The organism is Marivirga atlantica, from assembly GCF_016734805.1.
Classification (GTDB): domain Bacteria; phylum Bacteroidota; class Bacteroidia; order Cytophagales; family Cyclobacteriaceae; genus Marivirga; species Marivirga atlantica.
Genome location: NZ_JAERQG010000002.1, coordinates 865,072 through 922,742, shown reverse-complemented (window position 1 = coordinate 922,742; position 57,671 = coordinate 865,072). Strand labels below are relative to the sequence as shown.

General features: G+C 36.2%; 49 protein-coding genes (2 of these 49 only partly in view). 14 read left to right on the top strand and 35 right to left on the bottom strand.

Features of this window, described 5'->3' with window-relative positions; translation table 11 throughout:
- Positions 1-277 carry the final stretch of a phosphoribosylanthranilate isomerase gene (trpF, locus tag JKP34_RS11095; protein ID WP_201921102.1) on the top strand. It extends 347 nt beyond the left edge of the window, so only the last 277 of its 624 coding nucleotides appear in the window; its start codon lies off the left edge, out of view; it ends in the stop codon at positions 275-277.
- An 11-nt stretch (positions 278-288) separates the two neighbouring features.
- Here trpF and JKP34_RS11090 read toward each other — a convergent pair whose 3' ends face one another.
- The 6 genes from JKP34_RS11090 to JKP34_RS11065 all read right to left on the bottom strand — a co-directional run bounded on the left by JKP34_RS11090 (position 289) and on the right by JKP34_RS11065 (position 9,359).
- Positions 289-2,769: a DUF5686 and carboxypeptidase-like regulatory domain-containing protein gene (locus JKP34_RS11090; RefSeq protein WP_201921100.1), complete on the bottom strand. Its 2,481-nt coding sequence runs from the start codon at positions 2,767-2,769 to the stop codon at positions 289-291.
- A gap of 10 nt (positions 2,770-2,779) precedes the next feature.
- Positions 2,780-3,403: a SanA/YdcF family protein gene (locus JKP34_RS11085; protein WP_201921097.1), complete on the bottom strand. Its 624-nt coding sequence runs from the start codon at positions 3,401-3,403 to the stop codon at positions 2,780-2,782.
- A complete protein-coding gene (locus tag JKP34_RS11080; RefSeq protein WP_201921095.1) occupies positions 3,403-4,107 on the bottom strand; it encodes a TrmH family RNA methyltransferase in 705 nt (234 codons plus the stop codon). The genes JKP34_RS11085 and JKP34_RS11080 overlap by 1 nt, the downstream gene beginning before the upstream one ends.
- Entirely contained in the window at positions 4,108-6,714 is a 2,607-nt protein-coding gene (locus JKP34_RS11075; protein ID WP_201921093.1) for a DNA gyrase/topoisomerase IV subunit A, read from the bottom strand.
- Positions 6,715-6,783: 69 nt separating this feature from the next.
- Positions 6,784-8,640, bottom strand: coding sequence for a DNA topoisomerase IV subunit B (locus JKP34_RS11070; RefSeq protein ID WP_201921090.1), 1,857 nt, complete (start codon positions 8,638-8,640; stop codon positions 6,784-6,786).
- Between the two features lie 245 nt (positions 8,641-8,885).
- The gene (locus tag JKP34_RS11065; RefSeq protein WP_201921087.1) at positions 8,886-9,359 is read right to left on the bottom strand and encodes a hypothetical protein; all 474 of its coding nucleotides are present in this window, start codon (positions 9,357-9,359) and stop codon (positions 8,886-8,888) included.
- 177 nt (positions 9,360-9,536) lie between these two features.
- Here JKP34_RS11065 and JKP34_RS11060 point away from each other — a divergent pair, with 177 nt between their 5' ends.
- Genes JKP34_RS11060 through JKP34_RS11050 form a run of 3 tightly spaced genes read left to right on the top strand, consistent with a single transcriptional unit; the run spans position 9,537 to position 13,506 of the window.
- Complete coding sequence (locus tag JKP34_RS11060) at positions 9,537-10,790, top strand: sterol desaturase family protein (protein WP_201921084.1); 1,254 nt, start codon at positions 9,537-9,539, stop codon at positions 10,788-10,790.
- The gene (locus JKP34_RS11055) at positions 10,787-11,161 is read left to right on the top strand and encodes a hypothetical protein (protein WP_201921080.1); all 375 of its coding nucleotides are present in this window, start codon (positions 10,787-10,789) and stop codon (positions 11,159-11,161) included. Before JKP34_RS11060 ends, JKP34_RS11055 begins: the two co-directional genes overlap by 4 nt.
- 20 nt (positions 11,162-11,181) lie before the next feature.
- Positions 11,182-13,506, top strand: a complete 2,325-nt coding sequence (locus tag JKP34_RS11050) for a PAS domain S-box protein (protein ID WP_201921077.1) — start codon at positions 11,182-11,184, stop codon at positions 13,504-13,506.
- Between the two features lie 266 nt (positions 13,507-13,772).
- Here the strand turns inward: JKP34_RS11050 and JKP34_RS11045 are convergent, their stop codons facing one another.
- On the bottom strand, positions 13,773-14,513 hold the full coding sequence (locus tag JKP34_RS11045) for a methyltransferase family protein (protein WP_201921074.1): 741 nt from the start codon (positions 14,511-14,513) through the stop codon (positions 13,773-13,775).
- Between the two features lie 433 nt (positions 14,514-14,946).
- Here JKP34_RS11045 and JKP34_RS11040 point away from each other — a divergent pair, with 433 nt between their 5' ends.
- A complete protein-coding gene (locus JKP34_RS11040) occupies positions 14,947-16,464 on the top strand; it encodes a PAS domain-containing sensor histidine kinase (protein ID WP_201921071.1) in 1,518 nt (505 codons plus the stop codon).
- Between the two features lie 54 nt (positions 16,465-16,518).
- Here JKP34_RS11040 and JKP34_RS11035 read toward each other — a convergent pair whose 3' ends face one another.
- The 4 genes from JKP34_RS11035 to JKP34_RS11020 form a co-directional block, all read right to left on the bottom strand.
- Complete coding sequence (locus tag JKP34_RS11035; protein ID WP_201921068.1) at positions 16,519-17,565, bottom strand: hypothetical protein; 1,047 nt, start codon at positions 17,563-17,565, stop codon at positions 16,519-16,521.
- Positions 17,566-17,791: 226 nt separating this feature from the next.
- Positions 17,792-18,949 (bottom strand): alanine racemase, encoded by a 1,158-nt coding sequence (gene alr / locus JKP34_RS11030; protein WP_201921065.1) that lies wholly within the window; start codon positions 18,947-18,949, stop codon positions 17,792-17,794.
- Entirely contained in the window at positions 18,943-20,937 is a 1,995-nt protein-coding gene (locus JKP34_RS11025) for a hypothetical protein (protein ID WP_201921062.1), read from the bottom strand. The genes alr and JKP34_RS11025 overlap by 7 nt, the downstream gene beginning before the upstream one ends.
- 119 nt (positions 20,938-21,056) lie before the next feature.
- Positions 21,057-22,277 (bottom strand): ATP-grasp domain-containing protein, encoded by a 1,221-nt coding sequence (locus JKP34_RS11020; protein WP_201921059.1) that lies wholly within the window; start codon positions 22,275-22,277, stop codon positions 21,057-21,059.
- 220 nt (positions 22,278-22,497) lie between these two features.
- On the opposite strand from JKP34_RS11020, the gene JKP34_RS11015 reads away from it, so the two are divergent.
- A complete protein-coding gene (locus JKP34_RS11015; protein WP_201921055.1) occupies positions 22,498-22,917 on the top strand; it encodes a secondary thiamine-phosphate synthase enzyme YjbQ in 420 nt (139 codons plus the stop codon).
- Here the strand turns inward: JKP34_RS11015 and JKP34_RS11010 are convergent.
- Positions 22,901-23,338, bottom strand: a complete 438-nt coding sequence (locus tag JKP34_RS11010; RefSeq protein WP_201921053.1) for a hypothetical protein — start codon at positions 23,336-23,338, stop codon at positions 22,901-22,903. The two genes, JKP34_RS11015 and JKP34_RS11010, sit on opposite strands and share 17 nt — an antisense overlap.
- Before the next feature lie 69 nt (positions 23,339-23,407).
- Positions 23,408-25,705: a penicillin-binding protein 1A gene (locus JKP34_RS11005; protein WP_201921051.1), complete on the bottom strand. Its 2,298-nt coding sequence runs from the start codon at positions 25,703-25,705 to the stop codon at positions 23,408-23,410.
- 136 nt (positions 25,706-25,841) lie between these two features.
- On the opposite strand from JKP34_RS11005, the gene JKP34_RS11000 reads away from it, so the two are divergent.
- From JKP34_RS11000 to JKP34_RS10985, 4 genes are all read left to right on the top strand, one after another.
- Positions 25,842-26,705, top strand: coding sequence for a substrate-binding domain-containing protein (locus tag JKP34_RS11000; RefSeq protein WP_201921049.1), 864 nt, complete (start codon positions 25,842-25,844; stop codon positions 26,703-26,705).
- 34 nt (positions 26,706-26,739) lie between these two features.
- Positions 26,740-27,210: a hypothetical protein gene (locus JKP34_RS10995; RefSeq protein WP_201921047.1), complete on the top strand. Its 471-nt coding sequence runs from the start codon at positions 26,740-26,742 to the stop codon at positions 27,208-27,210.
- A gap of 50 nt (positions 27,211-27,260) precedes the next feature.
- Entirely contained in the window at positions 27,261-27,698 is a 438-nt protein-coding gene (locus JKP34_RS10990; RefSeq protein WP_201921045.1) for a peptidylprolyl isomerase, read from the top strand.
- A gap of 136 nt (positions 27,699-27,834) precedes the next feature.
- The gene (locus tag JKP34_RS10985) at positions 27,835-28,857 is read left to right on the top strand and encodes a ChbG/HpnK family deacetylase (protein WP_201921043.1); all 1,023 of its coding nucleotides are present in this window, start codon (positions 27,835-27,837) and stop codon (positions 28,855-28,857) included.
- A 133-nt stretch (positions 28,858-28,990) separates the two neighbouring features.
- Here the strand turns inward: JKP34_RS10985 and JKP34_RS10980 are convergent, their stop codons facing one another.
- Together JKP34_RS10980 and JKP34_RS10975 are read right to left on the bottom strand one after the other, a co-directional pair.
- Complete coding sequence (locus JKP34_RS10980) at positions 28,991-29,491, bottom strand: YkgJ family cysteine cluster protein (RefSeq protein WP_201921038.1); 501 nt, start codon at positions 29,489-29,491, stop codon at positions 28,991-28,993.
- Positions 29,475-30,305: a CvfB family protein gene (locus JKP34_RS10975; protein WP_201921036.1), complete on the bottom strand. Its 831-nt coding sequence runs from the start codon at positions 30,303-30,305 to the stop codon at positions 29,475-29,477. The genes JKP34_RS10980 and JKP34_RS10975 overlap by 17 nt, the downstream gene beginning before the upstream one ends.
- Positions 30,306-30,473: 168 nt before the next feature.
- Here JKP34_RS10975 and JKP34_RS10970 point away from each other — a divergent pair, with 168 nt between their 5' ends.
- On the top strand, positions 30,474-31,862 hold the full coding sequence (locus tag JKP34_RS10970) for a sodium-dependent transporter (protein WP_201921032.1): 1,389 nt from the start codon (positions 30,474-30,476) through the stop codon (positions 31,860-31,862).
- A gap of 23 nt (positions 31,863-31,885) precedes the next feature.
- Here JKP34_RS10970 and JKP34_RS10965 read toward each other — a convergent pair whose 3' ends face one another.
- The 4 genes from JKP34_RS10965 to JKP34_RS10950 form a co-directional block, all read right to left on the bottom strand.
- Positions 31,886-32,554, bottom strand: a complete 669-nt coding sequence (locus JKP34_RS10965) for a hypothetical protein (protein WP_201921030.1) — start codon at positions 32,552-32,554, stop codon at positions 31,886-31,888.
- 113 nt (positions 32,555-32,667) lie between these two features.
- Complete coding sequence (locus JKP34_RS10960; RefSeq protein ID WP_201921027.1) at positions 32,668-33,345, bottom strand: hypothetical protein; 678 nt, start codon at positions 33,343-33,345, stop codon at positions 32,668-32,670.
- Positions 33,314-34,459 carry a tRNA 2-thiouridine(34) synthase MnmA gene (gene mnmA, locus JKP34_RS10955; RefSeq protein ID WP_201921025.1) on the bottom strand — a complete coding sequence of 382 codons (1,146 nt, stop codon included), beginning with the start codon at positions 34,457-34,459 and terminating at the stop codon, positions 33,314-33,316. Before mnmA ends, JKP34_RS10960 begins: the two co-directional genes overlap by 32 nt.
- A 125-nt stretch (positions 34,460-34,584) precedes the next feature.
- A complete protein-coding gene (locus JKP34_RS10950) occupies positions 34,585-35,469 on the bottom strand; it encodes a YihY/virulence factor BrkB family protein (protein ID WP_201921022.1) in 885 nt (294 codons plus the stop codon).
- 117 nt (positions 35,470-35,586) lie between these two features.
- On the opposite strand from JKP34_RS10950, the gene JKP34_RS10945 reads away from it, so the two are divergent.
- Entirely contained in the window at positions 35,587-37,200 is a 1,614-nt protein-coding gene (locus JKP34_RS10945) for a hypothetical protein (protein WP_201921019.1), read from the top strand.
- Between the two features lie 84 nt (positions 37,201-37,284).
- Here JKP34_RS10945 and JKP34_RS10940 read toward each other — a convergent pair whose 3' ends face one another.
- The 9 genes from JKP34_RS10940 to JKP34_RS10900 all read right to left on the bottom strand — a co-directional run bounded on the left by JKP34_RS10940 (position 37,285) and on the right by JKP34_RS10900 (position 44,352).
- Positions 37,285-37,671, bottom strand: a complete 387-nt coding sequence (locus JKP34_RS10940) for a hypothetical protein (RefSeq protein WP_201921017.1) — start codon at positions 37,669-37,671, stop codon at positions 37,285-37,287.
- 131 nt (positions 37,672-37,802) lie between these two features.
- Positions 37,803-38,147, bottom strand: coding sequence for a 50S ribosomal protein L20 (rplT, locus tag JKP34_RS10935; RefSeq protein ID WP_201921014.1), 345 nt, complete (start codon positions 38,145-38,147; stop codon positions 37,803-37,805).
- Positions 38,148-38,251: 104 nt separating this feature from the next.
- Positions 38,252-38,446 (bottom strand): 50S ribosomal protein L35, encoded by a 195-nt coding sequence (gene rpmI, locus JKP34_RS10930; protein ID WP_201921011.1) that lies wholly within the window; start codon positions 38,444-38,446, stop codon positions 38,252-38,254.
- 27 nt (positions 38,447-38,473) lie between these two features.
- Positions 38,474-39,025 carry a translation initiation factor IF-3 gene (gene infC / locus JKP34_RS10925; RefSeq protein ID WP_201921008.1) on the bottom strand — a complete coding sequence of 184 codons (552 nt, stop codon included), beginning with the start codon at positions 39,023-39,025 and terminating at the stop codon, positions 38,474-38,476.
- A 99-nt stretch (positions 39,026-39,124) separates the two neighbouring features.
- Complete coding sequence (thrS, locus tag JKP34_RS10920; RefSeq protein ID WP_201921005.1) at positions 39,125-41,080, bottom strand: threonine--tRNA ligase; 1,956 nt, start codon at positions 41,078-41,080, stop codon at positions 39,125-39,127.
- Between the two features lie 153 nt (positions 41,081-41,233).
- Complete coding sequence (locus JKP34_RS10915; protein ID WP_201921002.1) at positions 41,234-41,497, bottom strand: hypothetical protein; 264 nt, start codon at positions 41,495-41,497, stop codon at positions 41,234-41,236.
- Between the two features lie 83 nt (positions 41,498-41,580).
- Positions 41,581-43,314: a hypothetical protein gene (locus JKP34_RS10910; RefSeq protein ID WP_201921000.1), complete on the bottom strand. Its 1,734-nt coding sequence runs from the start codon at positions 43,312-43,314 to the stop codon at positions 41,581-41,583.
- A gap of 47 nt (positions 43,315-43,361) precedes the next feature.
- Positions 43,362-43,868 carry a phosphoribosyltransferase family protein gene (locus tag JKP34_RS10905; protein ID WP_201920998.1) on the bottom strand — a complete coding sequence of 169 codons (507 nt, stop codon included), beginning with the start codon at positions 43,866-43,868 and terminating at the stop codon, positions 43,362-43,364.
- Positions 43,869-43,875: 7 nt separating this feature from the next.
- Positions 43,876-44,352 (bottom strand): Lrp/AsnC family transcriptional regulator, encoded by a 477-nt coding sequence (locus JKP34_RS10900; protein ID WP_201920997.1) that lies wholly within the window; start codon positions 44,350-44,352, stop codon positions 43,876-43,878.
- 186 nt (positions 44,353-44,538) lie between these two features.
- On the opposite strand from JKP34_RS10900, the gene JKP34_RS10895 reads away from it, so the two are divergent.
- Positions 44,539-45,648 (top strand): AMP-binding protein, encoded by a 1,110-nt coding sequence (locus JKP34_RS10895; RefSeq protein WP_201920995.1) that lies wholly within the window; start codon positions 44,539-44,541, stop codon positions 45,646-45,648.
- Positions 45,649-45,699: 51 nt separating this feature from the next.
- Here JKP34_RS10895 and JKP34_RS10890 read toward each other — a convergent pair whose 3' ends face one another.
- The gene (locus tag JKP34_RS10890; protein WP_201920993.1) at positions 45,700-46,647 is read right to left on the bottom strand and encodes an OmpA/MotB family protein; all 948 of its coding nucleotides are present in this window, start codon (positions 46,645-46,647) and stop codon (positions 45,700-45,702) included.
- 170 nt (positions 46,648-46,817) lie between these two features.
- On the opposite strand from JKP34_RS10890, the gene JKP34_RS10885 reads away from it, so the two are divergent.
- Entirely contained in the window at positions 46,818-47,507 is a 690-nt protein-coding gene (locus JKP34_RS10885; RefSeq protein ID WP_201920989.1) for an SIR2 family NAD-dependent protein deacylase, read from the top strand.
- A gap of 536 nt (positions 47,508-48,043) precedes the next feature.
- Here JKP34_RS10885 and JKP34_RS10880 read toward each other — a convergent pair.
- From JKP34_RS10880 to JKP34_RS18345, 6 genes are all read right to left on the bottom strand, one after another.
- Complete coding sequence (locus tag JKP34_RS10880) at positions 48,044-48,964, bottom strand: hypothetical protein (RefSeq protein ID WP_201920986.1); 921 nt, start codon at positions 48,962-48,964, stop codon at positions 48,044-48,046.
- A 281-nt stretch (positions 48,965-49,245) separates the two neighbouring features.
- Positions 49,246-49,485, bottom strand: a complete 240-nt coding sequence (locus JKP34_RS10875; protein ID WP_201920982.1) for a hypothetical protein — start codon at positions 49,483-49,485, stop codon at positions 49,246-49,248.
- Positions 49,486-49,608: 123 nt separating this feature from the next.
- Entirely contained in the window at positions 49,609-50,070 is a 462-nt protein-coding gene (locus tag JKP34_RS10870) for a hypothetical protein (protein ID WP_201920979.1), read from the bottom strand.
- A gap of 4 nt (positions 50,071-50,074) precedes the next feature.
- Positions 50,075-54,703 carry a fibronectin type III domain-containing protein gene (locus JKP34_RS10865; protein ID WP_201920976.1) on the bottom strand — a complete coding sequence of 1,543 codons (4,629 nt, stop codon included), beginning with the start codon at positions 54,701-54,703 and terminating at the stop codon, positions 50,075-50,077.
- Complete coding sequence (locus tag JKP34_RS10860) at positions 54,700-56,421, bottom strand: TonB-dependent receptor (protein ID WP_201920974.1); 1,722 nt, start codon at positions 56,419-56,421, stop codon at positions 54,700-54,702. The genes JKP34_RS10865 and JKP34_RS10860 overlap by 4 nt, the downstream gene beginning before the upstream one ends.
- Positions 56,405-57,671: the 3' portion of a PorP/SprF family type IX secretion system membrane protein gene (locus JKP34_RS18345; protein ID WP_201920971.1), read on the bottom strand. The gene runs 209 nt beyond the window's last position; 1,267 of the gene's 1,476 nt are visible here — the last part of the coding sequence; its start codon lies off the right edge, out of view; it ends in the stop codon at positions 56,405-56,407. The genes JKP34_RS10860 and JKP34_RS18345 overlap by 17 nt, the downstream gene beginning before the upstream one ends.

Below are 57,671 nucleotides of genomic sequence, written 5' to 3'. Positions count from 1 at the left end.
AAAGGAAATGGAAACTTATAAAGATGATATAGCTTATTTTCTTTTCGAATCAGATCAAGGCATTACCTATAAAACTCATATTCAGGAAGAAGTATTGAAGCTGGCTGATCAATACCCAGTATTATTTGGCTTTAATCTATCAGAAGATAATGTTGAGCAATTAATTACTAGTTCAATTAAAGGAATTTCCTTAAAGGGTGGCGAAGAAATTAGACCAGGCTACAAGGATTTTGATGAAATGGCTGATATACTGGAAGCTCTTGAATTGGATGATTAAATAAATGATTTTTATAGGATTAACTGGAAATTAATCTTTACACCAAACTTACTAATATTAGGATTATTCAGATAGGTCAAACGGTGGTAAAAATCTACTCTTACCACCTTAAATATATTCTCTACTCCATAACCTAACTCAACGTACGGCTTATCACTTAAGGTATAAAAACCCGCCTCAGTGCCAAATTCATCACCTGCTTTAGCTTTATTGGCATCAGACATACCTCCATAAATAATATTAGTAGTTCCAACCAACCGCCACTTAAGCTTTTTAAGGAGTGGAACTTGATTCAGAATAATACCCTCGAAATAGTGTGTGTATTTTAGACTTACGTATGAATCACTAACAAATTCATAGAAGTTCATCAAATTAAAAGCTGCATCTGAAAAGAATAAACCTTGATTACCGGTATGAACTTTAAGCAATGGATAAGGTACACTGCTGAACATCCTTCCTGCCTCGAAATTCATTTTACCGAGTCCAATCCCATCATAAGGTATATAATGGGAAATGCTTAAATCAAGCTGATGATAATTAAAGTCACTATCTAAAACACCTTTCAGGCCTGCTCTATATTTTAATTCAAAAACAGGCCATTTATTCCTTCCAACAATCAATTTCTGATTCCCATCAATAAGATACCGCTCTCCTTTTGCGAACCTTAAACCAATAGATAATTCGGTAGTTTTAAAACGAGTTGAAGTGTTTGACAAACTATCACTAGGGTTATGCTCATACTCAAAATCAAAAATTGGGTCGAATGTGGTAGCTTTGGCTCCTACAGTTGCATTTAAGCCATAATTAAAATCATTGCTTATTTCAAACTTATTAGTTGTGCTATAGTATGGTTTAATGAGGTTACCAAATCTACTCGATGCATAGAAGAATGGGTTGTCATCCGGAGAAACATCCTTAAGCCCCAATTGATAAAGGTCATAACCATGTGAAAAACTAGCTGTACGCCACGGAGCTCTACTTAAAATGTAAGTTAGCTTACCATTATATTTCCATTCATTATCGCGCTCACCATAGGCAACAAAGCCATCTAGCTCCCAATTTTTACTTAGTCTGTCATTCGTTCTGGCACCAACTTGAATTCTGCTACCTTCAATATCATTATAAGTATATAGATAAGGATAAGGGCCCAAATCAAAATTACCCCATTCAAAATAACCTGTAAGTCCAAACTCAAGTAAATCTTCATAAGTTTTAACTGCCCTGATGTTACGAATATCGGTAATCATTTCTTTAATTTGCTCATTACTTTCTTCCAGGGGTATGTGCCTTTTGGTCTCCCAAAAATCCTCTTTAGCTTGCTTTGGCATTACCCGGACAGGCACATAAAAGAAACTTGTTGGCTTAGGTTTATTCAATACATAATCCTTGTAAGACAGTTTGAAATGTGCATACATACCGGGATATACTCCCAAAATTGGGTCAACATCTAACTTAACATCAACTAGTTTAGGGAGTAAAACTTGCTCTTTACCATATAAGGCAAGATCTTGATTGATTTGTAAACCTGCTAAGTAGTTAATATTGGTGTTTTCTGTAATATTAGCGTTGATGTTCTTTAGTGCGAATGTACCTTTTTCGATAAGCATTTTACCAACGAAAGCTAAATTCTGGCTGTTCTTAGGTTCAAATTCAATTTGATAATGCATGGCACCATCAATCATTAATGAATCAATCAGCTCATACTCATAATAAAGTTTCCAACCATTAGCGATAGGTGATACAAACTGCTTTCCGAATAACTGCATCCAATCATCGGAGAAATCATACTCTTGAAAAGCAGAACCTACAAACTGCTGAGCTATAGAGTTTTCACCAACTAGAATACCCTGTATATTACTATTTAAGACCTCTTCTTTAATTAACTCAGGGTTGTAACGTTTGTATACTTTAGAAAGGCTTTCTGAAAAGAATACAGGTATCATCTTTTGACCCTTCTTATTACGCAACGGAGCTATACTATCAACAGTAGCTACAATTTTTTGAATGATTTTTCTATTTTCCCAAACAGCATTCATTTTGTCGATATAACCTTCAATTTTGGTGTAACTCTCTACCTCTGATGCTTCCAGGTTTTTAGGCTCATACTTTTCTTTATTAGCTACTACTTTGCGCATAACCTTCCAGGCCGGGTTTTCTCCTGGTCGAACAATTACTTCGTTTAAAGCAATGATGTCTGGTTCTAATTCAATAGATAGTTCATTTACCTGACCGCTCTTTATCTTAACTTTTTGGGGCTTATAACCAATATAAGAAGCAATAATTGTATCTGATTTTGCCGTAGTCTTTATTTCAAAAAAGCCCTTGATATCGGTTGTATTACCTGATTGTGTTCCCGAAAAATATACATTCACAAAAGGTAATACTTCACCAGTTGATGCATCCTTCACATAACCAAATGCTTCAGTTTGAGCCTTAAGGTCTATGGAAAAACTCGATAAAAAGAGAAGTATAAGGGAAAGACTAAACCTCATGAAATATATTTTATAAGCTTAAAGTTTTGATTGATTCATTTGGCAGGTATACATCAAGAAGTGCCTTCGGTCTCGCGAAAAACTCCCTGATATTTACTTTACTTGAGGCATAAACTGGTACTTCTTCTGCGCAAAAAGCTACTGCTTCTAAATTAAAAAATTGACTTATATAAAGCGCTCTATAAGCATGAAACTCCTGTGTAATAATCACGATATCTTTTTCATTAAAAACTTCCGCACAGCGTGAGATACTCTCAAACGTTCTATAGCCAGCAGTATCAATTTCAATAGCGCTTTCGGGCACGCCCAAAGCTACCAAAGATTTTTTCATATCTGCAGGCTCATTATAGTACTTAGTTCTGTTATCACCACTTAAAAGCAATTTTTGAACTTTGTGTTGTTCATATAATTTAGCAGCCGCTTCCATTCGGTGACTAAAAAAAGAATTGGATTCTCCTTTAACAGTGCGCTTACTCGTACCCAAAACGAGGGCTATCTTTTTATTAGGCACCTCACTGATTTTGTAATATAACTGGCTCTTTGTCTGGGAAATAATAAGCACATTAGCAAAAACAGTAAAGACAATTGCCGAAATAAGTAGTACTAAGGTTGATCTGATAATGAATTTAATCATCAGTTGTTTTCTAGTTCAAAGGCCTTAACGAAATAATCGTGGTAATAGTCAGGTCTGGCCATGGATTTTTTATACCACTGCAATTTATAATCATTAATTTGACTTTCGCTGAGGCCCCAATCAGACACTTCTTTTCTAATTTTGGTTGTGAACTCTTGTATTAAAATGCCAGCAGCTACTGATACATTGAAGCTCTCCGTAAAGCCAAACATTGGTATTTTAATCAATTGATCTGCCTCATCTTTAACAGTTTGACTGATACCATCACGCTCATTACCAAAGATTAAGGCTGTGGGCTGGCTGATATCTACGGATTTAAATGATACAGCATTTTCATCTGGCGAAGTGGCAAGAATCTGATAACCTTTCAGCTTAAGTTTTTCAATAGCTTCTTTGCTATTATTAATATCAGCTTGATCATATCTATGAATATCAATCCATTTAGTAGCGCCTTTACTAACACCTCTACCTATATGGAATTTCTGAATATTATCAATGATGTGAAAGTGCTGAACACCAAAGCATTCACCTGTTCTGAATATGGCATTGATATTATGAGGATCAATTAAATCCTCTACAACGATGGTGAGATGCTCTGTTCTATTTTGGAGCACCTCATCAATGAATTCTTTCCTTCTATCGGAAATAAATTCTGCGTATTTCTTAATTAAGAAATTGTTGAGTTTATTTTGATCATGATTCACTTAAAACAGCGTTATTTGATCATCATCTTTATCCGGTAAGCTCAAATCAACAGACTCTCCTACCTTAAAATCTTTTTTCTGTTCTTTAGGCTTCTCTGGGGTCAGTAATTTTATTTTGGTTACATCATATTGTGAAAGCTTATTGCCTTGAGCCTTCCATCCTTTCACATCAATTAACATGTCAAAATCATATATTGATGTCTCCTTCTCCCGTCCTTTTCCTTTTTTGTATACTATTTCCAGCTGAGGATCTTTCTCTGTAGTAACCACTTCTAATTTGGAACCTCTATGTTCACTTATAAAAAGAAATTGCTTATTTACAGTTCTTGTCTCAATTTGGAAGCGTTTCACATAATAAGTTTTAGCCACCCCATCGTAATACACACAAGAAATGACCTTATTAGGATCAAACTTCTCGATTAGTTCTATTTTCTCGTTTTCGAACCTATTAGTGAGTTCATAACTACTCAGTTCATAAGAACCATCTTTATTAATGACCAATATGTTGTCATCACCATGGAATGAACCAATTAGCTCTCCCCGCTCATCAGTATTTAATCGCCCAACTGAGCTGTCATACCATATTTTTAGTCCACCGAAACTACTTTCACCAAGTAGCTTAAATTCTATTTTCTTTACAGGATATTTAGTTAGAATATTACCTCCGGCACCTCTTCCTTTAATTTCAAGTTCAGCAAAGTCATAATCGAAAACTTTAACCCTTGCCCTGCTGGAATTTGAAAGTTTAACATTTATTACCTCGGCTTCTCCATTAGGACGAGCAGCCAGGTAAAGTACTTTTGAACCTTTTGCCCCTTTGGTAACATCGTAATCACGATCGCGGGTTACTGATAACACCTGAAAACGCTTCACCATGGTTCTACCTGTTTTAGCATCTAAATAAGCTGCATTGTATACTAAGCGCTCATCATTTTTGTTAAAGACAGCTACATGGATAATATCCTTACCCACAAAAACCTTTTCATCTATTCTAACAACTTTGTAAATGCCATCTCTACGGAAAACAATAATATCATCAATGTCGGAACAGTCAGTTACAAACTCGTCCTTTTTCATACCATAACCAATGAAGCCCTCTGCCCTATTTACATAAAGCTTTTGGTTATTTGCGGCCACTGTAGCCGCAGTAATGGTATCAAAGTTTTTAATCTCAGTTTTACGCTCTCTTCCTTTACCGTATTTATCGAGTAACTTCTTGAAGTATGCAATAGCAAAATCCGTAATGTTCGCCAGGTTATGCTCTACTTCTTTAAGCTCCTCTTCCATTTTTCGCATAGCTTCATCCGCCTTGAAGCTATCAAATTTTGAAATTCGCTTGATTTTAATTTCTGTAAGCCGAACAATATCTTCTTCCGTAATTTCTCTGTAGAACTGCGGTTTAAAAGGGTCTAAACCTTTATCAATTCTATTGATGACATCTTCCCACGTTTCAGCCTCTTCTATATCTCTGTATATTCTATTTTCAATGAAGATTTTCTCTAATGAGGAAAAGAGAATTTTCTCCATTAACTCACCTTTCCTAATTTCAAGCTCTCTGGTTAAGAGTTCAACAGTATCCTGAGTATTTCTTTTCAGAATTTCCGATACTGTTAAAAAATGTGGCTTATCATCAATGATGACGCAAGCATTCGGTGAAATTGACACCTCACAATCAGTAAAAGCATAAAGTGCATCAATGGTGATATCTGGCGATTGCCCTGAAGCTAGCTGCACTTCTATCTCTACATCCTTTGCTGTGTTATCGGTAACCTTTTTGATTTTGATTTTACCCTTGTCATTGGCTTTTATGATAGAGTCAATTAAACCAGTGGTTGTGGTTCCGAAAGGGATATCCTTTATTAAGAGCGTACGCTTCTCACCTTCCTCAATTTTAGCCCTAACTCTTATTTTACCACCTCTTAAACCATCATTGTATTCAGAAAAATCAGCCATCCCTCCTGTAGGGAAGTCAGGATAGATTTCTACTTTCTTATTTTTTAATACGTTGATACTCGCTTCAATAAGTTCACAGAAGTTATGAGGAAGAATTTTAGTTGATAAACCTACCGCAATACCTTCAACTCCTTGTGCCAATAATAATGGAAACTTAACAGGAAGTGTTACAGGCTCCTTTTTTCGCCCGTCATAAGAGAGTTGCCAATCTGTAGTTTGAGGATTAAAAACGACATCAAGGGCAAATTTGGATAACCTGGCCTCGATATAACGTGGAGCGGCTGATCTATCACCCGTTCTAATATCTCCCCAGTTACCCTGTGTTTCAATTAATAGATCTTTCTGACCAAGATTCACAATGGCATCACCAATTGAAGCATCACCATGTGGATGGTATTGCATGGTTTGGCCAATGATATTAGCTACTTTATTAAAACGGCCATCATCCATTTCCTTCATGGCATGCATGATTCTACGCTGCACAGGCTTAAAACCATCCTCATTAGCAGGTACTGCTCGCTCTAAAATCACGTAAGAAGCGTAATCGAGGAACCAGTTTTCGTACATTCCTGATACAGGAATAACATTGGTTAGCTTCTCTTTACCTTCTTCGTTTTTATGTTGTTCTTCGTTATTTTCTTCGTTTTCCTTCATTTTTAAGGAAGAGTAATTTTTAAACTTAAATGGTTAAAACTTTGGTTGAAATAGCTTAATAGCTAATTATTAAACCTCTGCAATTTCCTCTTCTAAATCCTTCTCTACACGTAATTTATCAATGATAAATTGTTGACGTTCCATGGTATTGGTGCCCATGTAGAAATTTAGAAGATCTTTTATTTTAGTCTGATTATTTAAAATAATCGGATCCAAACGGATATCGCTACCTATAAAATTACCGAATTCTTCAGGTGATATCTCTCCCAACCCTTTAAAGCGAGTGATTTCTGGTTTGTTGCCTAATTTAGAAATAGCATTTCTGCGTTCTTCATCGGTATAGCAATAAATGGTCTCCTTTTTATTTCTTACCCTAAATAGTGGCGTATCAAGAATATATAAATGACCATCACGTACTAAATCAGGGAAAAACTGCAAGAAAAAAGTCATAAGCAATAGCCTAATATGCATTCCATCCACATCGGCATCAGTAGCGATAATCACTTTCCTGAAACGCAAGCCTTCTAATCCATCCTCTATATTTAAGGCATGTTGTAAGAGGTTGAACTCTTCATTTTCATAAACCAATTTCTTAGTCTTGCCATAACAGTTAAGCGGCTTACCTCTTAAAGAGAATACCGCCTGCGTCTGCACATCACGAGACTTGGTAATTGATCCTGAAGCTGAATCACCCTCTGTGATAAAGATCATTGTATTATCTCTATTGTCATGATTCGTATCATAGTGTACACGACAATCTCTCAGCTTTTTATTATGCAGATTCGCTTTTTTTGCACGCTCATTAGCAAGCTTCTTAATACCTGCCATGTCCTTACGTTCTCGCTCAGACTGTTGAATTCTTTTTTGAAGTGCTTCTGCCGTTTTAGGATTTCTGTGCAGGTAATCATCAAGAGCCTTTTTAACGAAATCGTTTATGAAGGTTCTCATAGTTGGCCCATCAGGCGCTACATTTTGTGAACCTAACTTTGTTTTAGTCTGAGATTCAAAAACTGGCTCCTGCACACGAACAGCTATCGCTGCTGAAACGCTTTGTCTTATATCTGAAGGATCATAATTTTTGCCGTAAAAATCTCTGATTGTTTTTACAATCGATTCTTTAAAGGCCTGAAGGTGTGTTCCACCCTGCGTAGTATTTTGTCCGTTTACGAATGAGTAGTACTCCTCACCATATTGATTACCGTGTGTCATGGCTAACTCAATATCTTCACCTTTCAAGTGTATGATCGGATATCGATTATTTTCCTCATCGGTTTTTCTTTCTAACAAATCATAGAGTCCTTTGGCAGAATGAAACTTTTCACCATTAAAATTGATGGTCAAACCTGCGTTCAGGAAGGCATAGTTCCAAATCTGTTCTTCTAAAAAGCCCGGAATAAAATGATAATTTTTGAAAACAGTGTCATCTGGTTCAAAAACCATTAAAGTACCATTTCTCCCACTAGATTTGGTGATTTCCGCATCATTGGTAATCTTACCACGCTCAAATTCAGCTACTTTGGTTTGTCCTTCTCTAAAAGCTTGAACCTTAAAATAGTTTGATAAGGCATTAACGGCTTTAGTACCAACACCATTCAATCCTACTGACTTCTGAAATGCGGATGAATCATATTTACCACCCGTATTTATTTTAGAAACACAATCAACCACTTTACCAAGCGGAATTCCTCTACCATAATCTCTTATTTCAACACGTTGATCAGTTATTTTAACCTCTATGGTTTTACCATAACCCATCATATGCTCATCTATAGAGTTATCTATAACTTCTTTTACCAGCACATAAATACCATCATCAGGTGATGAGCCATCCCCCAGCTTTCCAATATACATACCAGGCCTTAGCCTAATATGCTCTCTCCAGTCAAGGGATTTTATACTGTCTTCGGTATATTGAACATCTGCCATATCTCTATCTCATCAATGATTTGAACTTACTCCAATTTTAAAATTACAAAGCTTTTTCAAATTAAAAAGCATGATTTAAATGCAATATTTAGACCGTTAAGCAGGACTTAGCTACGATGACGCTATGATTAAATAAAGCTTACATTTAAATACTATCGCAAAGATGATTGATTATGAATAGGTTATATATTTCAATCAAGCGAATGTATCCCGCTAAGGAAAAAATAAAAAACTCCTTAAAATTATTAGTGCGACTCTTGCTTATTTTTGAATAGTATTACCGGAAGTAAAATTATCCAAACGCTCAAAAGAATAACACCTATAAAAAGAAAGGGAGCATATCCTGTTCTTGTTAAACCTTCCTCATTGTTGGAGAATAAAACAATGCTTACAACAGCCGCAGCAAAGAAATTAAATATTCCCGCCATGCCCATACTCCAGTTAAAAAGCTGATCTTTTACTTTGGCATGTTTTAAATATAGCCTAACTCCTACCGGCTGTTTATCGATTACACTTGCTAGTAATACACAAACCAATACAACAATAATAGGAACTATAATTCCTGTGTAGAAAAGTGTATTACTTGTAAATGATAATTCATTATTTAAAAAACGCACATATATGCGAGGCTGATCTGCAAAATAGGCATATACATAAAACAGAAATGAGGTATATCCTAAACTTGATATAATCAGAAAAGCTTTGGCTAGTCTTCGCATATGATTTAAAACAATTTATAGAATTCTAATACAGCAATAGTGCGTAGGTGGCACAAAATAAATCCATAACTTACTATTCTCTTAATTTTTCAGGAACTTTTTACGCAAAATTGTATATTTCGAACTAAAGCACTCTCAAGATTTTCATAAGTGCTTTCAATTTAATACAATACCCATATGGATTTAAACCCGATCATATTATCAATACCTATATATTTCGCACTAATCGGTATTGAGTTGCTTATTCAAGCAATCAAAAAATATAAAATATACAGATTAAATGATGCCATCACCAATATTAGCTGTGGTATTACCCAACAGGTAACAGGTGTATTTTTTAAAGTACTTAGTGTAGCTGCCTATCAGTTCGTTTATGAAAATTTCGCGCTTTTTGAAATAGCCCCAACCTGGTATAATTTAATACTATTATTTGTATTAGTAGACTTCTTCTATTATTGGGCTCACCGCAAAAGTCATGAGATTAATCTTTTCTGGGGAGGTCATGTGGTACATCATCAAAGTGAAGATTACAACTTTTCGGTAGCCTTAAGACAAGGATCTTTTCAGATAATTTGGACTTTCTTCTTCTACTTACCTATTGCCATACTAGGTTTTGATACACTCAATTTTGTTTTAATGTCTGGTTTGGTAACGGTTTATCAGTTCTGGATTCACACTGAAACCATCGGTAAGCTAGGACCTATAGAATGGATTTTCAATACACCATCTCATCATAGAGTACACCATGGAAGGAATCCAAAATACATAGATAAGAACCATGCTGGTGTTTTTATTATTTGGGATAGAATGTTTGGTACCTTTCAAGAAGAAGAGGAAAAGCCAACTTATGGTATTACAAAGCAAACGGCAAGTTGGAACCCCGTTTGGGTAAACCTTCAGCATTATGTTGAAATGGCCAAAGGTTTTAAGCACATGAAAGGGTTTAAGAATAAGTTTAATTATGTTTTTAACAAGCCAGGTTGGCAACCGGCTGAAATGGGAGGCCCTTTACCAATACCCCAAGTTGATCCTGAAAAAGATAAAAAATATGATAGACAAGTGAGCGGACCACTTAGCCTATACGCACTTATTCAATACTTTATCATTTTAGGTGCAACAGCTTTCTTCTTGTTCAATGCGGAGGCGCTAGATATTTGGCAAAAAATTTCCTCAGTAGCACTAATCATTTTTGCTGTAACTTCATGCGGAGTAATTTTGGAAGATAAGACTTATGCGCTAAAGGTAGAGTTTACCAGACTGATCATCAACCCTTTAGCACTCATATTATTTATAGTCCCTGACATTAGTAACACCTTCATCATGATTGTTGCTGGCTATACAATTTTATCAGCTATTAGCTTATTAATTATCCATAGTAAACATCAGCAAGGAGAAAAATTAGCGGTAAACACGGAGAAAGCAGTCATATGAAGCAATTTTTTAGCATCCTGATAATAGTTGTTTTGTTTTCATCCTGCCAGGAATTGCCTTCATTACAAGGTGTTAATGTAGAAGCCTGGAAAGCTGATATGGGAGGTTGCGATGAGCAAAGACTCAAAGCTGTAGATACTATTATTAGCCAATCAGAAAAGCTTAAGGGATTATCTGAAAATGCCATGATTAACTTATTGGGTAAACCAGATCAGCATGAACTTTATGAACGTAGTCAGAAATTTTTCATCTATCACCTGGAGAAAGGTAATAAATGCCCACAATACGATGGTAATTACTTTAAATCATTTTATATTCGGTTTAACTCATTGGATCAGGCAGTGGCCTTTACCATACAGGAAATTAAATAATAAAGCCAAGTAAAAAGCTTATGAGGTTGTTCAAAAGACCATTAAAGGATTGGAAAATTAGAAATCTTGCCTATTTGGTAGGCTTAGGTACAATTATTTTAGCAATTGCTACATTCATAGTTTTAACCCAACTCGGTTTTACAAAAAAAACCATCCTTCGCAATCAATATTTGACTAATCTCAATTTGATTGTCCAACCCTTGGCTCCTGACAACCTTGCTGATGACAATAATAAATTTGATCAACATATTAAAAAGATAGATAAGCTAATATATGTTTTCCATAGAGGCGGAGAACTCACCTACAACGACAAAGCAGTGAAAATTAAGGCTGTTGAGGATAAAGATTATTTAGCCGCCATGAGCAACTTAAGAACAGCCTGGGATAACTATAAAACCTCCTTATATAATTGGCAGACTGATGATTTCAAGTCTAGTGGTAATAATAAAGCATTAAGTGATCTTTACGCAGGCTTTGAAAAGGAAATTAGCAAAGTACAGGAAGAGGTAGTAAACCTAACTATCAAGGAGGAGCGCAAGAAAAATATTGCTACCGTCATTATCATGCTGTACGTATCCTTTTTAATAGTCATGATTATTTTGATTATGCGCTATCTAATTTTGGGGCCTATCTATAAAGTTTCATTGGCTTCAAGAGAGTTAGCTAAAGGTAACTTAGCTGATAAAATTGATTATAATACCCGAAATGAGGTTGGGTATATCGCTAAAAATACCAATGCGCTTGCTGATATTTTAAAGAATGCAACAAATTTCACTAAGAAGATTGGAGAGGGAAAGCTTGATGCCAAATTTGAAGGAATAGATGAAAATGATAATGCGCTGGCCAACTCATTGTTACAAATGCGTGATCAGATGCAGGAGTCAGCTAAAGCAGACCAAGAGCGTAATTGGGTAACGGAAGGATTGGCAAAATTTGCTGATATCTTAAGAACCAATAATGATAATATTCAAGACCTTTCTTTTCTGATTATATCTAATTTAGTGAAATATATAGGCGCCAACCAGGGAGCTCTATTTGTACTAACAGATGCTAATAATAAGGACGAAGAAACGAAAATTGTACTTGAGGCAGCTTATGCCTACGAACGCAGAAAAAGAATTAAGCAAGAGTTAAGTATTGGCGAAGGCCTTGTCGGTCAGGTAGTTCAGGAAGGTGATAAAATTTATCTGACCGAAGTACCTGAAAATTATGTGGAAATTAAATCAGGTTTAGGCGAAACCCTTCCTCGAGCAGTGTTAATCGTTCCACTTAAAATTAATGAAGAGATAAGAGGAGTTGTAGAAATTGCTTCAATTGATAAAATACCTGCTTATAAAATTGAATTTGTTGAGAAACTGGGTGAAAACATCGCTTCTACAATAGCCAATACCAAAACAAATGAGCGTACCAGAAAATTACTTCAAGAGTCGCAGGAAATGACTGAACAGATGCGTTCGCAGGAAGAGGAGATGCGCCAAAACATGGAGGAAATGGAAGCCACTCAAGAAGAAATGGCTAGAGCACAAGCAGAAATGGAACAAAAGGAAACTTCCTTAAATGCACTCATTAACAATACTTCTGATTCCATTATCTTGATTGATACTGATTACACCATTTTGGTAATGAATCAGGTAATAAAAGACAGGTACAAAGGCACTCAGTATGAAATAATGAAAGAAGGCCATAATGCACTAGATATGCTGGGTGATGTTCGTGACGAATGGAAAGCCTATTATGACAGAGCTTTTGCCGGAGAGCGACTTTCATTCACTATTAAAAGTTCTGTTAAGGGCGAAAACAGCTATAGGCACTATGACATTAATCCTATAAAAGATAGCCACGGAAACACTACAGGGGCTTCTATCTTTTCAAGAGATATTACCCACGAGAAAAAGCTTGAACAAGAAAGGGAGGAAATCACTCAAAAAATGGAAAGAAGAGGTTTCGTGATGGATGCCATGATCAATAACACAGAAGACACCTTCTTTGCTATAGATGCCAACTATGAAATTTTAGTAGTAAATGATGTGCTCAAGCAGCGATTTGCGCAATCTAATATTGATTTAAGGCCTGGAGTTAATATTCTTGACATCCTTCCTAAAGACCAATTAAACAAGTGGAAGGAAAGGTATGACAAAGCTCTGGCTGGTGAGAAATTGCGCATTGAAGAAATCCGAGAATTACCTTCCGGTAACCTAACCATAGAAACTCGTTGTGAGCCTATTTCTAATGATCAAGGTGAAGTAATTGGTATTTCTACAGTTTCCAGAGATATTACTGATCTCAAACGTGCTGAAGAACAAGTGACAAAGCTTCAGCAAGAGCTTGATAGACTGAAAAAGTAAATTTTATCCTACAAGAATCTTTTAAATGCTAAAACCTTCTCGGCCTCATTTGGAATGTGGCCGAACACTAAGTCATACTACTCCTCTTGTTTTATCGGAAACAAGACCAGTGGAGAGCTATTAGACTTTAAAGTTAAAGACCGCTCAACAAAAAAGCATCAGCCATTAAACTGATGCTTTGCATATTCATTAACTTTTAGACTTGCCTTAGTCGTTTAATAATTAACTCCTTCAAAATATTAAGGCCTACCTTCTGACATCCTACTTTATTCTGCCAGCAACTTCGATTTCTTTAATAATTTAAGAATAATGTATAGCACTATTGATGCAATGCACGCTACTGTTAAATAAATATTAAACTCATAGCTTCCTTGTAAAAGGTTTGCACCAGCATCAAATAAAAAGAAAATAATAAAAATTGCCGCGAAGCCATTCTTTTCCTTTTTAAGCACTTTTTTCCAGCTAAATTCTCGGTTTGGTTTAACAAAGTTTTTGAAACTTGGTATGAAGGCCGGAGTATGTTCGGACCATTTAACATAAACTTCTCCAAATTTCCTTCTTAAGAATTGTTCTTCAGCAAACATAATTCTTTCATAATACACCCAATAGAACAATATAAAGGCCACATTAAACCATATATTTTCTGTCATTAGAGCAGGTCCCCACCACATAAAAAAATTACCTACATAAAGCGGATGTCTTACAGTTGAATATATACCAGTGGTATTTAAGGTATCGGCAACTTGTCTTGCTACATTTCTACCAGATGTATTTGGTGGTGTATAACCAACCGTGTAGGCTCTTATATACTGTCCTAAAAGGCTAATTGCTATGCAAAATATTAGGTAATAATTTTTTATCTGGGTATCCTGAATTAAAAATAATTCTGGATGCAAAGAAGTATAAAAATAAAGCGCTAAGCCAATTAATAAAATTATTATAGGTAAAGTACCGCGATATCTGAAAAGCCAAACACCTTGTTGTTCTAATTCCTCTTGTAATGCCATATTGTAATTACTGTTATAAAAGTGCGCAAATTACAGATATTCGTAGGAAATAAGGTATATCAATAGAGAAAAATGTTAAAAATGATAACTTTCTTGTTTAAAGGAATTTTACCATTCTAATATATTCTGTGTTTTTTACAGCAATAATTTGAAATTTGTTTATTCCTTGAAAACTAAGCCTCTATGTTAGAGGCACCTCTCACTAACATAATTCGACCAAGCCCATCTTTAAAAAGTTCAATCTGACTGTTTTTTAAAATCTAATCTGCTATCTTAAAGTGGGGGAATAGCAGTTATGTCTAAGTTATCGATTAATCTCATTATCAAAAGATTAATTAACCTTTCTGTTAATCACGAGCTTAACAGACTGGATAAAAGCCGAGTTCAGTTACTTAACAGATTGATAATTATAGTAACATTTATTTGCTTAATTATGACTGTTATCACCTTGTTCGAAGCTCTTTGGATACAATCGGCCATTATTTTCAGTGGTGCCGTCATCTTATCTTTAAACTTCATTTTTGTTTACCGAAAACAGCATGCTATAGCTAAAACTTACTACATCATATTTACTTCTATTATAGTCATTCTCCTTTCTATTAATGCCTACAATCAAAATTTATTCACGGAAGTGGAAAATATTTTATACGCTATGATGGCTGTTAGTATACTATTGTATACCAGCAATGCCAAGCATCGCAGTTATTGGGGTATCTTTTTAGTGATTGTATCTTTAAAGTTTTACAGACAATATTTTAAGCCTGAAGGATTTGATCAAAGCTTTTTCATCACCATCCAGAACACAGTAGTTTTAGCCATACTGCTTTATTTGTTTTTATTATTCTTTAATAATGTTCTGATGAAATCAGTGAAAGACATCTCAGCCTCTCAGAAAGATTTGTACGATACCATAGATAATTTGTCTGTATTTGTAGCCCTGTTTAATCCTGACGGCACTTTCAAAGTTGTTAATAAATTTTATGAAAAAGCTTTTAATAAGAAACGATCTGAAATAATAGGCAAGCATGCACATGAAATAATGCCCGCAGATGTGGCTGATTGGCAAGAAGAAATTGTTAAAGAAGTAATTGATAGTAAGAAATCCATTAAAACTAAAAAGGAATTAGCCCTTGCTAATGATTCATACTTTGTGGGTTATGGACGTGCCAATCCAATTTTGGATAAAAATGGAGAAGTAATCGCAGTTTCAGGTTATATAGGCAATGTAGCTGAATTAGAGAACATTAAACAGCAACTTGAGTTGGCTAATAAGTCTAAAGATCGAATCTTTTCGATTATATCGCATGATTTAAGAAGCCCGCTAAATACCTTCGAATCAATTCTGAATTCAACAAAGTATCAAATTATCACTTCAGAAAATTACGAGTCCTTTATTGAAAATTTGAAGACTAGATTTTTACCTATCAAGGATACTATTACTGATCTACTTCAATGGTCAAAAGCCAATCTTTCAGATATTCAGGCTAGCTCAAGCATGTTTGACATTAAAATGATGGTTGATGAAATTATCACTTTTAACAGGCCTGTGATAAAGGTGAAGAAGCTGAAAATTTCTAATGAATTAGAAACTAATATGGTTTCAGCCGACCCGGATCATATCAAAATTTGCTTACGGAATATAATACAAAATGCCATCAAGTTTTCACCACCCAAAGGTCAGGTCATTATTAATGAATTAGAAGATAAAGAATATGTTTGCATAGCGGTAACAGACGAAGGGGAAGGAATTTCATTGGATAAAATCAATCAAATTAAGGAAGGCAAATTAGTTGAACCCGGTATAGGAAGTACAGGGGAAAAAGGAACAGGAATAGGTTTATCAATGGTGACAGAACTGCTGAAAAAGAATAATTGTGATTTTGATATAAAAAGCCAGATAGGCTCCGGCTCTACTTTTATCATCAAAATCTCTAAAAATACTTCCAGTTAATAATAATTACCTAATAGTGTAGAAACGTACGATAGAAAGAATAAAAATCTGTATTTAATTGGTTACACTATTAAAATTCTCATCATACAAATTCATGTAAAAATTATTAATGTAAACCTCAAATTCAACAAAACCTTCTTTTTCATCTTCATATATTGAAATCACTCTTACCATTCCAATGTAGGCATCGAGGTTCGAGTTATAGCGAAGTCTGTAAACATCTCCTTCAATCGGATTACTGACAACATTCCCAACATTTATAACTTCCGATGACGGATAAATAAAATTTCTTTCCCAATTATATTCACTTATTTTCTCAAAAGAAACTATGCTCTGATCTAAATGTCCAAAAGATGAAGTAAACAATTCCGCGTTTTGATTAACCTCTGCATTATAAGTCAGGCTTAACAGAGTTGACTTGTATAAACCATAAGTGCAAGAGGTATCTAATTCACAGGCAATATTTGTATATTTTTGCTCAAATATATTAAAACCTAATCCCTTCGGATCATCCAATGATTTACCAACATAGTTATTGTAAAGTTTAAACTTAAAAGATAGTCCACCACTATTGATACTGATAGTTTCTTTTTGAGTTATTTTACCCTTTAAATCAACACCGTTCACTATCAGACTCTCATTTGTGTTATCACTAAAATTCGCTGTTATATTTAAATCAAAGGTATATCCATTAATAAAATCATTATTAAACACGGGGATGACAATATCATACTTCATAAGCTTAGAGAAACGCTTATCAAATGTCTCATTAATAACGTCTTCCCTTTCTATTACGTTTATTACCTTTCTAACCTCTTCATTAATATCTAAATTTGGTACACCAGATATTTCATTCAAACTAAAAGTTACAGTCTCAAGAGTAGCCTTATCATTACAATTGGCCTCCAATAAAAATTCTATTGATAAAGTGTCTCCAGGGAGAATATTACTTACCTCATAATTCTCCCCATTTAAAAATAACTTGACACCTTCTGGAAAGCTGGCTTGTAAATTATTTTGAATTGTTTCTTCTGTTTTACATGAACTAAGGAAAAGTAAAAAAAGTGAAAGTATTGTGATTCTATTAATTCCTATTTTCATTATTCGTGTTGAATATATTTTCATCTAATTAGGATTTCTAAATGTGTTAATGCTATTAGTCTTAGTGCAAATTAAGCCAATCCAAAAGAGAAATTAAAAAAGTGAATCAATTAACCCATATAGTTTTAAGTAATATTCAACTCTTTTATGTGACTTGGATTTGAGTTACTGTAAATTAATCATCAAGTTTGATTTTCATTTTTTGTATAATGAACATAATATCAAATTACTTAACCACCTTCCTAGGTATAGCTGCAGGCAATCGACTCAGCATTTCGTTATTCAAAAGCATGGTGCTGTTCGTAAAGCTGGCTACGTTGATCACATTATTCTTCTGCCGACCAATTAACACCACCTCATCTCCTACTGAAACATCCTTGATATAGGTAATATCCACCATAAACAGGTTCATGTTGATAAGTCCCACTATTGGCGCCTTTTTACCATTAATAAGCACAAAGCCTCTGTTAGATAATGCCCTTGGGTAACCATTAGAATATCCCAGCGGTATAACTGCTATCTTCATATTATGTGAAGCCTGGTAAGAGGTTCCATAACCAATAAACTCACCTTCTTTCACGTCACGGATATCCATGATGTCTGTTTTCCATGAAAACACTCTTTTGAGGGCGCCATCAGACTTTTTGCCGACTTCATTTAAGTGGTGAAAATAAATATCAGGACTAGGCCAAAATCCATATTGTGCCACACCAATTCTCACTAAATCATAAACCGTATCAGGCATGGCAAGAGCTGCTGCAGAACAGGCGATGTGTCTAAGCCTTGGTTCAATCTTTTTGCTCTTACACTGTTTTAAAAACTCTTTATACCTGGCATGCTGCTGATCAATTTTAAACTGATTTGAAATACTTTCTGCACCACCGAAATGTGTACATAGTCCTTCAAACTCCACTTTGTCTTTATGCTTTCTTAAGAATGTCAGGGCCTTTGGGAATTCATCCGCCTGCATACCAGTTCTGTTTGCCCCTGTTTCCACTTCTATATGCACTTTTGCAGGCTTTCCTACTTGCTCAGCGGCCGCCAAAGAAAGTGCAAGCCGATCATAATTATAGACAAAGAAAGAAATGTTATGCTCTACTGCCCAAGGAATATCCTCTTCATAGATAATACCCATTATCATGATATCAGTATCAGGTTGGCAGACCTCTAAAACTTCTTCAGCCTCAAAAGATGAAGCAACAGAAAAATGCTTGACACCGCATTTTTCAGCCATTGGCACAAATGAATGTATGCCATGACCGTAAGCATTAGCTTTAACTACCGAAGATAAAATGGGATGCGCTCCTATCTTCTTTCTGATGAAATTAACATTATTTTTATAAGCTGATTGTTTTAGTTCAATCCTAGATGAGTGTTTTACCATTGTTTTTTAGTTTCTAACCATGTGTAAGCCTGCCCCCAACTCTCCTTCGCTAATTTTTTTACTTTCTGAATTTCTGAATCAGGAATTTCCATCTGCTTGCTGACTTGTGATAAATTATTGTAGTGAAATGCATACACTCTTGCAGCAAATTGATGAAGTGGCAAAGATGATTCTCCTGCTATTTCCCCATTTCCGAAAACAGATGGTTTTATACCTTGTCCCCAATCTTGTCTTCCCTCATTATTAGGATTTAAAAAATAGGCTCTGTATTCTTTGTTATCATCTTTTGCTACTCTTAATAAAGAAACAGCATGAAAACCCAAAAACTCTCCTTTTGAAGAGGTAATAAAGATGCCTATGGGATTAGGATAAATTAACTGATGCTGACCATTATATTCAGGGTGACACATGCCATAAAATATTCTGGTAAATCCGTCAAAGTCCACTATGGCATTAGATAGATAATCGTAAGCAGAAGCAAACCCTATTAAAATCCATTGGCCATATAGCGCAGGGTTTACCCATTTATGCGGATCATCACCCCTGCCGGCTGCTCTACGCATCATTTCATTGTATACCTTATCCAATAATGGTACAAGGGTAACTGAAACAGCATCTAAATTGTAATCCAAATTATGAACAAGACCTTCAATGGTTTCTGATGCTTTAATCTCTTGCCCTTCAAAACGAAAGCTGATATCATCATGTACAGCAACTGTTTGTACCATATTGATCAGTTTTGCCGGAGAATGTTTACTCCACATACTTATACCTCTGGCTGACTGGCAAGTTGGATTATTCCCTTGACCGACACCAAGCGGCTGACCCAATATTCTAAACAGTGAACCCATTAAGTATTGTCTTGAGCTAACGTCTTTGCTCTTTTTACGCGTAGATTTATCAATTCGCTCTTCCACTTTTAGGTGAATTCGACTTGTAGCCAGATTCGACAAACTACTACGAACGGCTTCTCTGCCTAAAACACCATTTTCAAGCATCTTCGCCAAACCATAGATGCACTGGCAATTGTAAGGATGAACGGTATCTTTAATTAAGTCTGAAACAAAAGCTATATTCTCATTCCATTTGGCCTCTCCAACAGGGTTTAAACCCAAACAGATCGGGACGATCTGATGAAACTCATTACGCACTAAATGGAGCAATAAAATTCCCTGATACTGACTAACCAAGCCAAACTCTAACATCCGGCTACTCATTTCCTGAGCCTCGGCATAAAGTTCTGCCTTGGTTAAGGTTTTAAGATAATGACCGTATTCATCTAAAGGCTTATCAGCTGAACCTTCTGTTGGACTGTATATACATTTTTGAAAACGCAGTAGTTTGCGATCTTCGGGTTTATAGGCATCTAAGTCCAATTTCTCCTTAACCAAAGCAATAATGTTTCGCTGCTTCTCCGTTACTACGGGACGCTGGGCGCATATCAGGGTAAGTTCCTCTGAAAGCTTCTCCTTTACCTGCTCCAGATCAACTTTATCAATTATGAATTTAAATAATGAATGCACTTTGACGAGTTCATGATCACTCATCATCAAGCGAGTTTCTTCCTGAGGCTCATTAAAAACAAACTCCAAATTAGCTACGATTATCTCTTGCAGATAATTACTAGCTTCATCTGGCTCTATTTGCCCATTATCTAAATCTCCATTAACAATGGCCATTAAGCGCAGTTCACTCAGCAATTCTATGGTGCTATTTGGATGTCCGCTCTTTAAAGTTCCATTTGCCAGATTAGGAACCAATTTAGAAGGATCAGCCCAGGGAGATCCATCAAAAATGCCTGCCTCTGTTAAGCTAGGAACATAGCTGTAAATGCATTCTATCCCTAATTTAGAATCAGCCATAATATCAATCTGATTCATGAGCTTATTGGCTTTATCTGGCTTAGTCAGCGAAGTAGCTTCAAAGAAATCATTAAGAAGTTCTTTAAGGCGGGATTGGTTTATATCGTCAATTGTCTGTTCAGACATTCAGTTAAATTAAAAAAGTTAAGTTTTGTGATAATTCTTAATATACTTAAAACTAGTGAAGCGATCATTACTTTAAGCAGCATGATCGCTTCTGTTTATTCAAATAATAGATGAGTTATTTATACGTAAAAATCTACATTTTCGTAATGCAGTAATAGTTCAGTCATTCTATCAGGATCGTCTCCTTTAAAATTAACGGTACCAAAGTGGTTACCAAAACCATCCCGGTCATTTATCTTTTGTGTGGTAAGTGGTGGCACCAGGTTATGATCTAAAAAGAAAGGCTCTTCCTTCAACTCTTCCGGAATCTCCAATTTCTCAATTCTATTTTTATGCGGATAAATCATCACATTACCATAAAAAGTTTTTGGCCTTGCATCAATTGGTGGAAGAATTTTATTCAATTCCTCTTCAGTTAAATCAGGATCATGGCACAATACAAATGCTGCTAAAGCATCAAAATCATATGCTTTACCACAAAGCTCAAGTATATGACCACCAGGAATTCTACAAGCAACCTCACCAAAATTGAGCTCATCATTTTCAGTTAAGAACCATTCAGGGTGGATCATGCCATATTGAATGCCGAATAAATCAACAAGCTTCTGCATCTCCTTCATGATCTTTTCGCGCTTAGTATGCAGGTAATTTCCTTCAGGGATGAAGTTTGAATAACCTAATTTAACATATTCGGTAATGTTCAGGAATCTAATTTTTCCTCCGTGAACAAAGGCTTCACAAGAAAATTCCTGTCCCGGCAAATGGCTTTCTGCCAGACAAGGGAAATCACCTTCCTCACATTTCTCGTCAATATCACTCATAGAACGTAAAAGTCTATGCCCTACAGTTCCCGCCGAAGCAAAAGGTTTAATATGCACCCAGCTATCTTCCTCTCCTTCTACTTGAAGATTTGCAGCATTTAGGCGCTTCATAAATTCCTTTACGCCTTCTTTATTATAAACTTCTTCAAATAAACCCACACGAAGACCACCAATCAAAGCTTTACGCTTCATCATTGCTTTGTTTCTGAATAGAAACGCTCTGTTTAATACGCGGGGATCATCTCTATAAATTGAATTTAATGCTCCAGCCCATTCTACCGTTTCTTCAAAAAGCGGAACAGCAACATCTACATTGTAAGGTTTGAGCTTTTCATGTAAATCTAATGAGTTGGATGTATCACTCCACTCATCGAATTGATAGGAAACAAAAGGAATATTATTTTCTGCTGCATATTGTTCAAAATCTGGAAAGGAAACCACAACATAAGGTTTATCCATCTTTTGCATACTTTCAATAACGGGAAGGCTCCAACCAAGAAGCGCGAAACATTTAGCCATAATTCTATAGTTTAGTTTAGGTTAATACTTTTTGTATCTATTAATTAAAAACTATAAAATTACCAAGGTCGTTATATTGCAATGATTTCTATGAATAGGTAAAGAATTGATGAGTAAGAACAAGGTATTACGTATTATGATTTTATGCTTATCAATATTTGGTTATTTTTTGCTCAAAAAAGGATAACGCTTAATTCATAATACTTAACATCATCAAATAATGGCAACGCAACATACTTTTCAACTCAAAGCGCGTTCAAGAGGATTCCATCTTATAGAGCAAGAAATAGTAGATAACTTACCTGAGTTAAGTAAAATAGACGCTGGAATTGCCCATATTTTCATTCACCACACCTCGGCTAGTTTAACCATTAATGAAAATGCAGACCCAACGGTAAGGGAGGATTTTGAAAGTCATTTTAACGAGATGGTCCCGGAGAATGCGCCTTATTACAAGCATACCTTGGAAGGACCGGATGATATGCCTGCTCACATTAAAGCTTCGTTGCTAGGAAGCTCAGTAAGCGTACCTATAAAAGATGGTAAATTTCTAACAGGAACCTGGCAGGGCGTTTATTTATGCGAACATAGAAATAATGGTGGAAGCAGAACAGTTACGGTGACTATTTTGGAGGCATAACAGAAGAATTTATTCTATACCAATATGAATTCTTCACCACTCCGTCCAAATTAATCGTGATATCTAGTGAATCGGGTAAAGCACTTCTATTAATTGAATATTTATCTTCATAAAGCTCAATCAGTAATTTATTATCTTTGACAAAAATATTTGTAATGTAATCCGATATGAAAAACACATTTAATTCCTTTAAATGTTTTTGTCCTACCTCTTTAAATCCAAGCATACAGCTACTATAGTCTGCTATACCTAAGTCTTTTCTAAACCAAATAATATCAAATTTATCAGTTAAAGTAACCTCATCTACAATTTGAAGGGTATCAAGATTATAAGTTTCCTGACTTATTCTATAAGAATTATAAAATTTGAGCAACAAAATTATGATTATAGGAATAATCAATAGTAAAATATTTTTACTCATAAATATTGTTTATTCTTAACAATATAAGTTAATCACAAATGCTTAGTAATAACATCTAGACTTTCTGCATCAATTAAAAATCTTCTTAATCCGCTTGAAGATGTTGGTATTTTGCTTGCCCTCTTCGTTGAAGTCTTTCTTCTTGTCCTTGTTAGAAAATATCTTTTTAAAGAAGCCATCTTCCTTCACCGGTGGGCAGTCTAACTGATTAAAAATAGCTTGTTCAGGCTTTTCAAAACGATTCAAATACTCGCTATTGAGTTCTTTTGATTTTTCCATCTGTTTTACCATGCCAGCATAAATAGGCAAAGCACTATTAGCGCCTTGTCCTAAAGCTGTACTTCTGAAGCCAATTGCACCATCATCAGCACCCACCCAACTCACTGAAACCAGATCAGGTGTAATACCTACAAACCAGCCATCCTTATTTTGTTGAGTAGTTCCTGTTTTACCGGCAATTTCAGACTGGATATGGTACTTCCACCTGATTCGTGAAGCGGTACCTTTATCCACCACCGTTTTCATTATCTCCAAGAGTAAAGCAGCTGTTTCTTTATCAAATGCCCTGCCCTCGCCTTCTTTGGTTTCAAACTCTGCAAGAACTTCTCCTGAAGCCGTGGTTATTTTAGTGATCATTCTTGGTTCAAAGTGATAGCCTTTATTCAAAAATGCAGTGTAGGCAGTGGCCAATTCCATCATACTCAATTCGGCCGTACCTAAAGCCAATGAAGGCACTTCTGGTAAGCTTGATTTGATTCCTGCTTCATGTGCTGTTTTGATCGCGTCAGCAATACCTGCTTCTTCCAGCACCTTCACTGAAACAGTATTCATAGATTTCCGAAGCGCCTCCTGCATAGTTACATTCAGGTATTTATAATCCTCATCATCACTATTTACGGGCTTCCAACCTTCCTGATCAGCATATTCTACAGCATTAGCTGGGAAATATTTACAAGGATCAACTCCACCTTCTATAGCTGTTGCATAAATAAATGGCTTAAAGGTAGAACCGACTTGCCTTTTACTTTGCAACACGTGGTCGTATTTAAAATGCTGAAAATCCTTACCACCAATATAAGCACGTACATCACCATTGTCCGGATCAAGGGCTACAAATCCTGCTTGCAGTTGTTTGATACTTTGCTTAACGCTATCAATAAGGCTGATCTTGGCCGTTTTTAATTTATTTATATCATAATAGCTCCTGTTTTCCTTTTGTGACAACAAAGGCATGATTTGGTTTTCGGCTTTGCCCTCTTTTGCCAGTTGCTTATAAGCTTGGGTTTGCCTCACATACTTGGCATATACCTCATAATCATTCCATTTTCCGCCATTGCCCCATTCTCGCTCAAAAGCTTTTTGAAGTAAGGCCATATGCTCCTTCATGCTTTTCTCGGCAGCCTCCTGTAGTGCTTTATCTAGAGTTGTATGTATAATCAATCCATCGCCATAGATATCGATTTCCTTTTTTGTCTTCTTCTGATACGCTTCCGCCCATTCTACCAATTGCTTTCTTACTTGCTCTCTGAAATAGCCAGCAATGCCGTAATTAGGCTGAATATTAGTGTAATTTAGTTTGATGGGAAGAGCAGTGAGTTTATCGAATGTTGCTTCATCAATTTTCTCATACTTCAGCATTTGGCTTAGCACCACATTCCTTCTTTCTAAACTATTTTCAGGAAAGAGTCTTGGGTTGTAAGTATGGTTAGCCTTTAAGCTTCCGATAAGCACCGCTGCTTCATCAGTTGTTAACTGATCAACAGATTTGTTATAAAAAGTCTGCGCTGCCGCACCAATGCCAAAGGTATTATCAGGGAAATTTACCGTATTTAGGTAAAGCATCAGAATTTCCTCTTTGCTGTAAAGATCCTCTATCTTACTCGCAGTGAAAAGTTCTTTTACCTTGGCAACAATAATGTCAAACTTATTATTGATATCTCGTGGAAATAGGTTTTTGGCAAGCTGTTGTGTAATGGTACTACCTCCGCCAGCTGATCTATCTTGAAGTAAAACTGTTTTAAAAAGAACACGCCCTAAACTTCGGTAGTCTATCCCATGATGTTCAAAGAATCTTGCATCTTCAGTTGCAATCAGGGCATCAATCAGATGATCCGGAAGTTCCTCATATTGCACATTAGAACGATATACCCTGAAAAGCAAACCAATTGTTGCTTCATCTTTATCAACAATTTTAGTAGCCTGCTGGTGCTGGATATTCTTGAGCACTTTTTCAGAAGGTAGCTTACCAAAAAGTCCTAATTTAACGCTGAAAATAAAAATAACCACCAAGGCCACTACTGCCAGAGCCAACTTTACTCCTAGCCTTAGTAATTTCTTAAGTATACTGCTTTCTTTCTTTTTCTTCATAACCAAAAACTGCTGCGAAGAACGCAAAAATCTATATCAAAGTGTAATTGATAGAAGGAAATGTGATTTTACTTAAACATTTTTCATTAAAGCGGGTAAAGCATGTATGTTTGTACATTCATTTAAAAATTAAGTTTTGGACGAGATAAGATTAGGCGGAGTTCCTGAACACTTCAATTTACCCATTCATTTAGCCTTAGAAGAAAATGCATTTGAGGCAGATGGTGTTGACCTCAAATGGAAAGATTTTGATGGTGGTACCGGACAAATGACCCAGGCGTTGAGAAACGATGAGGTTGATGTATGTGTACTTTTAACCGAAGGCATTGTAAGCGACATACTCAAAGGAAATGAAGCTAAAATTATAAGTGGTTATGTAAAAAGTCCGCTTACATGGGGCATACATACCGGTGTTAATAATCCTCTTAATAACCATAAGGATATTTATGATAAACAGTATGCCATTAGCCGGATAGGTTCTGGCTCACACTTAATGGCTATTGTTGATGCCATGGACAAAGATCAGAAAATTGAAGATGAGCAGTTTAGTATTATCAATAATCTTTCAGGTGCAATTGAATCGCTTAATAAGCTGGAAACGGATGTATTCTACTGGGAGAAATACACCACCAAGCCCTATGTAATCAATGGTGATTTGAAACGAATTGGTGAGTATGTAACACCTTGGCCATGTTTTGTATTGGCTGCTTCTGAAAAAGTATTGACCGAAAAACCAAAAGTAGTATCAAAAATGCTTCGATCCATTCACAAGTCTTGTGCTATTTTTATGGAGCATGACCATGCCATTGACATGGTGAGCGAGCGTTATGGTATTGAAAAACGAGATGCTACCAAATGGTATCATGCTACAGAATGGGCCACTGACGGATGGGTAAGTAATAAGATGCTCAAGAATGTAGTTTACACCTTAAAGGAAGCAGGTATTATTTCAGAAATAGTGGATACCAACGAGCTAATTTGGCAACGCAATAGAATTTAGAGGCTAGAATCTAAAGTCAATATGTTAGTAAAGTATGGAAGAAAAGACATTTAGAATTAAAACATCCAATCAGTTTCTACACGGAATTGTTTTATTTACGAGTTGCATGTTTCTTTTGGTTGTTATGATTATTTTAGCTGTTTTAGGCTTACCTATCATCGCTTTTAGCATGTTAGCTTTAATGATGCTAATACTAATTTTTGCTCATAGATTTCCTCTTAAGCAGTATGATGTTACTATTACCGTAAATGAAAATGATTTTCAAATTAATGATCAGTCATACCAATGGTCAACAGTTAAATCCTTCACAGATAGAGGTAGTAATAAATTTCATTTAGGTTTTACTTTAAAATTCACGAATGGCAAAAAGTATAGTTTGTTTGTGATACTTAAAAAGGGTGGAAATCTTGAACAAATGTATAAGCTATCTGACAAAATACATTTAAAGGTGATGGAACATTACGCCTATACAAGTTGGGGCGTTATTCACACCACTAACTCTTAAAAAAACAACCTATCTTTGTACTTGATACAATTTACATAATACAAAAGAATATGAGCAAAGCAGAAATGATAACTAACAAGGGTACCATGATCATTGAGTTTTATGACAATGATGCACCTAACACCGTTAAAAATTTCCACAAACTGGCAAAAGATGGCTATTACGATGGCCTTACTTTCCACAGAGTTATTCCTGATTTCGTAATTCAAGGTGGTGATCCTACAGGCACAGGTGCTGGCGGACCAGGCTACTCTATCGATTGCGAGCTTGATGGTGAAAATCAATTCCATGATAGAGGCGTACTTTCTATGGCTCATGCAGGAAGGAATACTGGTGGTTCACAGTTCTTCATCTGCCATAGTAGAAAAAACACCGCTCACTTAGACAGAAACCATACTTGTTTTGGTAAAGTAGTAGAAGGCCTTGATGTAATTGATGAAATCAGACAAGGTGATAAAATGGAAAAAGTAACTATCACAGAAGAATAGTTTTAACACCTATAATTTCTTAAGAAGCCACTGATCTGCGAAGGTCAGTGGCTTTTTTTATGATTAAATCGATATACTTTTCACAATTTATTAAATTGTGTAAGTAATCAGCCATCCTTAAAAGTCAAAGACCAAAATGAAGCCTAAATTAATCATTACAGCAGATGATTTTGGAGCCACTCCAATCATAGACAGAGGAATTGTAAATGCTATTAATAATGATTTAATAACAGCAGTGGCGGCTTTTGCGAATGGTTCAGCCAATGATTTTAATCGGGTTATTGCGCTTAATCAGCAATATGGCAATCGAATTGATATAGGTCTGCATTTTAATATTAGTAGCGGTCCTCCCCTCACTTCCAACTATCCTGCAAAGTTGAGTCGCAAAAAAAATGGTGAAAGAATTTTCAAAAGGTTAATTAACCTAAATGTTAGTCATCAACATCTCCCTAAAATTAAAGACGAGCTTTTAGCTCAGGTGGCACGATTCGAAAATCACAACATTCCTATTAAGCATTTTAGTGATCATTATGGCATGCTAAGCATGTTTGATGAGGAGCTTTGTCAATGCATGTTGGATGTGGTAAAAGCATATAATCAGCGGCATCAGGTCAATGTTCCGGTAAGACTGCCCATGCTTTGGAGTATTTATGCTGATGAACCGGTTTTGTCAAAGTCCATCATGAAAACAAATGGAAGGCTTGGTAATTTTGTTAGAAAATGGCTTTTAGATGTAGATGACGAACATTTCTTTCAACTTTTTAAGCCTCAGTTAAAACAACGAGTAGCTCAGATCAGCAATAACAACGTTCAATTCGTTGATTATTCTGTAGATCAATTCTTTCAAACAAGCATTATGGATACGGTAGCTTTTCTAAAAGCCTTTCATGTCTCTATCAATCAACCAAATACCAAACCGAATATACCATCAACCCTTTCTAATGCTACAGTATTTGAAATGATGGCACATATTAGTGATAAGCCAGAAGCCAATGAAAATGCTGAGCTCAAAAGACTAAAAGCCTACTGGCAGATAGGTAAAATTGCGATGAAGGAGAAAAAGCCTTTGGAGTTTAGGCGACTAAACGAGCTTTTCGTTCCCGTAGTGAGAAACGAAGATAAATTTGATTTGGTGAAGTTTAGTGAGCTTCAGCAATAAATCCCAAATGAGATATTTCTGTATTCTCATAAAGTTTACCTCCTTCAATTTGTTGGTGTTATCACCAACAAATACCTATTCAAGTTTTTACATTAGCCGTTGGTGATAACATCAACTGTGAGAATCGTGGTGTTTAAGCCTTAACCTCTTTCAACCGCTCCAAAATACCATAAACAGCAGGGCAGATTTCTGCATTGTTGAAAGTCAGATTTAAAACCTGATTCATACGCTTCCTATCAGTATGAGGGTATTCTCTGCAGGCAGTTGGCCTGCTGGCATATACTATACATTTATTATCATGGCCAAGAAAAGGACACGGAGAAGATTTCAAAACATAGTCGTTATCTTCATCAACTCTTAAATAAGTATCAATGAATTCAGGCACTTTCATTTTGAGCGTTCTAGCTAATCTATCAATATCAGCTTGATAAAATATGGGGCTGGTTGTTTTGCAGCAATTGGCACATTCCAAGCAATCCATTGATTGAAAAACCTGTTCATGCTGCTCATGAAAAGCTTTATCAAGTTCTTTTATTTTCGTTTTTCGCAGCTTTTTATACAGATCACTATTGTTTGCTCGGTAATCCGATGAACCTTGCTGCCAGGCTTTTATTAACTCATGGGTTCGGTTCATTTTGGTTCAAGTAAATGCCATCAGGCTTGATAGTTATTTTGCGGTCTCTAAACAGATTCCCAATATGCTTTTTGAATTCGCGTTTGCTTAAACCAAATGTTTCTTTAATTGTTTGAGGATCAGACTTATCATGGTAAGGAAGGAAGCCATTTTCATTTTCTAACATTTCTATAATAAAGTCTTTCTTTTCATTTGGCACTATCCATTGAACGTCAATCTTGCCATCGGCTCTAATGGATTTAATTTTGCCCTTACTTTCCATACCAATATCCAAATATTCGAATACAGTATCCTCATAAACTAAGCCTTTATAGTGTTGATTAATAGCTACCTGATAGCCCAAATCAGTAATTCTATAAATAATTAATTCAACATCTTGTCCTTCTTGAATGGCTTCATCTGCAAGCTGTAGGAAGCTATCGACATGCATAGTAGCTATGATACGTTCTGTTTGTGGATCGAGCACGACATAAGCCACTATCCAGTCGCCTACTTCCAACTCGTCAGATTGCTCAGAAAACGGTATTAAAAGATCCTTCTCAAGTCCCCAATCTACAAAAGCACCCACTTCCGTGATTTGCTTTACCTCGAAGAAACCAATTTGATTGATCTCTGCATAGGGCTTTAAAGTTGTAGCAATAGGACGTTGGGCAGAATCTTTGTAAATAAAGACGTCTACTTCCTTACCTATTTCAGTGCCTTCTTTTATGTATTTATTGGGTAATAAAACATCTTCATCGGCATCCCCTAAATATAAACCTTGAGGTGCTTCACGCTTTACCTCTAATGAATTCCACTCTCCTATTTTTAGCATGTTGCAAGTTAGTTCAATTAAGCTTTTAAAATAAATTCAACTAAATGAAAATAATTATTGCTGGTAGTCTTTTATAATTGAGATTATAAACTCTATTTTCGGCATTATTATTCATATGAAGAGAAACTCGTCAAATAAATTTTATCATTCGCTTATACCTATCAAATTATGCCAAACGCTAGAGGAGGTTTTTCAAGTAAATTAGGTTTTGTAGCAGCTGCCGCTGGTTCGGCTGTAGGTCTGGGAAACATTTGGCAATTCCCTTATATAGCAGGTGAAAATGGAGGTGCAGCCTTTTTACTAGTTTATGTACTTTGGATATTTCTGATTGGTTTACCCATTATGTTAGCAGAGATTGCTGTAGGAAGAAGGACTTTAGCCAACCCTTACGGAGCCTATCATCAGCTAGGAGGAAAGTCATGGGCACTGGTTGGGTTATTTGGCATACTCTGTGGCGTAATGATCTTATCCTTTTATAATGTTGTATCTGGCTGGGCTTTCGGCTATTTCGTTCAAATTGTGAAAGGCGATATTTTTAATGAAACTAACTTTAGCAGCTATTTCTCGAGTTATGTAGCTGACTTTGAGGACAACTTGGTTTACAGTATAATCTTCATGTTTATTACTGCTTTTGTGGTTTACAAAGGAATCCAAAAAGGTATTGAAGGCACAGCAAAGATTTTGATGCCAACACTGTTCTTTATTCTTATTGCACTAATCATATATGGATTTACCTTACCAAATGCAATTGATGGCGTTGAGTTTTATTTACTTCCCGATTTCAGTCTTATTAATGGAGCAACTATATATTCTGCCTTGGGTCAAGCATTCTTTTCATTGAGCTTGGGCATGGGCGCCTTAATTACATATGGATCTTATATTGGTAAAGATGACAATCTACTGAGTTCGGCTTCTCTGGTTACAGTTACAGATACCCTAGTAGCCTTTCTGGCAGGTCTTATGATTTTCCCTTTAGTATTCTCTCAAGGGCAATCACCTAGTGAAGGTCCAGGACTTGTATTTGTTGCGCTTTTAGGGGTATTCAAAACAATGCCACTGTTTGTAGGTAAATTGGTAGGTGGCGGTTTCTTTTTACTGCTATGTTTTGCAGCCTTAACCTCTACTATTTCTTTATTGGAAGTTCCAGTATCTTATTTAATTGATCAGAAAAAATGGAGCCGTTTAAAAGCTGTTAGCACAATGGCGATAGTCATTTTTCTTATCGGATTACCAAGCATGTTAGGACATGGTGCCATTGATATGTTTACTAACTTCACTTTTTATGAAGGTGGTAACAAATCTTTTATGGATGTTGTGGAAGATTTGTTCTTTGTAATCAGCTTACCACTTGGGGGCTTTCTTTTAAGTATTTTTATCGCCTATAAGTGGAAAGTTGAAAACTTATCAAAAGAAATAGCAAAGGGAAACGACACTTATGTAGGGTCATGGAAAGAGAAATATTTCAACTTCATGATTGTTTATGTTTGTCCTTTAGTGCTTGGGATTATGTTTGTCTTAACAGTATTGAGTAAGTTTTTTGACATACATATCTTCTAAAACTTTCTCTAACAAAACTATAATTAGACTTTTAATGTAGAAGCCTTCTTTCTCCAGAAAGTACCTTTTCGTATTCGAGCAGAATTATAAGCTAAGATAGGTGAAACTAAGGCAGTTGGTGCGAGCCAGGCAATCCACATAGGGTTTGTATCTACATTTTGTACCAAAGCAGCCGTTATAGCGGCTATAAAGGTGCCTCCCATTTTTCCTACATGAGCCACAAGAAAGCCTTTCTTGTCTTGCTTTTTACCTAAAAGAAAGCCTAAATCTTGTAATAGATTAACAAACAGAATAATGGTGAATACATTAATAACCACAAAAGCTCCCTCCCATTTGAAACCATATTTGCTTATTACCAAATACTGACATGCAATTAAAAATAGCATAGTAACTATCCAAGGCAGCCAATGCTTGAAATTAACTTTCGGTGATTTACTTTTATATAGTTTAAGGCTCTGCAGGCCTGTAACATTGGTGTAAAAAGTTAGGGTACCTACCAGAAATAGAAACACATTAGATTTCAGATAACAAAGTACAAAAGCAGAAATAACAACATACCACATGGCATAGTAAAAGATATTTCCGGCAGGTTTATGAACATTAAGCTTTTTAGGACTAAGCATAGCCGCGATGCCTGTTATAAGGGTAATGAATCCTGCAAATGCATGAGTAAGAAGTAAGGCCTTCTCCATAGTGGTAGTAATTAGTTTATGTCACTAAGATACCTTGCCATGTCTATAGAGAAAGATAAAAATAACTGAAGCCTCAGATTTGATGGATCAATCGTAGAATAAGACCGCTGAATTTACAGTAGTATTCTTTTCATTTGAATAGTTCGTCCCGAATCTATCTCCTGAAGACCGAAACAATCTACATTCGTGCAGAAATCGAGATAAGAAGACAATCTGTATATCATGCCTACATCAGCGGCATATACTTCCATTCGCTTGTCAAAAATATCAAGAGAATCCTGAGTATCTTCCTGAATCACCTGAACTGTTTCATTGAAACTGCTATCAGCTGTTTCAAAAGGCTGGAAAACTTTAAAAAGGGAAAATAAATCAGGCTCATCTTGCTTAGGCTTGCCATTCCATTCAAGGCCTTCTTCAACCGGAAAACTTAGTTTGATTTCTTCTGTATTGCCTAAACTCTGAAGAACAGTATAATCATCTTTTGAATAACTCACTGTAGAAAGTACGGTCTTCGAACCGTTCAATTCTTGCTTTATGCGATAACCTGAAAGAATGAGTTTATTTGAAAGCTGAGAAGAATCTGTTAACTGATCAATGAGCAAATAACGAAGCGTATCTATTTCACCCGTATTTCGGTAGTATATTTCTTCTACCTGATAAGTAATATCCTGTTTTTGGAGAGGGAAAAACTGGAAGCCCAATCTATCATAGTTGGGCTCCACTGTAGAATTTGTGCAGCTGAAAAATAAGCTGCTTATACTAATTAGTAGTAGTAAGCTCTTTTTTAGCATCTTTTTGTTCACGATTTTGTCTAAAGGCTGATTGTATCCAACCGCCACCTACTACATCGTCACCTTCATAAAATACGGCAGCCTGTCCTGGTGCTACTGCAGAAACTCCTTTGCCGAAATAGACCTTCATGCTGTCTCCTACCTGCTCTATTACTGCTGGTGTACCACCATCATTATATCTTACCTTTGTAACTGTATCTAATCTATCTGTTAGTTCAGGATACTTACTCATCACGAGATTTTTGACATACATGCCATCTCTGGATAATTCATCAAAAGTTCCCAGCACTACCTGGTTTTTATCTTTTCTGATTTCAGTTACATAAACAGGATATCCTAAGGCAATACCTAAGCCTTTTCGCTGACCAACAGTATAAAACGGATAACCTTCATGCTTACCTACAACAGTTCCATCTTCCAGAACAAATTCACCCCCAGCTACTTTTTCTTCCAAACCATCCACTCTTCTCTTCAGGAAGCCTCTATAATCATTGTCAGGCACAAAGCAGATTTCGTATGACTCAGACTTGTTAACCAACTCATAAAAACCTTTGTCTTTAGCCATTTGTCTAATTTCAGGCTTAGTCATATCACCTAAAGGCAAAATGGTTCTGCTTAAGCTCTCTTGAGAAACTCCCCAAAGCGCATAGGACTGATCTTTGTTTAAATCTTTACCTCGGGAAATAACATATCTCCCATTCTCCTCACGCACCTTTGCATAATGACCTGTTGCAATATAATCGCAACCCAGTTTATCGGCTCTTCTTAACAGGCTATCCCACTTAATGTGCGTATTACATAGCACACACGGGTTTGGTGTTCTTCCAGCTAAATATTCATCCGTAAAATGATTGATTACATAATCCCCGAATTCTTCTCTTATATCAAGAATATAATGAGGAAACCCTAAGGTAACTGCCAGGTTTCTAGCATCATTGATAGAATCGAGGCTGCAACAGCCTGTTTCTTTTTTTGAACTTCCTGATGAAGCATAATCCCACGTCTTCATGGTCATGCCTATCACTTCATAGCCTTGTTCATGTAATAACACGGCCGCCAATGAGCTGTCAATTCCTCCGCTCATGGCTACTAATACTCTTCCTTTTTTACTCATGTCTCACGGTTTCACAGGGTTCACAGCCCTGCTTGGTGAAAAATATATTTAAATTGAGTTTCTGTCAACACTTTTTGCTAGCAGAAAGTGCAAAGATAGCTGAAATAATTTTCATTATAAATTAATTAGTGAGAAGCCTTATTATTTGATAATCCCTTGAAAGGTCTGCCTATCAAAATAGTATATTGCTTGATCAGCATCGCCACGAAGTAAAAGATAAAAGATGTATAGAATATAAAGAGCATCACCAATACAATACTGCCCGATGCTGCAAAAACTGTTTTTATGCTGCCGCTAATGAGTACATTACTAATTACGCCTTGACCGAGCTTAAATAAGAGCGCCATAATAATACCACCAAAAAGAGCAGGCTTCCATTCTAATTTAGTGTTGGGTAAAATTTTGAATAACAGCGTATACCAAATACCGAATGTCAACAATGAAAATACCTGATTAATAAGCGGTACAACATAAGACTTAATTTCCGGCAGTAGATAGGCAATCTGTTCATCAATATATGAAACTGCCACATCAAATGATAAGGCTAAAATGAGTACAGCTCCCCCAATAACCAATAAGAATATAGAGGTGAGCCTTCCATAGAGATGTTGTATAAAATTGACATTTGTCTCGGAAGGTATATCCCAGATGTGGTTAATGTTCAACTCAAGTAGAAAAAATAGATTGGTAGCTATAAAGAGTAGAAAGGCAAATACACCAATTGATGCCCAAGTGTCGCCAGAAAAATCATTAAATCCCTTGAATAGTTTTCTGAGTTCTTCACTTTCAGTGCCACCCATTATAGCACTGATTCTATTAAATATTTCAGTATTGAGATAGTCCGGCTTAACAAAAATACCAATTGCCGAAACTAATATAACCAGGATTGGTGGAATGGCCAATACACTAAAAAAAGCTGTTGAAGAAGCTAATTGCAGCGGATTCTTAACATTCAACGCTTTAATACTTTTAGGAACTAACTTTAGGTAATCAATAAGTTTAGCTGTCATAAACTATTTAATTGCGATATAATCATCGAATTTGATGAATAATAATAAAAGTATTTATACTCTTCTACAAGCTATGCTATATTATCATTATATTGAACTAATTGTTTCAATTCATCTATGACGGCCAAAACCAAACGTGTTCTTTTAATTCTACTAATTTCAGTTATTGCCCTAGCAGCTATAGGCTATTTAGGTGTGAATCCAATCTTAAATAATGTACTGAAGAAGCAAGTTGAAAAAAGACTTATAGGCAATTTTGCTTATGAGTATGATACCATCATGGTAGACGTCTTTAAGAGATCCGTAACCTTAAAAAACGTAAAGTGGCGATTCCCAAAAGATAGCAGTCATGTAAAACATAAAGGAACTGTTAAAGAATTCTCTGTTAAAGGTATAGGCCTGTTCGCATTTTCTGGTGACTTGGGGATAAAAACCATTTTAGTAGATGAACCAACCTTCAGCACACAGATTCAAGTCAATAAGTTTCTAAACAGTAAAGATGACACTAGCCGATTAAAGCAGTTTAATTTCTATTCTCTTATCGATAAACAGCTTAACAGCCTTACAGTTGATGAAATAAAAGTATCGAAGGCTGATGCACAGTGGTATTCTCCTAACTTTCAAAAGATATGGCGAGAGGTTAAAAATGGTTACTTAGAAGTAAAAGACTTCAAAATTGATTCTGCTACAGCAGCTCAAAATAATGGACTTTTTGGGCTCAGTAATTTTGATCTTCATTTCAAAGAAGCATCATTATTTCTACCAGATAGTCTGCATCGCATTAAATTGGGATATACAGCTATCAATTATCATAAAAAAGAAATAACCATAGACTCGCTGCGTATTAAGCCACTTATTAGAAATAATAGGTTGGCCAAGCAGTTCTATTATGAAAAAACAAGCCTCGATTTACAATTACCAAAAATCAAATTTGAGGGTGTTGATTTCGAACAGCTTTTCCAGCAACAGACTATAGCTATTAATAAACTTAAGTTAAACGATTTAAAATTAATTGCCTTTAAAGATAAAAATGCTGTAGAACCTAGCGATTACAAACCTTTACCTCAGAAACTACTCCGCCAATTAAGTAAATCTATAACGCTTGATTCGCTGGTTATAAATAATGCCAGCATAGCCTATCATCAAAAAGATAAAAGTTCGGATGAAATTGGTAAGGTGAATTTTGAGCAGCTAAATGGTAGCATAGCCAATATTACCAATGATAGCCTGAGATTATCAAATAATGCAAAGGCAGTATTTAAATTCTCAACACTTCTATTTAATAAAAGCAGCTTGAGTGCAGAAATCGAATTTCAGATGGATGATGAGAATTCTCAACATAAAATAACTGGTAGCTTAGCCCCTATTGAACTGAAAGAGGCAAATCAGATTATTACACCACTGCAGGCATTTCTAATAAAAGATGGACAAACCAAAGACTTAAATTTTAGTTTTTGGCTTAATAATAATGAAGCTAAAGGAGATTTAAATTTTCTATATAGCAACCTTAAAATTCAAAAGCTGGATGATAAAACCCTCAAGAAGGGTAAATTAGAAAATAAACTCTTTTCATTTGTAGCCAATAGTTTTGTAGTAAGAAGCTCTAATCCCGATTGGAAAGGTAATGAGAAAAAAGGTAAAATTGATTTTGAGCGGAATAAACAGAAATCAATATTTCACTTTTGGTGGCAGGCAATTCTAACAGGTTTGCAATCAATTCTAATGAGCTAAAGAAGGTTACGCGTTTCCTTGTTTAGTTAGCTCTCTATAAAACAACTTTAAACTAAAAGAAACACGTAACCAATTAAGCAAAGCTTAATTTTTCTTAAAGGCATCTTCAAGGTCCTTCTTCATTTTATCAAGACCTTTTTCAACATCGTTAATGGCTGCTTCTACATCATCTGTAATTTTATCGATATTGTCATTGGTAGCATCTTCCAGTTTCTCCAAACCTTCTTCCAAATCATCTTTAGCTTTTTCCAATCTTTCCTCAAGCTTAGAATCATCTTCGGCTTCCTTAATTTCAGCTTCGAGCTTATCAATTTCAGCCTCAATTTTAGCTACCCATTTATCTTTCTTTGCTTTAAGATCATCCGACATTTCCTGAGCATCTTCTTGTGCTTCCCTTTTGGTTTCAGTACTACAAGCAATTGCAGCAAAAAACGCTACAAAACAAACTGTTACTTTTAAAAAATTCTTCATTGTATTTTCTTTGGTTTACTGTTGATGAAACTAAATTAAGTGATAATTATTGTAATCAATATAGCTTTTAAACAAAAAAAGCCTTGACTTTATTTAAAAGTCAAGGCTTTGCGTTATTGCTATTACTAATCTTATTTAACTGAATCAACTACGCTTTTGAAAGCTTCCGGATGATTCATTGCTAAGTCAGCAAGTACTTTTCTGTTTAATTCGATGCCCTTTTTGTTAACAGCACCCATAAATTGAGAGTAAGACATACCGTGCTCTCTAGCACCAGCATTAATTCTTTGAATCCAAAGTTTTCTGAACTCTCTTTTCTTTTGTTTTCTATCGCGGTAGGCATATGTCCATCCTTTTTCAACCGCATTTTTAGCAACCGTCCAAACGTTGCTTCTTCTTCCCCAGTACCCTTTTGCGTACTTAAGAATTTTCTTTCTTCTAGCCCTTGAGGCTACGTGGTTTACACTTCTTGGCATTTTTTTTAATTTTTTGGAAACTGGTGATCAAGCTGAGTTGATACTTTACATTACCATGCATCCTGGTTTAACATTGAACCTTCGTTCTTTTTAATTTGCGAAAATTAGAGGTTAAGCATGTCCTTAACTCTATTCATGTCAGACTTGTGAACAAGTCCCATGTCAGTTAAGCGTCTTTTCTGCTTGGTTTCCTTTTTGGTTAAAATGTGACTTTTAAAAGCGTGCTTTCTTTTCACTTTACCGCTTCCAGTCAATTTAAACCTTTTTTTCGCGCCTGATTTAGTTTTTACTTTAGGCATTTTGCTATTTATATTTATTTAAACTGATTACTTAGCTGTAGCTTTTGGTGCCATGTAAAGGTTCATTCTTTTACCTTCCATTTTAGGCATCTGCTCTACTTTTCCGTACTCCTCTAATTCCGAAGCAAAACGTAGTAATAAAAGCTCTCCTCTGTCTTTAAAAACAATTGTTCTACCAACAAAGTGAACATAAACTTTAAGTTTTGCACCGTCTTTAAGGAATTTCTTCGCATGATTTAATTTGAAATTAAAATCATGGTCGTCAGTATTAGGTCCAAAGCGAATTTCTTTAATGACAGTCTTCTGTGCCTTGGCTTTGATTTCCTTTTGCTTCTTCTTTTGCTCGTATTTAAATTTCGAATAATCGATAATTTTACAAACAGGTGGATCAGCCTTTGGTGAAATCTCCACAAGATCCAGATTTTGTTCTTCTGCCATCTTTAAAGCTTCATCTATAGAATAGATATCCACTTTAACATTGTCGCCAACTACCCTAACCTCTCTTGCTCTGATTTTTCTATTTACTTTGTAGGGTTCTTCTTCCCTGCCACGTGGTCGGTAGCTGCCTCTTTTTCGCATTTTACTAATAATTACCTCCTTTATTTTATTTTACAAAGTGCAAATATCGCTATTATTTATCGGAATATAAAATCCTAAAATAGTCTTTGCTTAATATTTTTATTGATGAGCTATACTTTCTTCAATTTTTGTATTAAAGAATTTGATAAACTCATCAATTGGCATACTGCCTATATCTCCTTCTCCGTGCTTCCTGATAGAAACCATACCTTCTTCTTGCTCCTTTTCACCTACTATCAGCATATAAGGTATCTTCTTAACTTCAGCATCCCTAATTTTTCTACCTATTTTCTCATCTCTATGGTCAATAAAGCCAGAAAAATCTTGTGACTCTAACTCAGTATAAACCTTATTCGCGTAGTCCGCATACTTTTCTGAAATTGGTAAAACTGCCACTTGTTCTGGCGATAACCAAAGTGGAAATTCTCCACCACAATGTTCAATAAGTACGGCTACAAAACGCTCAAGAGAACCAAATGGCGCTCTATGGATCATCACTGGTCTATGTTTAGCATTATCAGCTCCAATATACTCTAGCTCAAAACGCTGCGGTAAAGTATAATCTACCTGAATAGTACCAAGCTGCCAGCTTCTTCCCAGTGCATCCTTCACCATAAAGTCAAGTTTAGGACCATAGAAAGCAGCTTCACCAAGTTCCACTGTTGTTTTTAATCCCTTCTCTTCAGTTGCTTCAATAATCGCGCTTTCAGCCTTTTCCCAAAGTGCATCTTCACCAATATATTTAGCCTTATTTTCCGGGTCACGTAAAGAAACCTGTGCTGTAAAATTTTCAAACCCTAAAGAATTGAAAACGAAAAGAACCAGATCAATAACCTTTACAAATTCTTGTTTTACCTGATCGGGTCTACAGAAAATGTGTGCATCATCCTGAGTGAAACCTCTTACACGTGTTAAACCATGCAATTCACCACTTTGTTCATATCTGTAAACGGTACCAAATTCAGCTAATCGTAATGGCAATTCTTTATAACTTCTCGGTCTTGTTTTATAGATTTCACAATGGTGAGGACAGTTCATTGGCTTCAATAAATACTCTTCACCGTCTTCATCACCCGGTGCAGCAATTGGCTGGAATGAATCCTTACCATATTTCTCATAATGACCAGAGGTGATATATAGTTTTTTGTTTCCTATATGCGGAGTTATAACCGGTTGATAACCTGCTTTTACCTGAGCCTTCTTTAAAAAATTCTCGAGCCTGTCACGCAACATAGTACCTTTTGGTAACCAAAGTGGTAAACCCATACCTACCTTTTCTGAAAAGGCAAATAGCTCCATCTCTTTACCCAGCTTTCTATGGTCTCTCTTTTTGGCCTCTTCCAGGAGCTCCAAATATTCTTTAAGCTCTTTCTGCTTCGGGAATGTGATACCATAAATTCTGGTAAGCTGCTTATTATTTTCGTTTCCTCTCCAATAAGCACCGGCAACACTAAGTAGTTTTACTGCTTTAATAAAACCTGTGTTAGGAATATGGGGGCCTCTGCATAAATCAGTAAAGTTACCTTGTTGGTAGAAAGTGATTTGACCATCTTCCAAACCATCAATTAACTCCAGTTTATATTCATCTCCCTTCTTAGTATAATAATCTAAGGCATCTTTTTTGGATACTTCAGAACGCTTAAATTCATTCTTTTGACGTGCAAGTTCTATCATTTTCTGCTCAATTTTCTCAAGCTGATCTCCATCGAACTCTATATCACCGAAATCCACATCGTAGTAAAAGCCATTATCAATGGGTGGCCCTATACCAAATTTAATACCTGGGTATAATTCTTCCAATGCCTCAGCCAATAAGTGGGCAGAAGAGTGCCAAAATGTATTTTGCCCTTCAGGATCATTCCAGGTTAATAGCTGAACATGGGCATCTGACTCAATTGGACGTGATGAATCCCACACCTGCCCATTAACTTTTGCCGAAAGAACATTTCTTGCCAGCCCTTCACTTATATCTAAAGCTACTTCATGAGAGCTAACTCCTTTATTAAATTCTTTTACTGTGCCATCAGGCAGAGTTATTTTTATTTGATTGCTCATAAGAAACTTATTCCTATCGAATAGAATTTACAAAATATAAAAAACACAACCGGAAACAGTTGTGAGATCAAAACTAAGCACAAATATGCAATAATTGGAAAGAAAGGAATAAATAAGAACTATAAAAGCTTAATAAATTCTTAAAAAAGATACTCATCGATAAAGATAGATGCCATCAGAATGAAGTTTGCTCATATTACAGACTTGTAAACCCTGAGCGATAAAGTTGAATACTATCTCATTAGCTATAATGGCATCCTGACTAAAATAATGAAGTTCTTCCTGAACATTTAACAAAGTAAGTCGCTGAATAGAGGCTGTGCCTATTCTCCAATTTCTTTTATTACCCTTATAATGAGCAATTATCTGATTGATGCGAGAGATGGTTTCTTCCTTGGTTTCGGTGGTTAAAGGCATGGTAGTTAAGGTTAATAGTTGTAACAATTGCAATATATAAAAACCTATTTATTCTACAAATAGATCATTAAAAAATCATAGTGCTACTGTCCTATTTTCTCTCCTTTACTGCTTAATGTGAGGTATATTTCCTCTTCTTCATTGTATATAAAGTAAATTCCCGCTTCAATTTTAGCAGCAGAAAGCTTGTCATTACTACTATAATTATGCTTCCATAGTATTTCTCCATTACTGTTTATGAGCAGTAAGGCATACTTAAATGATGCAAGGGAGTCTGCCGTTACATTTAACAAATAATCATTATTGATCGGGATAAAATTAACAACTGATTCAGTACTATCTATACTAATTAGATTAAGCATTTCCATGTTATATCCAATGCTTGCAACAAAGGTGCTGTCCTTATATTTACCTGCAGCGAGCATATACTCTGGCAACTCAATTACCTGACTAACCCTATTTGGTTTCTCATTAATTATAATTGCCTCAGGCATAGAAAGTGTATCATCTTCATGTATAACAAATTGCACTTTAGTTTTTAAACTGTCTGTTAAGTCAGATAATTCCTCTATCTTCTTATCTACTACGGTATTTTCCAGTACCAAATACTCATTAAATGACGGCTTGAATCTGTTTAAATAAAAGGCAAAGTTTTCAACTGATTCTTCCCTTTTATCTTTTTCAATTAGTTTTAAAGTTGATTTTAAACTCTTATAGCCCTCATATATCTCCTCTACTTTATTTGTTCTCTGATATACATTGGTGGAGTCATTCAGAACAGGGAATAATTGAGCGTTCTCCAGGATTGCTAAATCTGTTTTCTGAGACTTGTATTTTAAAACTGAAATAGCCAGTGGTGATGTACTAAACTTAACCAGTCGTTCAATTAAAGTTGTTGGAATAGAAGTTCTGTAAAGTTGACTAGAATCCTGAACACTGCTGTTCTTTTCTATTGCATCGGTCAATTGTTGGTCAATTTCTAGCAGTATTTTCTTTAATGGTGCGATCTCATTTCGGAGCTCTTCCTGAAGCTCATTAAAGTATTTTTCATAATCAGGTAGCTGCAACGTATTTCTTTCAAAATCAACCTTGATACTTGAAAGCTCTTCCCATGAAGTTATATCAGACCTAACTATTTGAACTTGATAAAGCTTATTATTAAGTGAAGAAATTCTATTCTCATAAGTTTCAACTGCCTCCTTTAAAGATTTACTCTTCTCCAACAAACGATCAAATATACTTTGCTCATCTGTTGATATTCTTAGCAAAAAGGCTTCTCTATTCGGATATTTAGTCTGTAGGCTATTAATCATTTCTGTTAAAGCATCTTGTGCCTCTATGGCTTTGGCCTTGGCAGTTGTTATGTCTTTAACTAACTCCTTCTTTTTTACCAGACTCTCAATTTTATTTTCATAATCTAAATGAACATCAGAAACCTTTATTCCAAATTTACCTGTTCTTAGGTCTCTCCTGTTGTAGGCCATATAGTACTCATCATTCTTTCGAACTTCTTTCTCATCTACCAAAGCTATCGCTTTGGTGTAAGCATCAACCGCTTTATCAATTAAAGAGTCATAAGTATCACTTGTCGGAAAAATTGGAATGGTATCAAGCTTAGAAATAATGACCTCTCCCAGATAAAAGTAAGCACTTGCCTCATCATCGTTGTCGGCTAAGTATATAAGCAAATCAGATTCTGCAGCTTTATAATCCTTGCTTTGAAGAATGGGGAAAAGGTTCTTATACTTTACTTTTTTCTGGCTAAATGCCAATGAACTACTCCCTATAAGTATGATTAATAAGAGAAGGTATCTCATTGCTAAAGGTTCTGTTTGATGTTGTAAATATTATAGATTAATTTGTACTAAACCAAATATACACCAAAATCCTCTGCTGCCCAACTCACATTAATATGCTCCTTTAAAGTTGTTGATAGCTCTATACCAGTATATTTGGCGGACATAGGGAAAAGTCGGTGAGATCGGTTGACCAAAAAAGCAGACTCTATCTTTTTTAATGGTAAAGAAAGAAATGGCTTAAGGGCGTACATTGCTGTTCTGCCTGAGTTTAAGACGTCATCTACCAGAATAACCACGGCATCCCGAGGATTGTCAATAGTTTTATCACATGATACTGGTGATGATAGCGGATTTTGCTTATCGATATCAACAGCAATCAAGCTGGCTTTATACTCACCAATCTGATCATATTGTTCTTTAAGCTTTTCTGCCAGCAGATAGCCCCCACCTTTTATACCAGCCAGATATAAGCGTTCCTCCTGATAATTACTTTCCAGGATTTGGTATGCCATTCTCTTAATTTTGCCTTCAATTTGCTTTTTGCTTAATAAACTTTGGCGTTGGTCAGGCATAAAAATCTTAGTTTGATGGTATTGGAAGTACTTTGCTATCTTTAAAAGTAGATAAAATCACCATTGACTGCATACTATCAACCACTTCTATCTCACTTACGCGCTCAAGCATAAGCTTCTGGTAAGAGGCAATATCTTTGGTAATCACTTTCAAGATGAAATCGTGCGAACCCGTTACATGGTTACACTCAATAATTTCATCAACCTCATTAATAGCATCTATGAAAACATCAATATTAGACTTATTATGTGCTTTTAAAGATACCATCACATAAGTATTAACACCTAAGTCGATTTTAGCAGTATCAAGCTTGGCATGATAGCTTTTTATAATACCAGTATTCTCAAGTTTTTTCACTCTCTCCAGTGTTGGTGCAGGAGATAATCCAATATCCTTAGATAGCTGAGCATTGGTAATTCTGCCATCTGCTTGAAGGATATCTAAAATTTTGCGGTCTATTTTATCAAATTTGAATGGAGGCATAATATTTTATGGTTTACAGCGGCAAAAATAATAGATATAAATGTAATTATAGCTTATTTTAAAGATAATAAGCACAAAATTCCAAATATTATTCTGATTCTATTTATACATCCCTCAGTGAAAGAATAAGAAGTTTGTTAAGCACAATTTTAGATTAGCAAAAATTGGCTTTAATTTGATTTTTTAATGAGTACAGGGCAAAAAAAATTTATTTACCAGTCACAAAAATTTAGTATTCAAGACATACTTAGTATGTCATTTGATGCTGATCAGTACAATCAACTTTTCCTGAAAACTGTGGCTTTTGTTAGATCATGGTTTGATGATTTCAGCATCATTCAACAACAAACTTCCGGCTCAACTGGTAAGCCTAAGCTTATCACCATAGAGAAGAAAAAAATGACTGCCAGTGCCAAAAGCACAGTTGAAACTTTAAACTTACCCAAAGGAAGTTCTGCATTCTTAAACTTAAATACGGACTATATTGGTGGCAAAATGATGGTAGTACGCGCCATCATTAACCAAATGGAATTATATATTGGTGATATCACTTCCAATCCATTAAAAGATTTACAAGTATCAAGTCAGATTGACTTTTTCTCATTTGTTCCCTATCAGTTAAGCCAGATACTTAGCGAAACACCTGAAAATGCTCAGCTCATTAATCAATCCAAGGCTATTATTCTAGGTGGTGCTCCTGTGTCGGCATCACTGCAATCATTAATTGATCAGCATTTAAGCTGCCCAGTCTATAGTACCTATGGAATGACTGAAACGGTGTCACATATTGCGCTCAAACGACTGGATACAGATGCTCCATCAAACTATTTTAAGGCGTTAAAAGGAGTACACTTCAGTGCTGATGAAAACAAAAGATTAATTATTCATGCGCCAAACATCGCTACCAAAAATCCACTGGTTACGAATGATGTGGTTAAGCTAATTGATCAGCATACATTCGACTGGTTAGGGAGATATGACTTTGTGATTAACTCAGGAGGCATCAAGATTCATCCTGAAATGGTAGAAAAGAAAATTTCTAAGGTGCTTGCTGAAAGTAATGCCAACTTTAACCTCTTCATATTCTCTCAAGAAGATGAGCAACTAGGTGAGAAAGTCTGCCTGATGGTAGAAGGCGAAAATGACAATTTTGATTGGACACCCATTTTTTCTCAGCTAGCGAAATATGAAAAGCCCAAGGCTGTATTTTATTTAAAAGAGTTTGCCAGAACGGCTAGTGATAAGGTTGATCGATTAAAATCGATTAGGGATTGGGAGTTAGGAAATAGGAATTAGGATCTAACAAAATCTACCTAATCCCTATAACCAAATACCTAAGACTCAATTTTAATTACTCTCTAATATCTGGAACAACTCATCCAATTTCGGTGTCAGGATGATTTCCGTTCTTCTGTTGGTTTGTCTACCCTCTGCGGTCTCATTATCCGCCTTAGGAGAAAACTCACCTTTACCGGCAGCCGTGATATTCTCTGGTTCTGCGCCATTATCTACCAGTATGCGAACAATGGAAGTAGCTCTCAACACACTTAAATCCCAGTTGTCTTTCAGGTAGCGATTGCCAGCATTAATAGGCACATCATCGGTATGGCCTTCAACTACTATATTCACATCAGAATTTTCCTTCAATACTTGTGCTAATTTTTTCAAAGCACTCACTCCTTTAGCGTCCACTACAGTACTTCCGGAATTAAACAATAGCTGCTCCGCTAGAGAAACATAGACCTTTCCATTTTTCACTTCAATAGTCAGGTCATTTTCTTTAAAGTTTAAGAGTGCCTCACTAACTTTTTGCTTGAGTGCATTAACAGCAGCTTCTTTATCAGCCAGTACTTGCTCTAATTCTTGTACTTTTGCTTCTCGCTCGGCTAAGTTAGCAGCTAATTCTTCGTTCTTTTGTTTTTGAACAGCTAAGTCAGTTTCCATTTGGAGCAACTGCTTTTCTTTAGCTGCTAAATCCTGGTTAAGCTTGCCGCTATTGCTGGTAACCCGATCATAATAATCGCTCAAGGTGTTGTACTGCTCTTGCAATGAGTCAAGACTTTTTTGAGATTTACTCAACTTATCCTTTAATGAAGTTACGTTCGCTTTTTCCTCTTCAAGCTTTGATTCCAAGTCTTCTATAGTGTTTTCTCTAGCAGAAAGCTCATCGTTCAGCGCCATTTTATCTGATTCCAAAGCTACTTTTTCGGCTAAAAGCTGGTCATACTTTTTTTGTGCCACGCATCCACTAAGCAAAATAAAGACGAATAGCCCAATTCCTGTTTTTATGTTCATAATTTGATGTTGTTTTGATTTTAGTGCTTAACGTAAATATGTATTATTGTTTCAAGATAAAGGTAAATATCTTGAAATATTAAATACTTGATGGATCAATTAAAGTTCATTTGTTAAGCTGGACTTGATCCAGAGTCTTTTTTCACTTTGTTCAAATCTAATTCGATAAAATGAAAAAAATAGTAGTGTTAACAGGTGCCGGAGTGTCTGCTGAAAGTGGCATTGCTACCTTTAGAGGGGCTGATGGCTTATGGGAAGGACATGATGTTACTGAAGTAGCTTCTCCGCAGGGATGGCGCAACAACAGAGCACTTGTACTAGACTTTTATAATAAAAGAAGAAAAAATGTTATAGAAGCTAAGCCTAATAAAGCACATGAGCTTATTGCAAAGTTGGAAGATCATTTTGATGTGGACGTCATTACGCAAAACATCGATGACCTACACGAAAGAGCAGGATCCAGCAAGGTGCTTCATCTACATGGTGAAATTACGAAAGTACGCAGTACAAAAGACCCATCATTGGTATATGAGTTAGATGGCTGGGAATTAAAGGAAGGCGATTTATGTGAGCAAAACTCACAGCTTAGACCTCACATTGTTTGGTTTGGAGAGGCAGTTCCTATGATAGAACCAGCCATGCACATCACCCAGCAGGCCGATATTTTATTGGTTGTTGGCACCTCGCTGCAAGTCTACCCTGCTGCAGGACTCATCCATGAGGTAAAGCCAGGTACTCCCATTTATGTGATTGATCCTGAAACGCCAGCGTATCATGGTGTTGAAGCTATAACAGCTATACAAGAAGTGGCTAGTAAGGGGATGGAAAGGTTTTATGAGGAAATAGGGATTGGGGATTAGGAATTTGGAGTTAGGTGTTAGCAGTTGGCAGTTAGCAGTTGGCAGTTAGCAGTTAGCAGCTAGCAGCTAGCAGCTAGCAGTAAGCAGAGAACTTGAATTTAATTTATATGGTTTTGAGCTGTGAGTTACGAGCTACGAGTGTATCAGTCATCCAATAGGGATCTATGTTGATAAATAATAGAACAATATTAGTAGCAAGAGAAAAGATGCTTCCAGCATGACTTCTTAAGGAATATGTGTTCTATAGTCATCCCGGAGGGATCTGATACTTAACAACAAGAGTATAGCTTTCGTCCGAAATTCACCAGATTTGTCTGCACCTCAAAGAGGTCAGACATAAGCATACTTACTTAAGTAGGTCTGACGTTTTCAAGGTGCTGACCTGCTAAAACTCAGCAAGAATGTAATTATCAATCCCTCTAGCTCTCCCGTAGCAAGTACGGGACAGGCTCTTTTCTAAGGGGGAGAAAAACGAAATGAAAAACAGTTGTTCAAACACAAACAGGTCTGACGTTTTCAACGTGCTGACCTGTGAGTCAATAGGTATTCTCCACTAAGCTATAATTAGGATTTTGAAGCAGCCAGTCTCGGAAGTCTTGCAGGGCTTGCTCGTAGTTAGTCACTTCAAGTTCACCATATTCATCAACTGTTAATGGAGAACCTTCAATGGCTGGTGCCATATACTCCAGTAATCTGTAGCCGCATAAAATATCTACACTTCGGTTAGGGTTGGCACTATTACAATTGGCTTCTTCACTAAAAATAATGTCTTCTAAAAACTTGAACACTTCTTTATTTCGTGTATAGACTAATAATGGAGAGAGGTCATAAATGAAGTCATCATTGATAGTGGCTGTTTTCATTTTATTAAGCACAGCTGTGGTGGCTTGCTTATCTCCCCTTCTTGCTAGTGCTAATTGTATGTTAAACTTTGTCCAACCACTTGAGATTTGCTGTTCAACTTGCTTAAGTGGTGCTATGGCTGCATCATTATTCATGTAACCCACTAGCATGGCATATTTCTCCAAATGTGGCATTGCTGCATTTAGGCCATTGATAATGCGCTGCTCCTGATTACTGGTGAAATCTGTATTTTTAAAACCCGTAAGTGCATTAATAGCTTTAACACGTAACCCTATATCTGCATCAGCTAATGCTTTAATTTGTTGGTTAATAGCCTGCTGCCTAATGGCTTGCACTGGGTGGCCCTGCCCAAGGCGTTTGCCTATATTATAAGCTCGTGTTCTTATTACCGAGTTGGAGTCAGCTTGGTAGGTTTTTAAAGCATTTAATAGTTCCTCTGCCTGCTCAGTTTCACTCAAAAGACTCTGCGGTACAGGTGCAAAGCTACCTTCACGCACTGATTGAATGTAATCCTGCAGTTCTTGAATGACATTTTGGGCTGAGCTCAGTTGGATAGTAAAAATAAATAATATACTGGTAAAAAATGTTTTCATAAAACTGTTGTTTTTGGCTCGGTAAAGGTAATTAACATTTAGCAAACAAAACCTGACACCTGTTTATAAATCATGACAAGTAATCAGACTATTCAAGCAATTCCAATCCATTAAACCTACTTTAATACGAGTTTACAACTTGTACTTGAGCTAGTGGATCTTATTTCATCGAAGCAGCTTCTTGCCTATTTAAATTAATCATCCTAAGAATAGCGGGAATCAAAAGGCAGGAAAGCTTTATCTATTTAAAAAAATACAAACAGTTATGTCTGGCTTTCATTTCATTTCCTTGCCACTGGGGTTATTTCCCTATCCTTAAAAGATTCATAGTTCGTCCTTATTCGTTCAGAAAGTTGCTTTAATCCTTCCATATCTTGGTTTGCTTCCGATTCACTAACTCGAAAACTACGGGAGTAATCAGCAAAACTTGAATTAAAAACAACATTCAATACAAAGCCTTCATCTGTTTTGTACAAAATAAAATCCCAAGTGTGCTTAGCGAGTTCTTCTAGTGCTTTCATTTTACAATTCTGTTGCTGTGTAATCAATTCCTAATTCCATTCCTTCCGTTCTTATGATAGCTTCATCTGCACCTCCAGAAGTTTTACCTCCAGGAAACCCACACATAAGTGAGGCTTTCTAAATCAGCTTTTTACTGTTTCCTGAAAATGCTGTTTAAAGGATTCAAACAATTCAAAATACTTTGATAATATCTCTTTGAAATCTTCTAAGGAGGTGGCTATTGGAGTTTTGTATTTCACTTTTTCCTTAAACTCTGGGTCAATCTGTTCTGCCAGTGTTGCCAAACGTCCTTGATAAAAGTTATGGTTTTCTCCTTCTTTCCAAACCAAATATGAAAAATCAATAATTCCATTCTTAAACCCTATAAAAAAACGTAAAGTAAATTCTTCATAAGGGGTTTCTTTCAAAAACGTCCTATCTTTTGCTACGTATTTAAAGTCAGAATCGAAGGATTTAATTATAGGTTCTATTTCTTTTCTATTAAGGTTTGCTCGTCCATCAAAATCATGGTGATTCTGGCATAGCTTTAGATATTCTTTATCTAGTTCTATTTTCCGAAGTATTCCTAAAATAAGCTCTTGCATAAAACTACTCGTCTAAATATTTGATTTTTATATCCACACCCTTGCTCGTATTGAAGTCACTTAATACTTTTTGAAATTCAGCACTTGATTCAAAGAAAGACTTATTTGAAGTTGGAATTTCTAAAAAATAATCTCCATCAAGTGTAGTGCCTGAAGGGAACTTGCTAGAATTTAACTCAGCTCCTTTAGGATATTTTGTGATTAGCTCATTCAAATAATTTTTAAATGTATTCGGCTGTATCTCACTTAATGTTGTTGCCTTTCTTGATATGATTTGTCCCGCTTGTCCGTTTTCAGGTGGCAGATAGGTGTCCAATCGTTTTCCTGCTTTTCCATCTACTCCTTTTAGGACTACTTCAACTTTATTATCACCATATTCAAGCCTAGCTTTAGCGTTGTAATCATTTCCTCGTTTCCATAATACTTGTATTTCCGGCCAGGTAGGCTTAGCCTTCTGCGACATCTGGATGGCATCCAGTGCAGCATCAGGGTCGGCCAAAGCATCAACATTCCGTCTTAAAGTCTCATCTACCCCAGCATCGTCTAAGAATTTCCACGCGTTGACCAAATTAGGATTATTTGCAATTTTCTCAAATGCTTCATTAGACATTTCACCTATGTCAGACAGAAACTTACTTTTAGTGGCCTCATCTAAAGTTTCATCAATAGCATTTTTTAAATTATTAGGAATTTTATTGTAAAGATCAGCTAATGCACCCGTAGCATCAGAAGCTTTATTACCTCCTTTTAAAAATGCCCCACCCCAGAATAGACTAGCTACCTGCACAACATCATATCCTCCCTCATGAAAAGCTATATCACCGCCTTGACTATATTTATCAGCTTTGGCATCAACCATTTTCTGGATCATTTCAAGATCAATTGAAGTAATTCCATCTAAGATTGCCCTTCGTTCATCTTCGTCAAAAAGGCTTAATCCTAAAACAATGAGCTCAGGGATGCTTTTAAATTCATCAATCACTCCATCGCCCATACCACCAACCATGGCATCCAAAGAAAATGGATATGTCTCCGGATCAATACTGCTGTTCCACATAGGCTCTGGCACTTCAATATCTTCAAGTAGATCTTTTGATACTTTTACAACCCACATGCCTCTTTCAAAAATATTGAGTGGTTTCTCAGTCCTTTTAGACAAATCACCTATCGCATTCGGATTATTAATACTCTTCTCAATGTGGGCTTTATTAAGTGCCTTCAACTCAGATTGCGAGAAAGATTCTAGCTGAATTTGTGCTCCATCTTCAGTAGTTTTACTTGTCGGTATAGTATAAAAATCAGACCTATAGAAATATTCATACTTTCCAGATTTGGTCATTAAGACATGGATATCCCGTTCTATTAAGTTAGGCTCCTGTTCGAATAATAATTTAATGGCATCAAAATCTTCTTCATTAACAATTGTTGTCTTGGCATCAACTTCTCTTTGTTCAAATTCATCGATTAGAGAAACTAATTGATTTTTAGTTTCCCCATCTAAAGGATCAAAATCTTCTATTCTAGAATCACCATTTACTAAATTTGAAATTTGGTTGTTCAGATAGGTTTCAATTTCTGATCTCTTTGAATCTAAATAAGTCTTAATTTCTTCCTTTGTGCCAGTAAAATCATTTAGTAGATTTAATACGAATTGTTCAGAACTCCTTAGTACTTGTTGAATTTTATATGAGTTCTTAGCATCAAATTCACCTAATTTTATATCTATTACATCATACAGTAAATTATCGGTCTCTAGATTTTCACTTAATGAAATATCGAAAGCTATTAATTCACCTCTAGCACCATCATATTCGTTCAATATGATTTTTGAACTAAAAGAATAAACCATAAAATCAGGTAAGTCCTCGTTACCCATCGCACTCTCATCATCATCCTCAAAAAGGGTATTTACATTTTCAGGATCATGAACAAAGTCCCATTGATGTTTATATAAATCAATACCATTATCTCTTAGGTCCATGAGGTTATCTGTAGTATTGGCCCCTGCATAATAGGCCTCATTACTAAAAGTATGGCGTAACCTATAAGCACCATGTCCTAATTCATGTGCTATGGTTTTGGTAATATTAGAGGTGTTTTCAGTTAATACATAGCCGAATTGCTTTTTAAAGGGCATATAACCTTTTACAGAATTACCTGAATTATTAGGCAAGACAAAAACATAAAAAGCATCTCTATCAATGGAAACAGCCTTTTTATATTCTTTTTTAAGTGCTTTTATTTTTGGCGGGTAAAATGCAAGATCCCCTATTGCCTCATCAGCGGCATTTGTTAAATCAACTTCAGCAGTATAATTATCAGCCATTACCAGCTCCCATTCAGCAACTGCCTGGCCATAGATGCGGTTTAGATCAGCAGACAAGGTAGAGGCAGCAGGAGCACTTGCTCCATTCACCGGAACAATAATAACCTTCTGGGCTACTTTATCATAACTTACTACATTAAGCTCTCCTAAGATGATTTCCTCTTCGGTGGTTTCGCCTGCTTCATTCTGGTTTTCTTTCAGCACATAAGCCTGTACCAATTGGGTGTCTTTATGGGTAGTACCCTGTACGGTTACATTTTTAGCTAAATCTTCTGCTGATGCTGTAATTGGCAAATTACCTGATACACTTTTAAAGCCTATTGCACTATTAAAACTGTTACCTGCACTTTGCTTAGCCAATACTTTATCCGTTCTGCCGCTAGCTACAGATTTCCATGGTATCCAGTAATCATTATCTCTAATTTGCGTTTGGGTATAATTGCTCGTAAGGGTTTCCAGAGATTTGGTATCAAATCCGTATTGCTGCTGATCGCTTTTCTCAAAGTTTACGATAAAGTCAACATTGGCATCAGAAGGTAATGTATTTGGGTTGGATGGTCCACCCGTATTCTGTCCCTGGCTTACATTGCCATCAGGCCCTACTACCCAAGTATCGCCATTACTGTCTTCTACTACAACAACGCCATCGCCATTTTCATCTACCCCTTCCTCACTAGGGTCTATGGTAGTAGTTTCACCATCTTCGGTTGTTACAGTTATCACCCCTGTCTCTTCATCTACATCAACATCTGATATTACCTCATCGACTTTAATATCAGTATCCGGGGTGTCTTCCACATTATCGCCATCTGCCCCTCCATTACCTTCATCAAGCTCATCACTGTCTAAGCCTACAATAAATGGTCCGGCAGGATTCAATGTGGTTTCCACATAGCCGCCAATCAACTTTCTGTCAGTATTTACTTCTATGTTGACTAAATCAGCCTCTACAGAAGCCAGGTTGAACAAAGGCACTTCGATAGCTCCTTTACCATTGTATGGACCTGCTCCAGTGATTTCTGTAATACGAACTTTGAAACCTAAAGCCTCTATCCTATCACCGATCTGTAAGCTTTCAATAGGGTCACGATTGGTTATCGCAGGATTATTTGGATCAGCCCCACATTCAAAATCAATTTCACTGGCATCCAGTGTGCTTACCGAAATTATATCAGAGGCAACACCTGTAAGCACGCCACAAGTAGATTTAACCTGTACTTCATATTCTGTTCCAGCCTCCAAATCGAATACCACTTGTGTTTCAATATTAGTAGCATAAGTAGTCCAGTCCGTAGTACCTTTTTCACGTACTTCTACCACATAGCCAGAATGGTTCCAATCACCCGTCCAGTCTACTTTTATTCTATCAGGCCCCAATGCCTCAAGCCCTACACCTGTTACCGTTAAGCATTCATCACCATACTGGAAACTCTTTACTTCACTGCGGCCATTATTTTTAAATAGGTCACGACCAATATTGCTGACAGCTTGTACTTGCCATGCATAGCTTCTTCCAGGAATTAACGGGATATCTCCCGGGCCGTAGAAGTAGCTGTTTAGGTTTGTTCTCTGCTCAAAAACCGGATTTGAAGTTCTTACTACTTCAAAAGGATTTCTACCGGCAGGCCAGATTTCCCACAGGCGGAAAATATATTCTGTTTCAAAAGCACTATTCGGTGAGGATGTATGCCTTGGTGTCCACTGAAACTGTATTTGTTGTGGATCCTGAATTCTTACCTTTTCCTCGAAAGGAAGGTTCAATAAGGGAGGTTCATTTTGTACTATCCAGGCAATATTTCTGCTGGTATTGCTCACTACATTTCCACGTTGATAATCGAGCACTTCAATGGTGAAAGTATAGAAGCCCTCTGGCAGTTGTTGTGAATTAGCAAAAGTTGCAGGATTTATACCACTCATCTCCATATTATTAGGATTGAGATAGGCTGCCAGTTTATCATAAGTTACCTGCGTGGGTACACCCGGTGTCAGATACATACCCTGCGGCATAAAGCTCGGTTTAGTTCTAAAACGAACTGTCTGACTTTCAATAGTAATACGAAGCCTTACACGGTAATCCGATTTTGTAAAATCGCGCAAGTTTAGTGTGATAGGCCATTTATTAAGTGCATCATTGGTATAATCAGACAAATAAATAGAATATGGAGGGGTTAGCTGACTATTTACCTGTACTGGTGCTGAAGTAGTTTGTGCGAACGATTTAGTAGCACAGCAAGCAATTAATGCAACTGCTAAAAGAACGCTATACTTTTTACAAAAGCTGCTGATATGTCTGATTAGATCCATCAAAATTGGTAGGTATAGGTTAATGTTCCATTTAATTGTGTAGCCTTATTGGTACTGCCATCATCTTGCGGAGTACTTCTTGTTAAAAAGGCATTAGTGAAAGTGATATTATGCTTTTCCTTATACTGATAAGCCGCGCTTAATCTACAGTTAAATACACTATTAGTTAAATCACTTTGAGCATAGCTGTTATTGTAAGCACCGGTTAAACTCAAGCGTAATTTCTTCTCAAATAAAGCTTTGTTGACTGACACTACCGGACCAATAGTGGTATTCTGCGTTTCTCCAGCTTCCTGCCAACTGGCATTTACTGAAGTGAAAATATTCAAGCCAAGCTCTTTCCACTGATTGCTAAAACCAATGTTACTATTATAAAAAGCAGAACCAGTATTTTGCTGCTCCCCCGATTGCTCATCACTAGATTGTTGAGCTGATAGGTTAATATTTAATGATTGCACATGTTCTTTGTCAGCTTTTAACACATAGTTGGCACTTGTATTAATCGACTGAGAGATTTGTGTAAAATTCAGTGTATCGATAGGTCTTAAAGGATCAATGTTATTGATATCTTCAAATTGTGACCTGATCACCGTATATGTCTGGAAGTTGGAATAAGAAGCGCTGACATTTAGTTTCTTAGACACAGTCCAATTGGTATTAACTGCGCCAATCCAACGTGTCATTTGGTTGATTTTAGTGTCATCCAGATTATCTCTTTGCAAACCAACATTAGCACTCACACTTAATTTGTTCTTAAACAATTGTGTTCCACCATTTACTGTTATATTTTCTAAATCGTTATTGAAGAAATAAGCTCCGTGTGTTTTATAACCGGGGTCAACTCTTTCATAAGCCAAACCAACAGTATAACCATTACCTCCATAATTTACTCCGGTTTTAAAAGCCTGATGATAGGCCGTAGACAACCTATGGGTAAATAAAGCACCTCCTGAAGGGAAAGGCTGAAAAGCTCCTCTTTCAACACCTTCTGACCTTATGTCCCTGGTAATTGCAGAGTTAGCATACTCAAAATTCAAAGATACCCTGCTAAATAAAGTGGTACTCCCTCCTATTCCTAAAACTAAATTCTCTTCTGGAAAAACTTCTAAACTATCCGTTAATTGATTAGCTGTTGAAGGATCGTCTTTAGATTTAAAGAAAGTAACGTTCAAGTTATATCCCTTTCCCTGATAGCCCACTTTGGTTCCGTAACCAAATCTATGGAAAGCTGGCTGGTTACCAACAGCTGTGTCAACCGGAATAGCTTTTTGAAGTCGGCCTGCCATGGCACTTACTGTCCATGGGCCTTGAGGACGCAATTCTACGCCCCCCCCTAAAAACAAATGGCCACTCAACGTATAAGGACTAAAACTCATACTAGTATAGCCTGCCTTCAGTGTAATCCATTCGTAAGTTGGACTTATTCCATATTGATTGAAAGGCTGAGAATACCCAAACTGCTCATTTGAGAAATTAAAGCTTAAAGGAATACTCAATCCGTATATGGAAAAATTAATGTTACCATTCAGGTAGTAACTGTAAGGTTCTCTACTCAAATCACCACCAAAGGCGGTATTATATAACTGGGACAAAGACAAACCACCATTTACTTTTATGGCCTTTCCTTTACCAATTTGAGACAAATCCTGCGCCTGAGACTGAAAACTAAAGCCTGCAAGCAACATTATGATCGCTATATTGACTTTATTCTTTTTCAGCATAAATTAAAAATTCAACTCTTCTGTTTTTAGCTCTATTTTCTTCCGTATTATTTTTATACAAAGGCACTGTGGCACCTTTACCTTCGTAGCTTAATCTATCCTCTTCAATACCGATCTCCATTAGGTAATCAACCACAGCTTTTGCACGCTCTTCTGAAATAGTTTGATTGGCTTCCACCGTACCAATATTATCTGTATGTCCACTCACTTTTAACTGAAGGGCTTTATTGGCATTTAATAGTACAGCTAAATCATCTAAATAGGCTTTAGCTTCTTCATTGAGTTTTGTTTCATTAAAACCGTAGTTGAAATTCTTTCTCAATTCAAATGAGAAATCATCCGTTACTTTGTTTTGATACTCCTTCTCAATAACTGTTACAGGCTCTTTGGAGAATATCTGATCCTCTTCAAACTGTCGCGATTCACCAATCATATAGTCTGATGAAGTTGTATCAATTGCCTGTTTTCTTCCTATTTTGATTCGTTTAAATACGCTCAGACTAAATTCTGTGGAGGCAGTTTGGGCAGCATTGTTTAAATGAAGATCCACTGTAAAGCCAACTGAAAAATTATCTTGGGCAACTTGGGTTCCAAATGACAACCTATCACCAGAGAAATATCTGGTAAAAACATCTATATAACCAGAAGTGAATGGATCAAATGGATCATCATTTTTAAAGCTTCTACGTAATCTTGGCCCTACACTCCAAAAAGCTTGCTCATTTTGAACACTGGCTAATCCGTCCATGTAAATACGGCTTTCGCTAAATTGGAAGATGGAGGCACCCCCTAAAAAGCTGTATACCAAAGGTAACTGCTGCTCATTACCAGTATAAGTGTAGGTTGGTTGGTTGAGATTGAATGCTGATAAACCTGCATAAAACAACCTATCTCCTCCATTTGTGTTCTTAAACCATACAGCTCCAAAACCTGTAGATAAATAATTAGCCTGTTGATTTTCGAAAGATTCGCCTATCGCTAAAGATTCATCATAACCTTGATTATTAACCCATTGGTTTCCTGTTGTAAAGCTAGAAGCATCAATTGATTGTTGATTGTATGAAAACTGTGCACCTACAGAAATGCCTTGGGTACTATTAAGCATCAAATTATAGGCTCCGTTAAGCTTAATGCTATAATAGCTGTACGGCAAACCTTCGCTTACCTGATCACTTTCGGCTATTAGGCCTATTCCTCCAAGTCTTTTGGTTCTTTCCTTATTAGCTAGGGTATACTGAAATTGCAGATTA

Excerpts from the sequence above, each read along its gene's own strand:
- JKP34_RS11025 (WP_201921062.1), bottom strand. The coding sequence starts at position 20,937 with ATGTCTGAACAGACAATTGACGATATAAACCAATCCCGCCTTAAAGAA.
- JKP34_RS11010 (WP_201921053.1), bottom strand. The coding sequence starts at position 23,338 with ATGAGTAAAAATATTTTACTATTGATTATTCCTATAATCATAATTTTG.
- JKP34_RS10860 (WP_201920974.1), bottom strand. The coding sequence starts at position 56,421 with ATGCTGAAAAAGAATAAAGTCAATATAGCGATCATAATGTTGCTTGCA.
- JKP34_RS10895 (WP_201920995.1), top strand. The coding sequence starts at position 44,539 with ATGAGTACAGGGCAAAAAAAATTTATTTACCAGTCACAAAAATTTAGT.
- JKP34_RS11075 (WP_201921093.1), bottom strand. The coding sequence starts at position 6,714 with ATGAAGGAAAACGAAGAAAATAACGAAGAACAACATAAAAACGAAGAA.
- JKP34_RS10970 (WP_201921032.1), top strand. The coding sequence starts at position 30,474 with ATGCCAAACGCTAGAGGAGGTTTTTCAAGTAAATTAGGTTTTGTAGCA.
- JKP34_RS11060 (WP_201921084.1), top strand. The coding sequence starts at position 9,537 with ATGGATTTAAACCCGATCATATTATCAATACCTATATATTTCGCACTA.
- JKP34_RS11015 (WP_201921055.1), top strand. The coding sequence starts at position 22,498 with ATGGCAACGCAACATACTTTTCAACTCAAAGCGCGTTCAAGAGGATTC.
- JKP34_RS10880 (WP_201920986.1), bottom strand. The coding sequence starts at position 48,964 with ATGAAAACATTTTTTACCAGTATATTATTTATTTTTACTATCCAACTG.
- JKP34_RS10965 (WP_201921030.1), bottom strand. The coding sequence starts at position 32,554 with ATGGAGAAGGCCTTACTTCTTACTCATGCATTTGCAGGATTCATTACC.
- JKP34_RS10975 (WP_201921036.1), bottom strand. The coding sequence starts at position 30,305 with ATGCTAAAAATAGGAGAGTGGAATTCATTAGAGGTAAAGCGTGAAGCA.
- JKP34_RS11065 (WP_201921087.1), bottom strand. The coding sequence starts at position 9,359 with ATGCGAAGACTAGCCAAAGCTTTTCTGATTATATCAAGTTTAGGATAT.
- JKP34_RS10915 (WP_201921002.1), bottom strand. The coding sequence starts at position 41,497 with ATGCCTTTAACCACCGAAACCAAGGAAGAAACCATCTCTCGCATCAAT.
- JKP34_RS10985 (WP_201921043.1), top strand. The coding sequence starts at position 27,835 with ATGAAGCCTAAATTAATCATTACAGCAGATGATTTTGGAGCCACTCCA.
- rpmI (WP_201921011.1), bottom strand. The coding sequence starts at position 38,446 with ATGCCTAAAGTAAAAACTAAATCAGGCGCGAAAAAAAGGTTTAAATTG.
- JKP34_RS10905 (WP_201920998.1), bottom strand. The coding sequence starts at position 43,868 with ATGCCTGACCAACGCCAAAGTTTATTAAGCAAAAAGCAAATTGAAGGC.
- JKP34_RS10960 (WP_201921027.1), bottom strand. The coding sequence starts at position 33,345 with ATGCTAAAAAAGAGCTTACTACTACTAATTAGTATAAGCAGCTTATTT.
- JKP34_RS10950 (WP_201921022.1), bottom strand. The coding sequence starts at position 35,469 with ATGACAGCTAAACTTATTGATTACCTAAAGTTAGTTCCTAAAAGTATT.
- JKP34_RS11040 (WP_201921071.1), top strand. The coding sequence starts at position 14,947 with ATGACTGTTATCACCTTGTTCGAAGCTCTTTGGATACAATCGGCCATT.
- mnmA (WP_201921025.1), bottom strand. The coding sequence starts at position 34,459 with ATGAGTAAAAAAGGAAGAGTATTAGTAGCCATGAGCGGAGGAATTGAC.
- JKP34_RS10995 (WP_201921047.1), top strand. The coding sequence starts at position 26,740 with ATGGAAGAAAAGACATTTAGAATTAAAACATCCAATCAGTTTCTACAC.
- JKP34_RS11020 (WP_201921059.1), bottom strand. The coding sequence starts at position 22,277 with ATGGCTAAATGTTTCGCGCTTCTTGGTTGGAGCCTTCCCGTTATTGAA.
- JKP34_RS10940 (WP_201921017.1), bottom strand. The coding sequence starts at position 37,671 with ATGAAGAATTTTTTAAAAGTAACAGTTTGTTTTGTAGCGTTTTTTGCT.
- JKP34_RS11055 (WP_201921080.1), top strand. The coding sequence starts at position 10,787 with ATGAAGCAATTTTTTAGCATCCTGATAATAGTTGTTTTGTTTTCATCC.
- JKP34_RS10885 (WP_201920989.1), top strand. The coding sequence starts at position 46,818 with ATGAAAAAAATAGTAGTGTTAACAGGTGCCGGAGTGTCTGCTGAAAGT.
- JKP34_RS11085 (WP_201921097.1), bottom strand. The coding sequence starts at position 3,403 with ATGATTAAATTCATTATCAGATCAACCTTAGTACTACTTATTTCGGCA.
- JKP34_RS10980 (WP_201921038.1), bottom strand. The coding sequence starts at position 29,491 with ATGAACCGAACCCATGAGTTAATAAAAGCCTGGCAGCAAGGTTCATCG.
- JKP34_RS10875 (WP_201920982.1), bottom strand. The coding sequence starts at position 49,485 with ATGAAAGCACTAGAAGAACTCGCTAAGCACACTTGGGATTTTATTTTG.
- JKP34_RS11070 (WP_201921090.1), bottom strand. The coding sequence starts at position 8,640 with ATGGCAGATGTTCAATATACCGAAGACAGTATAAAATCCCTTGACTGG.
- JKP34_RS10910 (WP_201921000.1), bottom strand. The coding sequence starts at position 43,314 with ATGAGATACCTTCTCTTATTAATCATACTTATAGGGAGTAGTTCATTG.
- alr (WP_201921065.1), bottom strand. The coding sequence starts at position 18,949 with ATGGTAAAACACTCATCTAGGATTGAACTAAAACAATCAGCTTATAAA.
- JKP34_RS11035 (WP_201921068.1), bottom strand. The coding sequence starts at position 17,565 with ATGAAAATAGGAATTAATAGAATCACAATACTTTCACTTTTTTTACTT.
- JKP34_RS10990 (WP_201921045.1), top strand. The coding sequence starts at position 27,261 with ATGAGCAAAGCAGAAATGATAACTAACAAGGGTACCATGATCATTGAG.
- JKP34_RS11050 (WP_201921077.1), top strand. The coding sequence starts at position 11,182 with ATGAGGTTGTTCAAAAGACCATTAAAGGATTGGAAAATTAGAAATCTT.
- JKP34_RS10870 (WP_201920979.1), bottom strand. The coding sequence starts at position 50,070 with ATGCAAGAGCTTATTTTAGGAATACTTCGGAAAATAGAACTAGATAAA.
- JKP34_RS11005 (WP_201921051.1), bottom strand. The coding sequence starts at position 25,705 with ATGAAGAAAAAGAAAGAAAGCAGTATACTTAAGAAATTACTAAGGCTA.
- rplT (WP_201921014.1), bottom strand. The coding sequence starts at position 38,147 with ATGCCAAGAAGTGTAAACCACGTAGCCTCAAGGGCTAGAAGAAAGAAA.
- JKP34_RS10945 (WP_201921019.1), top strand. The coding sequence starts at position 35,587 with ATGACGGCCAAAACCAAACGTGTTCTTTTAATTCTACTAATTTCAGTT.
- JKP34_RS10890 (WP_201920993.1), bottom strand. The coding sequence starts at position 46,647 with ATGAACATAAAAACAGGAATTGGGCTATTCGTCTTTATTTTGCTTAGT.
- JKP34_RS11090 (WP_201921100.1), bottom strand. The coding sequence starts at position 2,769 with ATGAGGTTTAGTCTTTCCCTTATACTTCTCTTTTTATCGAGTTTTTCC.
- JKP34_RS11045 (WP_201921074.1), bottom strand. The coding sequence starts at position 14,513 with ATGGCATTACAAGAGGAATTAGAACAACAAGGTGTTTGGCTTTTCAGA.
- infC (WP_201921008.1), bottom strand. The coding sequence starts at position 39,025 with ATGCGAAAAAGAGGCAGCTACCGACCACGTGGCAGGGAAGAAGAACCC.
- JKP34_RS10900 (WP_201920997.1), bottom strand. The coding sequence starts at position 44,352 with ATGCCTCCATTCAAATTTGATAAAATAGACCGCAAAATTTTAGATATC.
- thrS (WP_201921005.1), bottom strand. The coding sequence starts at position 41,080 with ATGAGCAATCAAATAAAAATAACTCTGCCTGATGGCACAGTAAAAGAA.